56 protein-coding genes and 2 pseudogenes (1 of these 58 running past the window's edge) are annotated in these 55,763 nt (G+C 60.8%); 28 read left to right on the forward strand and 30 right to left on the reverse strand.

Annotated elements, in window-relative coordinates:
* Positions 1-153: 153 nt before the first annotated feature.
* Positions 154-564 (reverse strand): hypothetical protein, encoded by a 411-nt coding sequence (locus V8P77_RS27940; RefSeq protein WP_335915304.1) that lies wholly within the window; start codon positions 562-564, stop codon positions 154-156.
* A 230-nt stretch (positions 565-794) separates the two neighbouring features.
* On the opposite strand from V8P77_RS27940, the gene V8P77_RS27945 reads away from it, so the two are divergent.
* Both V8P77_RS27945 and ftsZ read left to right on the forward strand, forming a co-directional pair.
* Positions 795-1,640 (forward strand): NmrA family NAD(P)-binding protein, encoded by an 846-nt coding sequence (locus tag V8P77_RS27945; RefSeq protein WP_335915306.1) that lies wholly within the window; start codon positions 795-797, stop codon positions 1,638-1,640.
* Positions 1,641-1,810: 170 nt separating this feature from the next.
* Positions 1,811-2,830 (forward strand): cell division protein FtsZ, encoded by a 1,020-nt coding sequence (ftsZ, locus tag V8P77_RS27950; protein ID WP_017964879.1) that lies wholly within the window; start codon positions 1,811-1,813, stop codon positions 2,828-2,830.
* 124 nt (positions 2,831-2,954) lie between these two features.
* On the opposite strand, the gene V8P77_RS27955 is transcribed toward ftsZ, so the two are convergent.
* From V8P77_RS27955 to V8P77_RS27970, 4 genes and pseudogenes are all read right to left on the reverse strand, one after another.
* Positions 2,955-3,167 carry a hypothetical protein gene (locus tag V8P77_RS27955; protein ID WP_017961052.1) on the reverse strand — a complete coding sequence of 71 codons (213 nt, stop codon included), beginning with the start codon at positions 3,165-3,167 and terminating at the stop codon, positions 2,955-2,957.
* A gap of 387 nt (positions 3,168-3,554) precedes the next feature.
* Positions 3,555-5,091 (reverse strand): annotated as a pseudogene (locus tag V8P77_RS27960) (cadherin-like domain-containing protein).
* Positions 5,092-5,366: 275 nt separating this feature from the next.
* The gene (locus V8P77_RS27965) at positions 5,367-5,825 is read right to left on the reverse strand and encodes a hypothetical protein (protein WP_335915307.1); all 459 of its coding nucleotides are present in this window, start codon (positions 5,823-5,825) and stop codon (positions 5,367-5,369) included.
* 119 nt (positions 5,826-5,944) lie between these two features.
* Positions 5,945-6,769: a helix-turn-helix transcriptional regulator gene (locus V8P77_RS27970; protein ID WP_335915308.1), complete on the reverse strand. Its 825-nt coding sequence runs from the start codon at positions 6,767-6,769 to the stop codon at positions 5,945-5,947.
* A gap of 90 nt (positions 6,770-6,859) precedes the next feature.
* On the opposite strand from V8P77_RS27970, the gene V8P77_RS27975 reads away from it, so the two are divergent.
* Positions 6,860-7,750, forward strand: coding sequence for an SDR family oxidoreductase (locus V8P77_RS27975; RefSeq protein ID WP_335915309.1), 891 nt, complete (start codon positions 6,860-6,862; stop codon positions 7,748-7,750).
* A 111-nt stretch (positions 7,751-7,861) separates the two neighbouring features.
* On the opposite strand, the gene V8P77_RS27980 is transcribed toward V8P77_RS27975, so the two are convergent.
* Both V8P77_RS27980 and V8P77_RS27985 read right to left on the reverse strand, forming a co-directional pair.
* Positions 7,862-8,071 (reverse strand): hypothetical protein, encoded by a 210-nt coding sequence (locus tag V8P77_RS27980; RefSeq protein WP_170262323.1) that lies wholly within the window; start codon positions 8,069-8,071, stop codon positions 7,862-7,864.
* Position 8,072: 1 nt separating this feature from the next.
* A complete protein-coding gene (locus V8P77_RS27985; RefSeq protein WP_017961057.1) occupies positions 8,073-8,273 on the reverse strand; it encodes a hypothetical protein in 201 nt (66 codons plus the stop codon).
* A gap of 305 nt (positions 8,274-8,578) precedes the next feature.
* Between V8P77_RS27985 and V8P77_RS27990 the strand changes: the two genes are divergently transcribed.
* Positions 8,579-8,752 carry a hypothetical protein gene (locus V8P77_RS27990; protein WP_335915312.1) on the forward strand — a complete coding sequence of 58 codons (174 nt, stop codon included), beginning with the start codon at positions 8,579-8,581 and terminating at the stop codon, positions 8,750-8,752.
* A gap of 238 nt (positions 8,753-8,990) precedes the next feature.
* Entirely contained in the window at positions 8,991-9,683 is a 693-nt protein-coding gene (locus tag V8P77_RS27995) for a DJ-1/PfpI family protein (protein ID WP_335915314.1), read from the forward strand.
* Between the two features lie 39 nt (positions 9,684-9,722).
* Here the strand turns inward: V8P77_RS27995 and V8P77_RS28000 are convergent, their stop codons facing one another.
* Positions 9,723-10,211 (reverse strand): anthrone oxygenase family protein, encoded by a 489-nt coding sequence (locus V8P77_RS28000; RefSeq protein WP_335915316.1) that lies wholly within the window; start codon positions 10,209-10,211, stop codon positions 9,723-9,725.
* Positions 10,212-10,301: 90 nt separating this feature from the next.
* Between V8P77_RS28000 and V8P77_RS28005 the strand changes: the two genes are divergently transcribed.
* Positions 10,302-10,901 (forward strand): TetR/AcrR family transcriptional regulator, encoded by a 600-nt coding sequence (locus V8P77_RS28005; RefSeq protein WP_335915318.1) that lies wholly within the window; start codon positions 10,302-10,304, stop codon positions 10,899-10,901.
* Between the two features lie 141 nt (positions 10,902-11,042).
* Positions 11,043-11,969 (forward strand): hypothetical protein, encoded by a 927-nt coding sequence (locus V8P77_RS28010; RefSeq protein WP_335915319.1) that lies wholly within the window; start codon positions 11,043-11,045, stop codon positions 11,967-11,969.
* Positions 11,970-12,027: 58 nt separating this feature from the next.
* Here V8P77_RS28010 and V8P77_RS28015 read toward each other — a convergent pair whose 3' ends face one another.
* Together V8P77_RS28015 and V8P77_RS28020 are read right to left on the reverse strand one after the other, a co-directional pair.
* Positions 12,028-12,471 (reverse strand): SRPBCC family protein, encoded by a 444-nt coding sequence (locus tag V8P77_RS28015; protein ID WP_025395108.1) that lies wholly within the window; start codon positions 12,469-12,471, stop codon positions 12,028-12,030.
* 113 nt (positions 12,472-12,584) lie between these two features.
* Positions 12,585-12,725: pseudogene (locus V8P77_RS28020) on the reverse strand (GFA family protein); the annotation flags it as partial.
* 266 nt (positions 12,726-12,991) lie between these two features.
* Between V8P77_RS28020 and V8P77_RS28025 the strand changes: the two are divergent.
* A complete protein-coding gene (locus tag V8P77_RS28025) occupies positions 12,992-13,459 on the forward strand; it encodes a DUF4168 domain-containing protein (protein ID WP_335915321.1) in 468 nt (155 codons plus the stop codon).
* A 99-nt stretch (positions 13,460-13,558) separates the two neighbouring features.
* Here V8P77_RS28025 and V8P77_RS28030 read toward each other — a convergent pair whose 3' ends face one another.
* A complete protein-coding gene (locus tag V8P77_RS28030; protein ID WP_138387292.1) occupies positions 13,559-13,945 on the reverse strand; it encodes an ectoine synthase in 387 nt (128 codons plus the stop codon).
* A 130-nt stretch (positions 13,946-14,075) separates the two neighbouring features.
* On the opposite strand from V8P77_RS28030, the gene V8P77_RS28035 reads away from it, so the two are divergent.
* The 7 genes from V8P77_RS28035 to V8P77_RS28065 all read left to right on the forward strand — a co-directional run bounded on the left by V8P77_RS28035 (position 14,076) and on the right by V8P77_RS28065 (position 21,852).
* A complete protein-coding gene (locus V8P77_RS28035; protein ID WP_335915323.1) occupies positions 14,076-14,954 on the forward strand; it encodes a LysR substrate-binding domain-containing protein in 879 nt (292 codons plus the stop codon).
* A gap of 219 nt (positions 14,955-15,173) precedes the next feature.
* Entirely contained in the window at positions 15,174-16,829 is a 1,656-nt protein-coding gene (locus V8P77_RS28040) for a putative bifunctional diguanylate cyclase/phosphodiesterase (RefSeq protein WP_335915325.1), read from the forward strand.
* A 74-nt stretch (positions 16,830-16,903) separates the two neighbouring features.
* A complete protein-coding gene (locus V8P77_RS28045; RefSeq protein WP_335915326.1) occupies positions 16,904-17,413 on the forward strand; it encodes a hypothetical protein in 510 nt (169 codons plus the stop codon).
* On the forward strand, positions 17,410-18,582 hold the full coding sequence (locus V8P77_RS28050) for a methyltransferase domain-containing protein (RefSeq protein WP_335915327.1): 1,173 nt from the start codon (positions 17,410-17,412) through the stop codon (positions 18,580-18,582). Before V8P77_RS28045 ends, V8P77_RS28050 begins: the two co-directional genes overlap by 4 nt.
* On the forward strand, positions 18,582-20,942 hold the full coding sequence (locus V8P77_RS28055) for a SpoIIE family protein phosphatase (RefSeq protein WP_335915329.1): 2,361 nt from the start codon (positions 18,582-18,584) through the stop codon (positions 20,940-20,942). The genes V8P77_RS28050 and V8P77_RS28055 overlap by 1 nt, the downstream gene beginning before the upstream one ends.
* A 3-nt stretch (positions 20,943-20,945) precedes the next feature.
* Entirely contained in the window at positions 20,946-21,506 is a 561-nt protein-coding gene (locus V8P77_RS28060) for a slr1658 superfamily regulator (protein WP_335915331.1), read from the forward strand.
* Between the two features lie 7 nt (positions 21,507-21,513).
* Positions 21,514-21,852: a slr1659 superfamily regulator gene (locus V8P77_RS28065; protein ID WP_335915332.1), complete on the forward strand. Its 339-nt coding sequence runs from the start codon at positions 21,514-21,516 to the stop codon at positions 21,850-21,852.
* 4 nt (positions 21,853-21,856) lie between these two features.
* Here the strand turns inward: V8P77_RS28065 and V8P77_RS28070 are convergent, their stop codons facing one another.
* Complete coding sequence (locus V8P77_RS28070; protein ID WP_335915334.1) at positions 21,857-22,171, reverse strand: hypothetical protein; 315 nt, start codon at positions 22,169-22,171, stop codon at positions 21,857-21,859.
* Positions 22,172-22,192: 21 nt separating this feature from the next.
* Here V8P77_RS28070 and V8P77_RS28075 point away from each other — a divergent pair, with 21 nt between their 5' ends.
* Together V8P77_RS28075 and V8P77_RS28080 are read left to right on the forward strand one after the other, a co-directional pair.
* Complete coding sequence (locus V8P77_RS28075) at positions 22,193-22,600, forward strand: lysozyme inhibitor LprI family protein (protein WP_335915336.1); 408 nt, start codon at positions 22,193-22,195, stop codon at positions 22,598-22,600.
* Positions 22,601-22,826: 226 nt separating this feature from the next.
* The gene (locus V8P77_RS28080; protein WP_335915337.1) at positions 22,827-23,453 is read left to right on the forward strand and encodes a hypothetical protein; all 627 of its coding nucleotides are present in this window, start codon (positions 22,827-22,829) and stop codon (positions 23,451-23,453) included.
* A 280-nt stretch (positions 23,454-23,733) separates the two neighbouring features.
* On the opposite strand, the gene V8P77_RS28085 is transcribed toward V8P77_RS28080, so the two are convergent.
* Positions 23,734-24,720, reverse strand: coding sequence for an MBL fold metallo-hydrolase (locus tag V8P77_RS28085; protein ID WP_335915338.1), 987 nt, complete (start codon positions 24,718-24,720; stop codon positions 23,734-23,736).
* A gap of 48 nt (positions 24,721-24,768) precedes the next feature.
* On the opposite strand from V8P77_RS28085, the gene V8P77_RS28090 reads away from it, so the two are divergent.
* The gene (locus V8P77_RS28090) at positions 24,769-25,749 is read left to right on the forward strand and encodes a LysR family transcriptional regulator (protein WP_373694615.1); all 981 of its coding nucleotides are present in this window, start codon (positions 24,769-24,771) and stop codon (positions 25,747-25,749) included.
* Positions 25,750-25,982: 233 nt separating this feature from the next.
* On the opposite strand, the gene V8P77_RS28095 is transcribed toward V8P77_RS28090, so the two are convergent.
* The 5 genes from V8P77_RS28095 to V8P77_RS28115 form a co-directional block, all read right to left on the reverse strand.
* The gene (locus V8P77_RS28095; RefSeq protein WP_335915477.1) at positions 25,983-28,115 is read right to left on the reverse strand and encodes a beta-galactosidase; all 2,133 of its coding nucleotides are present in this window, start codon (positions 28,113-28,115) and stop codon (positions 25,983-25,985) included.
* A gap of 14 nt (positions 28,116-28,129) precedes the next feature.
* A complete protein-coding gene (locus tag V8P77_RS28100) occupies positions 28,130-29,275 on the reverse strand; it encodes an ABC transporter ATP-binding protein (RefSeq protein WP_335915340.1) in 1,146 nt (381 codons plus the stop codon).
* Positions 29,276-29,333: 58 nt separating this feature from the next.
* Entirely contained in the window at positions 29,334-30,185 is an 852-nt protein-coding gene (locus V8P77_RS28105; RefSeq protein ID WP_003541045.1) for a carbohydrate ABC transporter permease, read from the reverse strand.
* Complete coding sequence (locus V8P77_RS28110; protein ID WP_335915344.1) at positions 30,185-31,069, reverse strand: carbohydrate ABC transporter permease; 885 nt, start codon at positions 31,067-31,069, stop codon at positions 30,185-30,187. Before V8P77_RS28110 ends, V8P77_RS28105 begins: the two co-directional genes overlap by 1 nt.
* 253 nt (positions 31,070-31,322) lie before the next feature.
* Positions 31,323-32,597, reverse strand: a complete 1,275-nt coding sequence (locus tag V8P77_RS28115; RefSeq protein WP_335915345.1) for an ABC transporter substrate-binding protein — start codon at positions 32,595-32,597, stop codon at positions 31,323-31,325.
* Between the two features lie 198 nt (positions 32,598-32,795).
* Between V8P77_RS28115 and V8P77_RS28120 the strand changes: the two genes are divergently transcribed.
* From V8P77_RS28120 to V8P77_RS28130, 3 genes are all read left to right on the forward strand, one after another.
* Complete coding sequence (locus V8P77_RS28120; RefSeq protein WP_335915347.1) at positions 32,796-34,013, forward strand: ROK family protein; 1,218 nt, start codon at positions 32,796-32,798, stop codon at positions 34,011-34,013.
* 349 nt (positions 34,014-34,362) lie between these two features.
* Positions 34,363-34,749, forward strand: coding sequence for a cupin domain-containing protein (locus tag V8P77_RS28125; RefSeq protein WP_168288168.1), 387 nt, complete (start codon positions 34,363-34,365; stop codon positions 34,747-34,749).
* Positions 34,750-35,008: 259 nt separating this feature from the next.
* A complete protein-coding gene (locus V8P77_RS28130; protein ID WP_335915348.1) occupies positions 35,009-35,536 on the forward strand; it encodes a cupin domain-containing protein in 528 nt (175 codons plus the stop codon).
* 79 nt (positions 35,537-35,615) lie between these two features.
* Here the strand turns inward: V8P77_RS28130 and V8P77_RS28135 are convergent, their stop codons facing one another.
* Positions 35,616-36,350, reverse strand: coding sequence for a phosphotransferase family protein (locus V8P77_RS28135; protein ID WP_335915349.1), 735 nt, complete (start codon positions 36,348-36,350; stop codon positions 35,616-35,618).
* Between the two features lie 593 nt (positions 36,351-36,943).
* Here V8P77_RS28135 and V8P77_RS28140 point away from each other — a divergent pair.
* A complete protein-coding gene (locus tag V8P77_RS28140) occupies positions 36,944-37,558 on the forward strand; it encodes a 3'-5' exonuclease (protein WP_335915478.1) in 615 nt (204 codons plus the stop codon).
* 26 nt (positions 37,559-37,584) lie between these two features.
* Here V8P77_RS28140 and V8P77_RS28145 read toward each other — a convergent pair whose 3' ends face one another.
* The gene (locus V8P77_RS28145) at positions 37,585-38,448 is read right to left on the reverse strand and encodes a DMT family transporter (RefSeq protein WP_335915351.1); all 864 of its coding nucleotides are present in this window, start codon (positions 38,446-38,448) and stop codon (positions 37,585-37,587) included.
* An 84-nt stretch (positions 38,449-38,532) separates the two neighbouring features.
* Between V8P77_RS28145 and V8P77_RS28150 the strand changes: the two genes are divergently transcribed.
* Entirely contained in the window at positions 38,533-39,942 is a 1,410-nt protein-coding gene (locus V8P77_RS28150) for an aminotransferase-like domain-containing protein (protein ID WP_335915352.1), read from the forward strand.
* A 262-nt stretch (positions 39,943-40,204) separates the two neighbouring features.
* Here the strand turns inward: V8P77_RS28150 and V8P77_RS28155 are convergent, their stop codons facing one another.
* Positions 40,205-40,606, reverse strand: a complete 402-nt coding sequence (locus V8P77_RS28155) for a response regulator (RefSeq protein WP_003560657.1) — start codon at positions 40,604-40,606, stop codon at positions 40,205-40,207.
* Positions 40,607-40,616: 10 nt separating this feature from the next.
* Positions 40,617-42,362, reverse strand: a complete 1,746-nt coding sequence (locus tag V8P77_RS28160) for a sensor histidine kinase (protein WP_335915364.1) — start codon at positions 42,360-42,362, stop codon at positions 40,617-40,619.
* A gap of 87 nt (positions 42,363-42,449) precedes the next feature.
* Between V8P77_RS28160 and V8P77_RS28165 the strand changes: the two genes are divergently transcribed.
* On the forward strand, positions 42,450-42,986 hold the full coding sequence (locus tag V8P77_RS28165) for a GNAT family N-acetyltransferase (RefSeq protein WP_335915480.1): 537 nt from the start codon (positions 42,450-42,452) through the stop codon (positions 42,984-42,986).
* A 314-nt stretch (positions 42,987-43,300) separates the two neighbouring features.
* On the opposite strand, the gene V8P77_RS28170 is transcribed toward V8P77_RS28165, so the two are convergent.
* On the reverse strand, positions 43,301-46,192 hold the full coding sequence (locus V8P77_RS28170; protein WP_335915365.1) for a helix-turn-helix transcriptional regulator: 2,892 nt from the start codon (positions 46,190-46,192) through the stop codon (positions 43,301-43,303).
* A 370-nt stretch (positions 46,193-46,562) separates the two neighbouring features.
* On the opposite strand from V8P77_RS28170, the gene V8P77_RS28175 reads away from it, so the two are divergent.
* Complete coding sequence (locus V8P77_RS28175) at positions 46,563-47,144, forward strand: glutathione S-transferase N-terminal domain-containing protein (RefSeq protein ID WP_335915366.1); 582 nt, start codon at positions 46,563-46,565, stop codon at positions 47,142-47,144.
* Positions 47,141-47,995, forward strand: a complete 855-nt coding sequence (locus V8P77_RS28180) for an alpha/beta fold hydrolase (protein ID WP_335915367.1) — start codon at positions 47,141-47,143, stop codon at positions 47,993-47,995. The genes V8P77_RS28175 and V8P77_RS28180 overlap by 4 nt, the downstream gene beginning before the upstream one ends.
* A 56-nt stretch (positions 47,996-48,051) precedes the next feature.
* Here V8P77_RS28180 and V8P77_RS28185 read toward each other — a convergent pair whose 3' ends face one another.
* The 3 genes from V8P77_RS28185 to V8P77_RS28195 form a co-directional block, all read right to left on the reverse strand.
* Positions 48,052-48,966, reverse strand: a complete 915-nt coding sequence (locus tag V8P77_RS28185; protein WP_335915368.1) for a phosphotriesterase family protein — start codon at positions 48,964-48,966, stop codon at positions 48,052-48,054.
* A gap of 203 nt (positions 48,967-49,169) precedes the next feature.
* Positions 49,170-49,826 (reverse strand): Vgb family protein, encoded by a 657-nt coding sequence (locus V8P77_RS28190; protein WP_168349423.1) that lies wholly within the window; start codon positions 49,824-49,826, stop codon positions 49,170-49,172.
* A gap of 45 nt (positions 49,827-49,871) precedes the next feature.
* Positions 49,872-51,092 (reverse strand): helix-turn-helix domain-containing protein, encoded by a 1,221-nt coding sequence (locus V8P77_RS28195; protein ID WP_335915370.1) that lies wholly within the window; start codon positions 51,090-51,092, stop codon positions 49,872-49,874.
* 119 nt (positions 51,093-51,211) lie between these two features.
* Between V8P77_RS28195 and V8P77_RS28200 the strand changes: the two genes are divergently transcribed.
* Both V8P77_RS28200 and V8P77_RS28205 read left to right on the forward strand, forming a co-directional pair.
* Positions 51,212-52,009: a DUF899 domain-containing protein gene (locus tag V8P77_RS28200; RefSeq protein WP_335915372.1), complete on the forward strand. Its 798-nt coding sequence runs from the start codon at positions 51,212-51,214 to the stop codon at positions 52,007-52,009.
* A 5-nt stretch (positions 52,010-52,014) separates the two neighbouring features.
* Complete coding sequence (locus V8P77_RS28205; protein WP_335915373.1) at positions 52,015-52,371, forward strand: hypothetical protein; 357 nt, start codon at positions 52,015-52,017, stop codon at positions 52,369-52,371.
* Positions 52,372-52,458: 87 nt separating this feature from the next.
* Here the strand turns inward: V8P77_RS28205 and V8P77_RS28210 are convergent, their stop codons facing one another.
* The 4 genes from V8P77_RS28210 to V8P77_RS28225 form a co-directional block, all read right to left on the reverse strand.
* Positions 52,459-53,100: a metallophosphoesterase family protein gene (locus V8P77_RS28210; RefSeq protein ID WP_335915374.1), complete on the reverse strand. Its 642-nt coding sequence runs from the start codon at positions 53,098-53,100 to the stop codon at positions 52,459-52,461.
* Positions 53,101-53,253: 153 nt separating this feature from the next.
* Entirely contained in the window at positions 53,254-54,084 is an 831-nt protein-coding gene (locus V8P77_RS28215; RefSeq protein WP_335915376.1) for an inositol monophosphatase family protein, read from the reverse strand.
* Positions 54,081-54,911 (reverse strand): glycerophosphodiester phosphodiesterase family protein, encoded by an 831-nt coding sequence (locus V8P77_RS28220; protein WP_335915377.1) that lies wholly within the window; start codon positions 54,909-54,911, stop codon positions 54,081-54,083. Before V8P77_RS28220 ends, V8P77_RS28215 begins: the two co-directional genes overlap by 4 nt.
* 11 nt (positions 54,912-54,922) lie before the next feature.
* A protein-coding gene (locus V8P77_RS28225) for an ABC transporter ATP-binding protein (protein WP_335915379.1) crosses the window boundary here: on the reverse strand, positions 54,923-55,763 show its 3' portion. 266 nt of this gene lie beyond the right edge of the window; the window shows 841 of its 1,107 coding nt (coding positions 267-1,107); its start codon lies beyond the right edge, outside the window — the gene reads right to left on this strand; its stop codon occupies positions 54,923-54,925.

Here is a 55,763-nt window from a genome sequence, read left to right on the forward strand (position 1 = left end):
GCTTGTCCCGAGCATCTGCAACCGGTGCAGCAGAGCCTCGGCACAAGGCTGACATGACCGAGAGCGAGGCGGCGTTCGCGTCAAACTGAAACCACCCGCGAGCAAACGCGGGCGGTTGCATCATCGTGTGGCACGCGCCTCAAGCGCGGATGATCAGTCCTGGCCCTGCAGGCGATCCATGACCTGCAGCAGCAGATCGGCGCAAGCCTTCATCGGTTCGTCCTCGGCGCATTTGAGATCAATCCGGGTGTTCCGGTCCTCAATGCGGAAATGGGCTGCTTTGGACGGCAGCGGCGGGCGATGACCGCGGAAACCACGGAAGCCCATGTCGCCTCTCCGACCATGCCAGCGGTAATCGGGGCGATCTCCCGGCCTTGCATCCGGCTCGCCCATCATTCGCTCGTCGTCATCAGAGGCAGACGGGTTCGGTGGCGGAGGCGGCGGTGACGCCGGATCGCCCACCGCGGGCGGCGTCCCGGCGGGTGGCGGAGCGGGCGGCTGTTGGGCGAAGGCGGTGCCGGCCAGTGCGGCAAGGGCAAGGCCTGATAGGAGAAGTCTTTGCATGGGGATCGTTCCTTTCGGAGTTATGAGGCGTGTCTGTAAACACCGCAGCGCGGCTTTGGTTCACGCCTGTCACGGCCTGTGATCGAAATCGGCGCGCCAGGGGCCACGCACTCGGTCGGCTTTCACCATAAATGTGTCGGCAGGCGGCTGAAGACAGCTTGACGCCATCTGACAGGAACCATCGGCACCAAGGCTTCGTTTTGCACCGAAACAACCGCCGGGTGGAAATCATGTACATCGTTCTGGGTGCAGCGGGAAATGTCGGTTCCCGTGTCATCGAAGCGCTGAGGCCGGCGGGCGAGAAGATATTCGCGCTCGTCCATAGTGAGCAGAAGGCGAGCGCGGTCGACGGTGGCAATGTCGAGGCCGTGGTGCTTGATGTCTTGGATAGCGCGGCACTGAGGGCTGTCTTCCAGAGAGGCCGACGCGGCTTTCTCCTCAACCCGCCGGCACATCCCGGCACCGATACGAACGCCGAAGAGCTGAAGACTGCACGAAGCATTGCCGCGGCGCTGAAGGATTCGGACCTTGAAAAACTCGTGGTGCAATCGACCTATGGCGCCAGGCAAGGCGATGGCATCGGCGACCTCTCGGTGCTGTATGAGTTCGAGCGCCTGGCTGAGGCAAGCGGCATTCCGGCGGCGATCAACCGGGCGGCCTACTATTATACCAATCTCGATATGCTGCTGGAGCCGGCGCGCGAGGGTATGATCACCACCGCCTTCCCCGAACACTTCATCTTGCCGATGGTTTCTCCCGCCGATCTCGGTAAGGTGGCCGCCGCGCGCCTGGCAGGCTCAGTCAGTGACGTCGGCATCAACTATGTGGAGGGACCGCGGCGATATGCTTTCGCCGATGTCGCCGCAGCTTTCTCCGCGGTCGTCGGAAAGTCGGTGAAGGTGAAAACGACGCCGCGCGACCAGCTCGAAGAAAGCTTTCGCAAGCTCGGCTTCTCGCCCGCCGCCGCCCGCTCCTACACGCGCATGACCGAGGCGACGCTCGACGGCCCCGAATTACCGCGCGAGCCCAATCGCGGAGAGATCACCCTCGAAGACCACATCGCCGCGCTTCGGTGAGCGGCGATCGCGGACGCATCCCTGTCGAGAACGATAGTCACATGTGAAAAGGTTCGCTCCCGCCGAGACGTCTTTCGCCTCGCCTCCGCCTTGTTGCTCGCGTATCCTGACGCCCGATTCGCCGTCCGCAAACGAGGGTGGGCATGAACGAAGCATCAAAGGAGAGCGCGATGTCGGACGCCAAGAGCGGCATTTCTGGACTACGGCCGCATATTACAGTCATCGGCGTCGGCGGCGGTGGTGGCAATGCGATCAACAATATGATTGCGGAAAAGCTGGCAGGCGTCGAATTCGTCGCCGCAAATACGGATGCTCAGGTGCTGGCCACCTCCAAGGCGACGCGTCGCATCCAGCTTGGCGCCAATGTGACGGAGGGTCTCGGCGCCGGTTCGTTGCCGGAGGTCGGCCATGCGGCTGCCGAAGAGTCGCTCGATGAGATCATGGATCACCTGGCCGGCTCGCACATGTGCTTCGTCACCGCCGGCATGGGCGGTGGAACGGGCACAGGTGCTGCACCTGTCATCGCCCGCGCTGCGCGTGCGGCCGGCATCCTGACAGTCGGCGTCGTCACCAAACCCTTTACCTTTGAAGGCAATCGCCGCATGCGGATGGCGGAAATCGGCATCGAGGCGCTTCGCCAGGCGGCCGATACGGTCATCGTCATTCCCAATCAGAACCTCTTCCGCATCGCTGATGCAAAAACGACGTTCGCCGATGCCTTCATGACGGCCGACCGCGTGCTCTATGCCGGCGTCGGCTGCATAACCGATTTGATCGTCAAGGAAGGCCTGATCAACCTCGACTTCGCCGACGTGAAGTCGGTCATGTCAGGCATGGGCCGTGCGATGATGGGCACTGGCGAAGCCTCCGGTGAAAGCCGCGCGATGAAGGCGGCGGAAGCGGCCATTGCCAACCCGCTTCTTGACGATATCTCGATGCGGGGCGCCAGGGGCGTGCTGATCTCGATCTCCGGCGGTTCGGATATGACGCTGTTCGAAGTGGACGAGGCGGCAAGCCGCATTCGTGACGAAGTCCAGGAAGACGCCGATATCGTCGTCGGCGCAATCTTCGACCGCAGCCTCGACGGCAAGTTCCGTGTCTCGGTGGTGGCGACCGGCCTCGAAGGCAGTCCGCTGCCCGCATCCGCGCCTCACGCCGCCGAGCAGATCCAGACGCGCACGCTGCAGTAAGCGCAGCGGCGCGACATATCCGAGCACGGCAGCCTGCCGCGTCTTTTCAGACGCGCGGCGCTGTCGTGCGTCGATCTCATGCGCTCCAGGGAAATCGCCGCGATCACCGGTCGTTGATTCGCGATCACCTGTCGTTGATCGTGGGAAGGTGCGTTACGACCTCTACGCGGCGCTTGTCATCCAGCGGCTCAATGTGCTTCTGCCAGAAGGCCTCGGCCTCCGGCGTGTCATCCTCCCAGTGGCGGATTTTAACGATATTGTCATCGATCTTCGCCAGCCGTTTGCCGCCAAGCCGCAGGTATTCCTCCGCCAGTTCTTTCGATCGGGTCGTTTGCATGTCGTGTTCCTCCATAGGCGAACCGAAAAGGCCGATCGTCATCACCGGGTTGGCCGGCAATCGGCATCCCCGTTATCGGCGCTTCCGCGCCTTGCAGTTAAACAGTACGACGGGATCATGGTTCCAGATCATCGGCCGAAACCGGTCCACGCGGCCGGCTGAAGGCGTCGGCCACCATCCATGTTCCGCACGGCCCGCCGCTCTTGCTGCCGGACGTCCAGAGACCCCTCATCCTCGTATCGTGCTTTCCGAAAATCGATTCCGATTTTCGGAAAGCACGATGCGCTAGAGCGGTTCAGCTTTTCATGGAAACGCAGAACCGCTCTAACTGTTTGTTTTGACGCAATTCCGGACGGAAAACCGCTTCGCACTTTTCCTGGAATTGCTCTAGACGAACAGGACGTCCGAAATATTGTGCACCACGGAGATTTCGTCGGTCCCGGTATTGGTGAGGTAGAGATTATCCGCCGTTGAGTCATAGACCACGTTGGTGATCAAGTCGTCTCCCGGTATGGCGATGTTGACGTCGACTGTCGTCTTGACCCCGGTTTCGAAGTCGAATGCCGTGCCGATATGCTCGCTGCTGGAGGAATCGCCGAAGAAGAACGTGCCGTCGACGGCAAAGCCGTAGCCGAGCCCGCCGGCGGCGAAGGTCTTGGATTCGATCGGGTTCAGCGTGTCGGGATCGATCTTGGAGACCTGCCAGGTGGAATCATCGATGCGGCCGACAACGTAAATGCCGGTCGAATCCTGCATCGTATTGACGGCCGTGAATCCACCCCAGTCGAACGTACCCGCCCCATTCTCGCCGATAAGGCCGGGGATGGGGTCGCCCCGCTGATCGAGCGATCCGTCTGCGGCATCCCACTTTGCGAGATAGGTCTGATCGGGGAAAGGGCCCTCGCCTCTCACCTCGTTGGTTCTTCCGATGATCTCGCCACCGCGGACCGAAAAATAGGTTCCGCCGATGTCATATTCGCCAAGGTCGTATTCGCCAAGAGAGATGGCGCCGCTGGCATGGTCGGCTTCGAATGCCGCGGCATTGTCGTAAATGCTCACCATGGAATCATCTGGGAAACCACGGCCAGAACTGACGTAATACTTGCCCGTTTGCGGATCGATCGCGACCCCCTGGAGCTCGTAATGGTCCAGGAAGGGGCGCACCACATCCGCCTGGGCCTCGACATGACTGGTATTCAACGACTTCCCGTCCGTCACGCCGTCGACGGTCAGGGTAATCACGCCGGCATCCGTGTGACCGGCGCCGTCGGAGACCTTATAATATTGGAGTTTCTCCGTGACATGCTCGCCATCGTCGAGGCCCGCCTTGACGGCCGGGTCGAGATCGTAGGTGAAGCTTCCATCGCCTGCGAAATGGAAGGTGCCGAATTCACCCGCCACGTCGGTCGCCTGCCCTTGCCCCTGACCGACAGGAATGCTCGTGCCCTCGACCGAGCGCAGGAAGAGCGTGCCCGCCTCTCCCGGGTGATCATTGGCGAGCACGTTGCTGGCCATTTCGCTTCCTTCGCGGAAGGAGAAGGCGTCGTCGATCGCGACCGGCGGGCTCGTGACCCCGTGAATGTCGAGCTTGAAGTGGCCGACATCCGTGTTGCCGGCGCCGTCGGAGATCTTGTAGCCGATCGTCTCCGTCAGCGTCCCCGTCAACGAAACCCGCCTTGGCAGCCTCGTTCAGCGTATAGGTATAGGAGCCGTCGGCCTTGACGTGAAACGTGCCGTATTCACCCTCGATATCGGTGACCTGCCCGTCCTTCTTGGCAAGCACCCGCTCGCCGTCGAAGAAGTTGAGAAACATATTGGCGGAGCCCCCGGCCAGATCATTATCCAGCAGATTGCCTGAGATCACGTCATTCTCGGAAGCACTGCTGACATCATCGACCGCCACAGGTTTTGCAAGCACTGTCATGGATATCTCCTTCAAGATCCATTCGCCTTGGTCTATCGGGAGAAAAGCAGCTGAGACCGGGTTGGTCAATGAATTTTCTAGCAGGAGTAGTATTTTAGATCTTCACAGCTTTGTCATGTTTGGAGCTTTGCTCTATAGATTGCACACCGAACCGTTATGGACGGCGGAAGATGCCGCGCTTAAGCATCCTTGTCGATTGTGTCTCGGAGAACGGCTACATCCGCAGCGACAGGATCGTTCTCAGATCCCCCATGGAAACATGAGAGGTTCGGCGCCTACTCTTGACCGTCCTTCGGCCCCTTCGCATAGTCGCAAATCGACGTAGAATAGAGTGTCTCCCCCGCAAATTCGGTCTTCGACAATCCGAATTCGTAAACGCCGAACTTGTCACTGTGGTAGTAAAACGCCGCGTTGAGGAAATCCCCCAGACGCCCGCAGTCGCCCATGCCGGCGCCTGTATAGACCGATAGAGTCTTCCCCTTGAACGTCCCCTTCAGCACCTTGTCGACCTCAAAGTCGCCACGCGTCAGCCGTGGCGCCTCGCCTTCGGATCGAGGATCTGGAATCTCGACGCCGAAGGTCACCAGCTTCATACGGCCTTTCACGACCAAATCAGCTTCTGCAAACTTGTCCTTCGCGGACGACTGACCGCAACTGCAGGCGGATGCCGCCGAAGCCGACAACACCATCAAAACCCACGCGGCGACCAAAGCCGCGGCACGATATGAATTCATCGAACTCCCCATCCGCACGGCTCAAATCTTGCGCGCGTCGATGCACAGCATGACTGCAGATTTGTCGGGATTGAGGCGATGACGAGCGCTATATCATCGATCAACCAATTGCCCTCGCCTCAGCCCACCAACCCCTTGATCTTCGCCGCATCCTCCGCCGTCGCCGGATTGTACACCACCATGCTGAGATCCGGCCGCCCATCCACCTGGAAGGCGGAATATTCGAAAGCGAGTGGGCCGAGAATAGGGTGGCGGATGTGCTTGGCGCCCTCGCCGTGGGTGCGCACGTCGTTATCCCTCCACATCGCCAGGAATTCGGGGCTTTTGCGGCATAGTTCGTCGACGAGGGGCTCGACCTCGGCTGCAGCACCTGCGCGGGCCGCGTCCACGCGGAAGGCGGCGACGACGAATCGGGCGACACTTTCCCAGTCGTATTGGGCGGCGCGCACGCGCGGATCGAGGAAGATGAAGCGCAGCACGTTGCGCTCCTCAGGCGGCAGCGCACCGTAATCGGTCAGAAGCACGGTTGCCGCCCGATTCCAGGCGACGACGTCCCAGATCGCGGTGCGGATCAGCGCCGGGCTCGGGTCCAGCGCATCGAGCACGCCCTGCAACCTCGGCGTTACGCCCTCTTGTCTGTGGTAACGCACCTCGGGCGGCCGGCCGAGGCCGATGAGGAAGAGATGCTCGCGCTCCACATCAGTCAGCATCAGCGCGCGCGAGATCCTGTCGAGCACGTCGGCAGACGGCGCACCGCCACGGCCCTGCTCCAGCCAGGTGTACCAGGTCGGGCTGATATTGGCCCGGCTCGCCACCTCCTCGCGCCGCAGACCCGGCGTGCGCCGCCTCTCCCCTGCAAAGCCGAAGGCGGCGGGATCGAGCCTGATGCGGCGCCCCTTCAGATAGACGCCGAGCCTGTTATCCGAGGTGACGAATTCACCCATCCTGTTAGCCTTTATACCATGATAATGTCACTACTTTACCATGATATAGGCAGGGCGGATATGTGTCTCCAGCAAAAACGGAGATAACAGATGCGCGTATTCGTCACTGGAGCCACCGGCTGGGTCGGCTCGGCCGTCGTCAACGAACTGATCGCCGCTGGGCACAAGGTGTTGGGCCTCACCCGCTCGGACAAGGGAGCGGATCAACTGGCGGCTGCCGGTGCCGAAGTCCATCACGGCACGCTCGACGATCTGGAAAGCCTGAAAAGCGGTGCGGCTGAGACGGACGCCGTGATCCATACAGCATTCAACCATGATTTCTCGAAATTCGCAGAGAACTGCGCCGCCGACCGGCGCGCCATCGAGGCACTCGGCGAAGCCCTCCAAGGCTCCGATCGTCCGTTGCTGGTCACAGCCGGCCTCGGCTTTGCCCCCGGCCGCGTTGGCACCGAGAAGGATCCGCCCATCCCGACGTCGGAGACCTATCCTCGCGCCTCCGAAATCACCGCGGTATCGCTTGTCGCGCGTGGCGTGCGCGCCTCCACCGTCCGGCTCCCGCCCTCGGTGCATGGCCATGGCGACCACGGCTTCGTGCCGATCCTGATCAATTTGGCCCGGCGCAAGGGCGTCTCGGCCTATATCGGCGAAGGGCAGAACCGCTGGCCGGCCGTGCACCGGCTCGATGCCGCCTGCGTCTATCACCTGGCGCTGGAGCGCGGCGCCGTCGGCGGCCCGTTCCTGGCAGTCGCGGAAGAGGGAGTTGCCTTCAGGCAGATCGCCGAGGTCATAGGCCGGCAGCTCGGTGTGCCCGCCGTCTCGCTCTCACGAGAAGAAGCGGCCGAGCATTTCGGCTGGTTCGCGATGTTCGCCGGCTTCGACGTACCCACGTCGAGCGCGCGCACCCGCGCGCTGCTCGGCTGGCAGCCGGATCAGCCCGACCTTCTCGCCGATATCGACCACCCGGCTTATTTCGGTGGGTAGCATCGGCCTAGATTGCTAGCCGCTTCAGAGTGCCCTTGAAAAGCCTTTGAGTGGACGTCCACTCGCGCAACAGACATTTCTGAAGCGATGGTATTATAATGACCCGGCTTCCTAGCGCGAGCGGCCCTCATTCATATCGGCCGGGTCATAGTTGATGTCCCAGTCCTTCTCCGGCTTATTCTTACCGGGCGGGTTCTTGTTCACCGTGGCATCCTCGGAGCCGGTGATGACGGTCGGCTTGGCGCTGGCGACGCCGCTGCTCTTCCGGTCGGCCCGTGACTTGGCGAACTGGCCGGCCGCGTCTTTCTCGGGGTTGGCCATGTCAATCACCCTTCTGCTTCAGCGCGTCGCCGAGATCTCTGGTCTCGGGGTCGCGATTGTTTTCGCCATGCGCGTCGCGGTCGCGATCCGGATCGTCCTTGGCCTTCATGTAGCCGCGAGGCTTATTTCCCTTCGGACCTTCCCAGCGGGGTGACTGGTCGGTCGTGCCGGGGGCGCCGTCTTTCGGTGTCGTCATGCCCATCGTTGTTCCTCCTTGGTTGGAACAAGGAAAACCGAAAAGATCATCAACTGTTCCCGCAGCAACACTTTCGCGTAAAGCGGCAAGGGAGACCGACGACCCATAGTCCGCCTTCGCCATCCCGATCTTGTTTAGGAGCGCGAAGGCGTGCCCCGCAGGTGCTGCGAGTGCAAGGCCCGTTATGATGTCGGCGAGGAATCCCATGGCGGATAAACTGGCCGCGACGCGATGGGTTCCTGCAGAAAATATGGAACAGTGTCGTCCGCCATCGGTTGATCAGAGGTCCACCTCAAACATGGAGCCGAAAAATGAGCAAGACCAACGCTCGTGACCTTCAGAAACGCGCCGAACAGCAGGTGAGGAACACCAGCGCCGGCGGCCATCTCGGCGGCACATATTTCGGGCAGCAACCAGACGGAAAAACCGCCTCGTCGACCAACAACGACAGCGCCAAGGCGCGGCCAAACGACGGAAGCAAATAAGCGCCGCAGGCGCGCCTCATCTTCTCCAAGCAGGAAACCATTTGCGCCCAAACCTGGGCGCATGACGTCGTGAAATGCCCCCGAAAGGACACATGAGCGACGGGAGCGCGTCTGGAAGCGGTTTTGCGTCCGGGATTGCTCAAAACAAAAGATAAACCTTTGCGTGACTCGGAGAAAACGGAAATACTCGGGCCGAAGGAGTCGCCCTGGACGACCGCCCCGCAGGTGAGAGATTTCAGTGAGCCGCGCTACGGAAACCACCCGCATCGGGTTCGTCTTATTCCCTGCCCTGACCCAGCTTGACCTCACCGGGCCGTGGGAAGTTCTGACGCGCCTGCCTGGTGCCGATTGCCAACTCCTCAGCCATGATCTCCAGCCTGTCAAAAGTGCGAGCGGTCTCAGCATCCTCCCCACCTTGACGTATGCGGATTGTCCTCAGCTTGACATCATCGTCGTGCCAGGCGGACCGGGACATGTGGATGCCATGCAGGATCCCGGTCTTCTGGCATTTCTGCGGCAGCAGGCGCCGCAATGCAGATTCCTGACCGCCGTTTGCACCGGTACGCTGGTGCTGGCGGCGGCAGGCTTGCTGATCGGATACAGGGCCACCACCCATTGGGCCTCCCTCCACCGGCTGCCGGTTTTCGGCGCGCTCGCCGCAGACGACAGGGTGGTCTTGGACAGGAACAGGCTGACGGGCGGCGGCGTCACCGCCGGCATCGATTTCGGTTTTCGCCTCCTGTCCGAGCTTGGCGGCGTCGAACTCGCCAAGGAAGTCCAGCTGCAAATGGAATATGCGCCGGAGCCTCCCTTTGCAGGACATCCGAGCACCGCGGACGCCGAGACGGTTGAAACGCTGAAGGACCGAGGCTTGACGTTCTTTTCCGAAGTCGCGGCCATCGATGCGCACCTCGCCTCTCTCATCCGCTGATGGCTACAGGTCGTCGCCGGCGTGATCAGGGCGACGCCGTCACAGCCTTGATACTCCCAAAGCTGCAAAAGCCAGGGCTATTCCGGAAGCCAGCGCCCTCGCCTGGTTCCAGACCTGCCATCGCTGCGAATAGTCCTGCCAGATATCCCGCGCCGCCGCGATGTCGCCAGGAACGGCAGTCGCGGCGAGCGCCTTGTTCATCGGCACGTTGACGGTGAATGTGAGCATCAGCCCGAAAACCAGATAGATGGCCGCCGCCGCGCAGAACCAGAAAGCCGCCGCTCCGCGGCCGCTGAAATGCGCGGCTGCGGCAGTCAGCCCGAGAACGGCGGGCGTCAGGAAGAAGGCCGGGAAAAACATCGCGTTGCGGACCGACGCATTCATCGCCTGCATGGCCGCGATCGCCACCCGCGGGTCGGCCCGGTCAAGCCCCCACATCGTCGAACAGACCCAGGCGTAGAAGAAGCCGAAGATCGCCCCTGAGAAGACGACCGATGTTATCGACAGTCCCAGAACAGTGCTGCGCATCGACTTTCTCCAAAACCGTATTATCTTGTACGTCTTTACATAGGCGTATAAGATTGTACGGTTATCGTCAAGACGATGCGAGTGGCCGGAATGCGGGAAGACACGAAGACCAGGCGTCAAGCCGAGATCGAGACGGCGGCCTACGAGCTTCTAAAGGACAGAGGCTACCGCAGCACATCGATGCTCGATATCGCCAAGGCGGCGAAAGCCTCCAATGAAACACTCTATCGCTGGTACGGCGACAAGAATGGCCTCTTCAAGACGATGGTCGAAAGCAATGCGAGGGCGACGAAAGCGGCGCTCGATGCGGCGATAAGGGACGACGTGGATCCCCTGGAAACTCTCGGGCATGTCGCGCCGATCCTGCTTTCGATGCTGCTGGGCGACAAGGCAACCTCCCTGAACCGGGCCGCTGCCGCCGACGAAAGCGGCGAACTGGGAGCGACGATCGCCGTAGCCGGCCGCGATAGCGTGTTTCCGCTGATCGAGAAGCTGATCGGCCGCGGCCTTGAAACGGCAGCGCTGACGGCGCCATCCGCAGGTGTGGCGGCCGAATGGTTCCTAAGCCTGCTGGTCGGCGATCTGCAGATCAGGCGGGTGAACCGCACGCTGCCCGAACCGCCGGGCGACGATGTCTGCGCGCGCGCCACCGCCGCCATGAGAGCATTCAGAAAGCTCTGCGGCGCATAGAGCAATTCCAGCAAAGTCCGGCACCACCCTTGCCCGCGCCGATCGATCCAGCCGCTATTGATCGGCGACGCCTCCGCTCTAGCTTCTGCTCGCGGCAGAGCGGCCGCGGGACCGATCTTTGGGCGAAGGCGGAGGGGCGACGTGGCATCCTATTCGATTGACGATGCGATCCGGGAACTTGCCCCGGCTCTCGGCAAGGCGCCGGCGGGCGCGGTCAGCGGCGATTGGACCGCCACCACGATGCAGGCGGGGCATTCCTCCCGGACGGGCGGCTACCTCGATGCCGAGGGAAAGCATGTCCCGGAGGATTCCAGGCATCCGCTCGACATCATCGCGAATGTCGTCGAAAAGCTCGATGCCTCCGGGGGGCCACGTTTCAACAAGGTGGTGATCCGCTGGAAAAAGCCGAAATTTCCCTTCATGCAGCCGAAGATCACGCTCGAAACCAGCTATAACCAAACGATCGTGCCGCGCGGCCCCGACGACCCGATCTACGAGACCGCTGCCGCTGCGCGGCGCGCCTTCTGGCAGAGCCGCGGCACGCTGCAGGAAGACTTCGCCGTCGAGCGCGGAACGGCCAATATTCACGCCCAGACAAAATGGTTCGGTCCGCATCGCCGCATCCTCGCCATTCATGCGCCGGGAAGGCTCACACTTGCCACCGACGGACTGTCGACCCCCTGGGCCGGCATATCCGAGCCGGAAAACGGGGTCGAATGCGAGCTTTTCATGGAATTCGACGCCGCGACACTGGATGCGGCCGGGATCGAAAACTGGGCGAACCTGTTGATCAACATCGGAGACCTCGTGGCAGACGGTTATCGTGTCGCCCGCGATGTCGAGAAGCACGGCGCCATCCTGTTCTGCCGGCTGACCGAGGATTATCGCCCGATGACCCGCATCATGCTGAGCCGAGACGCAAGCCGGATCGAAGGGCTGCCTTTCGGCTCCGTACCGCTGGTCCGGGCAACGCCGATCGCCGAAGCCGAAATCGAAGGGCAGGACCTTTCCGACGACTGGGGCGCTGCGGCTGCCCGCAACGCCTTGGCCAAACGCGGCATCAGATGATCTCACGCCGGATCGCGGCAATCCGACGCGATCCCGGCAGCTTGCGCGCGGTCCCGCGCTATTCCTGGATGTCGGGCTCGACGACCCTGGCGAGGTTCCGCAGCGATTCCTGCCAGCCGAGATAACAAGCCTCGGGCGGAATGACGTCAGGCACGCCCGCCTGCACGATATCCACCTCGGTGCCGACTGAGACCTTCTTCAGCGTCACGGTGACTTCCATTTCGCCGGGCAGGTTGGGGTCCTCGAATTTGTCGGTGTAGCGCAGGCGTTCGCCGGGGACGAGCTCGAGATACTCGCCGCCGAAGGCGTGACTATTGCCCGTCGTGAAGTTGCGGAAGGACATTCTGAACGTGCCGCCGACGACCGGCTCCGAATGATGCACGGTGCAGAGGAAGCCGTTCGGCGGAAGCCACTTGGCAAGCGCGTCCGCCTCCAGGAATGCGCGATAGACTTTCTCCGGGCTGGTTGCCAGGACGCGGTGCAGGCGTATGGTACTCGGCATGGTCGTGATCCTTTTGAATGGACGGAATGGACGAAGCTAGGACGGGTGAGGCCTGGCCGATCCGACACCGGATCGAACTTTTCTTCAAGAAAAATTGCTTGGAGTATCGTGGTTCAACCAGGCATGCCGTCGAGCTGCGGAAGATCGAGCGGCCTTGCCCAGGCCAGTCGGCGCCGGGTGAACATCTCGACCCGGGGCTTGATCAGTTCGGGCCGGTCCAAGCTGCCGAGCGTCACGAAGACGAGACCCAGGAAGCAGATTTACCGCCACGCCGAGGCATCCAGATAGGCGATGAACAAAGACCCGGACCTCAGTGGCGGTGACTGCAATTTTCCGCACCTGACGACATGCCGGCGGTCACAAAGCCGCCGCTCAATCGTCAGCAAATCGCCCCGTTACCGCCGCATCGTGCCCTCTTAAAGGTTTCATCGTCGCGACCTCGCCCAGCCTCTGAGTGGCTGAGCGATCGACCGAGGCGGTCCTGCTGCCGATCAAATCATGCACTTGAAGAGGAACGAATATGATCACTCGTTACACATCTGTCGCAACATTGAGCGCTGCGGTCTTCAGTCTGCTTGCTTTCAGCCAGGCATCCGCTGTCGACATGGCCCAGGCGCAACAGCAGCCGGCACAAGCGTCGCCGCCGGCACAGGCACAGCCGCCAATGCAGGCACAGTCCGGCAACGGCGCGACGGCAGCCGTCAGCGATCAGAAAATCGAGGCCTTCGCCGTTGCCTATCTGCAGGTCGACAAGGTGAGACAGGAATATTCGGCCAAGATCGGCGCGACGAAGGACGAGGCTGCCAAGCAACAACTGCAGGAGGAGGCCAAGAAGCAGATGGTCGATACCGTCCAAGCTTCTCCCGACATCTCCGTCGAGGAATATTCGTCGATCCTGACGGCAGCGCAGAGCGACCCAGCTCTGGCCAAGAAGGTACTGGAAAAGATCGGCACGCCGCCGCCGGGCCAGCAGCAGCAGCAGCAATAGGCTGCGCACAGCACTTTAGGCGCCGCTAACACGTTCGCCGGAAGCAGTGCCCGCCATTTTGCAGGGCGCTGCTTCTCACTTAAAACGACGACTGCTCGCTCAGTATTGCGACCCGCTCTTATTATCCAGGTCGTGCCGTTCGGTGCCCGTCAGCGGCGGGTTGAAGATGCTGACGAGAACGAGATCCTGATCCTTCCCGCCGCGCAGATAATGCCGGTCGTGTTTGTCCAGCACATAGATATCGCCGGTGCGGATCGGAAAGACGTTGCCGTCCATATCCTCCACTTCGCCCTCGCCCTTGATGCAGTAGCAAGCCTCCAGGTGATTGCGGTATTGAAGCAGGGCCTCGCTATTGGCGCGAACGACGGTATGGCACACCGTAAAGCCCATGCCGTCGTCTTTGGTCAGCAGCCGGTGGCTCGTGCCGTTGCCCCAATCGACAAAACGCTCGGTGAGCTCCACCTCTTTCAGATTTCTGACGAACATCGCCGATTCCCCTGATAAATTATTGAAGATGCAGCGATGATTCATTTTCATCGCCCGCAACAATTAGCTATTGAAATAGCTGGCATTTTCAAATGATGATTCCTGCGTCATCTGTGAGGAAATTTTACACATGCAATTGCCGCCGCTGAATGCCTTGCGCGCTTTCGAAGCGACGGCTCGCCTGATGAGCCTTTCGAAAGCGGGCGACGAGTTGCACGTCACCCATGCGGCGGTCAGCCATCAGATCAAGCATCTGGAAACCTGGCTCGGCCGCAAGCTGCTGCAGAAATCGGGCCGCGGCATTACGCTGACCGCAGCCGGCGGCGAATATTACCGGGCCGTCTCCGGATCGCTGGCGGCGATCGCGCATGCGACCGGCAATATGCGGCGCGATCACGACATGCGCGCCATCACCGTCGGCTGCATTCCCTCGATCGCATCGCGCTGGCTCGTTCCGGCCCTGCCCTCCTTCCAGGACAACGCCCCCGATCTCGACGTCAGGATCGTCTATGCCCGCGCCGAAGAACGCTTCGACGACGAGAGCCTGGACGTGCTGATCACCATGGGCGAGGATCTGAGCGGCGGCAGGGAAAGCCGCCTGCTCTTCTCCCGCCGCAATCAGCCTGTCGCCAGCCGCCATTACCTTGCCAAACACAACTGGACGATCGGCGACGTCTCGCTCGCCGGCGCCGATCTGCTGCACGACGAATCCGTCGATGGCTGGAAGGAATGGTTCCGCAAGGCCGGCCAGAAAGCGCCGGAGCCGCTTCGAGGCCCGATATTCCAGGATTTCAACATGCTGGCGACGGCCGTAATTGCCGGCCACGGCGTGGCGCTCTGCCCCGTCGAAGTGTTCCGCCGCGAGATCGAACGCGGCGATCTGCTGATGCTTTCCGGCATCGCGACGGCAGAGAACCAGGGCTATTACGTCATATCGAACAGTTGGGCGAAAAAACCGGTCCACCGCTTCATCGACTGGTTCATGACGGAGTGCGGATCGGGCGCGTGAGATCCCCCGCAGCTCATCGAAGGGTCGCCGCCGAGACGATGGATGCAAATGGGTCGCGCCAATAAAGACGTGGCATAAGCCCATCCGTGAGCGAGTTGGGCAGAGGTTGGGGATTGTTAATCAGAAATGCCTAATGTAAATTTTGGCGTGCACAAGTTGTGTGGGAGTTGATTTGCTACAATATCTGGTTATGACATGAGACTAGGGAGGGCCTCGGACATGCGGAAAATTCGTGCGGCCCCCTCGGCGCTCGGAGAAACAGAGGCAAAAGCTTCGAGCTCGATCGACCGGCTTTTGTTCTTTGACTGCGATTTCAATCCCGTCGAGAATTTGCTGGGCAATGAGCTGCCTGCTTCTGTCAAACCAGCAGCGTCGTTGTGGGAGCATTTTCCAGAATTGGACAAATCGGCGATTGCGCTCGCCCTCCGTTCATTGGGTGACAGTGCCCCGCCTTTGCAAATATCGGGGGATCTTGGCGCGCCAGGGTCGCACGGACTGACGATCTATCGGATCGGAGATCTGTTTGCCGTAGTTCGGTCGGAGGAATCTATCGACGATGAGCGCGCAACCCTTTTGCACCTGGCCACCCACGATCCGCTCACTGGACTGCCGAACCGACGCCAGTTCAGCGAGGACCTCGCTGTGTTGTTACGGGAGACCGCGGGCTCGGACGAGACTCTGTCCCTGATGCAACTCGATCTTGACGATTTCAAACCTGTTAACGACACGCTTGGGCATCCGGCAGGCGACAAGCTGCTTCAGCTCGCTGCAAGCCGTATTCAAGAGTGCCTCACCAGGGACGACAGAGCCTATCGACTGGCGGGTGACGAATTCACCGTCATATCAAGGGGCCCGGGACATCCGGCCAAAGGGCATCAGCTAGCGGAAGCTTTGGTTGATGCATTCAAAAAGCCCTTCACGATAGATGGCATCGCACTATTTGTCGGTACCAGCATCGGCATATCTGCTGCTCCACCGGACGGTACAAGTCCGGAGCAGCTGATGAAGGCGTCCGACGTCGCACTCTACGCCGCGAAGAAAGACGGGCGCGGTCGCGCAAGACCGTTTGATCCCTCTATGCTTGAGTTGCTGGAACAACGCGAACTGCTGCGCCGCAGCCTTCGCATGGCCCTGGTCCAACAACAATTCTATGTTGAGTACCAACCCATCGCCGAGGGCGGTTGCGTTGTCGGCTTCGAAGCATTGCTCAGATGGCACCATCCCCTCCTTGGGAAAATTCCGCCAACGGCATTCATTCCGATGGCCGAGGCCGATGGAATAATGCCGGAAATAGGTGCGTGGGTTTTGGAGCAGGCATGTCGCGAGGCAATGAAGTGGCCGCAGAACTACATCGTCGCGGTCAATTTGTCCGCGGCTGAATTCCTGACAAGCGGCCTCACTGATCGGGTATCCCAGACGCTGGATCTGATCGGGTTGCCGCCCGACCGTCTGGAGCTTGAGATAACCGAAAGCGTGCTGCTTGAGCGGACCGTCAACAATATCGACACCCTGAATACTCTCAACGTGTTAGGGATAAGAATCTCGCTTGATGATTTCGGGACCGAATATTCTTCGCTCAGCTATCTGAAGACATTCCCGTTCGACACGATCAAAATCGACAAATACTTTATCACCGACCTCGAAAGCGATCTGAAAAGCCAGGCAATCGTCCGCTGCATCGTTAACCTCGCACATGACCTCGACATGCAGGTGACAGCCGAAGGAGTAGAGACGCCGGGGCAGGCGGAATGGTTGCGCAGTGTGGGTTGCGACAGACTTCAAGGCTATTTGATTAGCAGGCCGCTTCCGGTCGAGGCGATTGGCGAATTCATCACCCGGGCGGAAACATCCATAAGTCACGCGCTGCCACGGTGAACAACCATTTTCGCCGTGCCTACAGCTATCGCATGCATCAACCTGACGCCCCAGGCAAAAGAAGGGAGGGTGTATTGGAACAGGAAGCAGCTAGCTTCGATGACCATGCATTTGCGCCGATGGTATCGCTGGAACTGAACGTTGCGATGTTCAAATCCCGATGGCAGTTTTGCGACAGGATTACAGAATACCTCTCAGACATTCTCGGCCAAGGTCACAGCGATCCGGCTCGATATTCCAATTTTCTTTCCGTCGCGACGAATGAGCTCATTGAACTTGCTTTCCGTTCAACGAGCGAGCCAGGAAGGATAAATTTCAGTCTCTACCGGAGTGCGACATTCAATCGGCTGAGAATTGCGTTTCCCTGCGAGGAAGCACTTGACCGGAAGCACACGTATGCAGCTTCAAGCGAACGCCACCCTGTCCCCGGAGCCGGATCTGAAGACTTGGTCATGAAGTCCGACGGGACGGTTTTGCTCAGGGATTTAGCCGCGATATTCCGCGCCGCTATCCGAATCGAGAAAGACGGCGGGCACAGGATAGAAATCATTGCGGATTTCCCCTCGGCCGAGAACTTCCGATGAACCTGCTTCTCCGATCCTTCACCGTTCATTTTGATCCGACAAATCAGGAACTGTTGCTGTCCGGCAAGATGCGGCCCGAAAGCGCCGCCGAGATTGCCGATGCCCTCGAGCTGGTGCAGCAAAGTTTGGAAAAATGCAGCGGTGTCGTTTACCTCAACGTCAAACGTCTGACACACATCAACATGATGGCCTTCGCAGCCCTCTCCGAGGTGCTCGCAACAAGCTGCCGGACCAGGCCGGAACGGAAGATCGTCATCATCACGTCGAGCGTGGTGGCATGGTCGACCTCGTTGTTCGAGACACTGGCGGCATCACAACCGAACTTGTCGGTTGAAGTCTACGATTCGGCATTTTATCCGGGCCAGAGCTTTGTCGAGGATGAGACTTTCATCCCCATTCTGCGCACCCAGACGAAAATGACATGGAGGCACGAACGCGAACTGTTGCCTCGCCACGGCCTGCGCAGCGGTCTTGTCATCGCCGATATCTGTTGCGGAATTGGTGATTTCGCAGCCCTTGTTCAACGGGAATTTAAACCGGCACGCCTCGTCGCGCTGGATCATTCGCTGCGCAGCCTCGAATATGCTCGCAGGGTCGCTGCTGACTTCGATCTGCGGGGGATCGAGTACACCTATGGCGACGCTTCCCAGATGCTGCTGCGAGACAATCAATTTGACTTCGTGACCTGCCGGCATTCGCTGCAGATTTTCAACCGTCCCGAGATGCTGCTGCGGGAGCTTTACCGCATCTGCAAGCCTGGAGGCCGTGTCTACATCACGAACGAAAAAAACTCGCATTGTCTGGGCGAGCCACATGCCGAAACGATAAGATGGACTTACGAAGAAGTCGCCAAACTGTTCAGGCACTTCGACATGGATGTCGAGATGGGGCCGAAAAGCCGCCACCTCCTCGCCGACGCGGGGTTCGATAACATCAAGGTCGATTCCTTTATGGTCACGAATCTTGACGGGGATCCCCAAGACTTCGCAGACATCATCGAAGCTTGGGAAAATGTCTACGCGGGCGAGATGGCCGTTCGGCGGGGTGACTCATCGGATTTTATTCGCAGGTTCCGGCAGGGATTCAAAGATCATGTCTTTGCTGCTCTTCACCCCAAGGGTTATGCAGGCTGGCCGATCTGGGCAGCTTCCGGCCGAAAGCCGCTGTGATGGACAGAAGCTCACCGAAAAGACCGGCAAGACTAGGTTCGTTTCGGGCAAAGTTCATCTTGGTTGTCGGTGGAGCTGTCCTGTTTGATCTGCTGGTCAGCGGCGGACTGGCACTTTGGAATGTTCAGAGGCTGTCGCGCGACGCAACCCTCGAAGTCGGACAGGGTCTGGAAGCGGCAAGCCAGGAATACATCCGCACATATGCCGATTCCACCGCAGCCCAGGTGAGTTTGCTCCTGCGGCAGGTTCATAGCGACGTCGGCACCTTGGCAGGTGTGCTCCAGGCGCAAATCGACGATCCCGAGCGTAATTCCGATGTCGGCGCGGCGATCGCGCGCACATCGCCTGGCAGCGTCAGCCTTGTTTACGACGAGAAGGGAAAATGGTCTCAGAACCTGCCCGGCTCCGCTTCGGTTGTGAGCGTCTGGGGTTACTTGCTCGGACCTGACCATCGGCCGAAACCCGACATCCAGCGCGATCTAGAGACGAGCGCGGTTCTCGACATCGTTGCGCCGAGCCTGCTGCAGCACGGCGCTTCCAAGCTACAGATGTACTACATCGGACCGAAAGAAAGGCCAATCTTCAGGACGGCGCCCTACACCGACCAGGCTCAGACCTTCGATCGCCTTTATTCGGGGCACAACGAAGCCGATTTCTGGGACTTCTTTTTCCCCGGGCTTTACGAGTCCTGGCAGAACTGGGCCAAGGACGCGAAAACGCGGCCGGTCGCCGACGATATCACGCAGACCGCTCCATATACCGATGCCATTACCGGAAAGCTGATCGTCAGTTTCTTTCATCCATTGTGGACAGCCGACCGGCAGGATGTCGCCGGGACGGCTGGCGCGGACATCACACTCGACCAGCTCGCGCAGATTGTTGAGAATGTGAAAGTGGCCCGGTCCGGCTTTGGATTTCTCGCAATGTCCGACGGAAACGTTGTGGCGATCAACAGCACAGGAGAAAAAACCCTCGGTCTGCGTTCTGCGAGCGATGCGAGCGGAGCCAGCGCCTTGACCGGCCTGGAGCGCTCCCTAAAGGGAAGCTCCCAGCCTGCCATCGCAAAACTGGCCCTTGACCGAGAACAGGGCATTCAGCACCTGCTGTTGCAGCAGGACGGCAACGAGGTCCCCTATATCGTTATCGTCAAGAAACTGCCGGCGACCAATCTCTGGGTCAGTGGCCCGGTTCGGCAAGAGGCGATGTTGCTGGGGGTGGTTGTGCCTGAACGAGAAATCCAGGCCTCCCTCTATGCGGCCCAAGCCAAAATTTCGGAAGCTACCAACCGGATCGTGATCTACCAAATCCTGGCGATCCTAATGTCACTGCTTGTTGTGGCTATAGCAGTAGTTGCGGTTTCGAAACGAATAACGAGCGGAATCAGTGCACTTGCAGATGCCGCCAAGCGGATTCAGGCGAAGGATTATTCGGTCAGGGTGGCCATAACAAGCAAAGATGAGGTCGGCGAGGCTGGTGAAGCATTCAATCGGATGGCCGAACAGATCAGCTATAACACGGAAAATCTCGAGCAGCTTGTCGAAGAGCGAACAGCTCAAATCGAAGATGCAAAGGAAGAGATTTCAACGCTGAACGCGCAGCTCCAGCGAGAAAATAGACGTCTCGGAACGGAACTCGCCGTCGCCGAGAGGATCCAGCTCATGGTTCTTCCGCTGCACCAGGAGCTTGAGGAATTTCAGGCCCTTGAGATCGCAGCCTATATGAGACCTGCGGAAGAAGTCGGCGGCGACTACTACGACGTATTGAAGAACGGAAGCCGATTGAAGATTGGCATCGGCGACGTCACCGGACACGGGCTCGAAAGCGGCGTGCTGATGTTGATGGTTCAGTCCGTCGCCCGCGCCCTGCAGGAAGCGGGAAACACCGATGCAGTCAAATTTCTCACAGACCTGAACAGCGCCCTGTTTAAAAACATAGTGAGAACCAAAATCGATAAGCATCTCACGCTGGCGTTTCTTGACTACGACGGCAAAGAGATGATCCTGTCGGGACAACACGAGGAAGTTGTCGTCGTGCGGGCGAACGGCGAAGTCGAGCGCATAGACACCATGGATCTGGGTATACCGATCGGGCTGGAAGCCGATATTTCTGCCTTCATTAAAACCCGTGAAATAACCTTCGAGACGGGAGACCTCATACTCCTGCACACGGACGGCGTAACAGAAGCCGAAAACGATGCGGGAGAACTGTTTGGCATCGAGCGCCTGTGCCGCGAAGCGCTTCGCTTGAAGGATCAGAGCGCTGAGAAAGTCGTTTCCGGAATTGTAGCGACACTGATGCTCTTCATCGGATCGCAGAAGATTTACGACGACATCACGCTTCTCGCAGTGCGACATAGGTGACGCATGACGCCAACGGTATATGGTATCCAATCTCTGGCGGGCATAAGCTTGGATTCAAGCACTCGCCTCACGTTAAGCGACGGACCGCTTCAGCTTGGATGGAAGCACTCAGGAATGACTTCGGACTTGATAGCGGAAGTCATGGCTCTGCGGTATTCACGTTCAAGGAAAGACTACGTGCAGGCGCATCATGATATCGGATATCTCAGCAATGAGTTGATCGAAAATGCCGTCAAGTTTCGACAGCCTGGGGAGATCCTCATTGAAGCCGGAATATTCGACGGTACTTTTTTAATAAGGGTGAAAAACACGATCGATGGCGTGACATCTTATCGCTTTCAGCAACTGCTGCATCGCCTCCAGTCGAGGGACCCCGGGGAACTTCTTCTTGAGCAAATCGAAACCAATGCCATATCGGCAGAAAGCGGTTCGGGCTTGGGGTTGCTCACCCTTCTGAGCGATTACGATGCAAAAATGGCATGGGCATTCGAAGAGAACAACGACCAGCGTATCATACTGACGACGACTGCAGCTGTGGCGATGCCGCCCTCCTCCAATCTGTGAGCGAAGAATGGAAATCAGCGACGAAAACTTCCGCGTATGGGCTGAGAAAAACGAAGTGTATTTCGATGGCATATTCCGGCTGGCAGGACCGGACGCCTATGCGCCTATTTACTCACTGGTATCCGGCCTGCTCCATGAGGGGCACAAACAGGTGACCTTCAATCTGACGGGTCTCGAATTCCTCAATTCCTCCGGCATAAATCTTTTGGCCAAGCTGACGATTGAAGCCAGAAAGATGGGCGACCTCCTGCTCGTCGTCAAAGGCACCAGCCAATATCCTTGGCAAGCGAAATCGCTGCCGAATCTCAAGAAGTTACACCCGCTTGTCGATTTGCGCTTGGCGTGATTCTCTAGTCAACGCCGTTTGACACTCTCGCAAAACCCAGCGAGGCGTCCTGTATGAAGTCGATATCTTTCGATAACAGGCCCGCGGCTGCCGGATCGGCGAGCTGTTTCCAGTTATGCCAAGGTATGGCCGAGATACTGCTCACCGAAAATGGACTGCAAGCCTGGAATGTGTCGTGCTCGCTCAGCAAGGCGTACCAAGGTAATGAAACCGTCACCAACCCATCCAAAATGAATGGTGAGATGGCGTCGACTTGATGGCAGGGAGCAGAAATCGGGGATAATACCAGCAACGGGGCATGCGGTGTTTGGATATTCATTCAATCGGAAAGAGGTCCATTATGAGAACTTTGTTGCTGTCCGCCACTTTGGTCCTGACGACGTCAACGTTCGCATTTGCAGATGATAACTGCGGCGATAAGACAAATCAGTCGGACATGAACATCTGCGCTGCTGAATCCCTGAAGAAGTCGGATGCGGAGATGAACAGGGTCTACAAGGAGATCGAAGGTCGGCTGAAGGATGATGCCGACACCACCAAGCTTCTCGTAGCGACCCAGAAGGCATGGATCGCGTTCCGTGATGCCGAGTGCAATTTCCAAAGCTCGACCGTCCAGGGTGGCACCGCCTATCCGTTCGTCAACAGTTCGTGCCACGACGGCCTGACTCAAAGCCGCACGGAAGCGCTCAAGGTTTACCTGAACTGCAATGACGGGGACCTGGACTGCCCGGTCCCGGGGGCAAATTAAACATCTAAAATATCGAAGTTGCGCCGGGTTCCTCGGTCTCCCGCCTTCCCGTCCCGTCGGCCGTTCCGACCAGGAATCGTTAAGTATATGAAGCCGTGTAGGACTATAGCCGGGACCGGCATCGGACCTCGGTCCGATGTGCAAGGGGCGATCAACATCTAACCTCTCGTATCTGCTCAAGCCGTGCATCTGCCCGGCGCTTGATGATCTGGTTCGGAGGAAAACGATGCGGACGGCAACCTTAGCGTCCTTGGCCTTGCTCTCGCTGGCTCTTGCAGCAAGCCCGGTAACGATTGCCGGGATCGACATGGCCGCACTGGCAAAGAGCGGTGGAAACGGCGGGGGCAATGGCGGCGGCGGTGGTGGAAACAGCGGCAACCATGGCAGCAGCAGCCAAGGTAGCGGTTCAACCCATGGCAGCTCCAAATCGCAAGGCGTGAAAGGCAAGTCCACCGAGGCGGCAAGCAAGTCCAAGTCCGTCAAGGCAGACGAGACCAAAGTCAGCACGAAAGAAAAGAACCTGTCGGCGCAACTTGCGGGCCTGAACTCCTTGAAGCGAAACTACAAGGCGTTGATGCATACATCGGACCCACGCATGACGGCTATCGCCGCCTACGCCGTGGCCTACGCCCAATATGAACTCGACAATGGAATCGAACCCACCGCCGATGACCCTCTGTTGGGGGACGAGGCGCTGGAGGACGCATTGGCTTCCGCAACGAAAACCGGTGAAGTCAGTCCGGCGGTTTTGAGCCAGGCCAAAACCATCCTCGGGGTCGGCGACGCAAACGGGAAGATCGATCAAATCCGCACCTCGCTGGAGAACGCCGCGCCGGCGACATCAGACGAATAGCCGCGAATTCAGGTGCGAGCAGTGGGGAGCTGACAAGTATAGCTCCGCACTAAATTAAGAGAGCATTTCCGTTTTGTTTGAGTACGGAAATGCTTTTTTTGCATGTTTCTGATGCCTCGGCCGTGATCTCTGCCTGCCATCGGCAGGGAGCACGAGTGCTTCGGACCGAAGCGGAAGTGATTTCCGCTTCGATCGAGCTTCGCCAGACCACGTCGGACGGAACCTCTCGACGGCGGCACCGTCGTTCGGGTCATGAGGAAACCTCCAGTTCGATGTCTGGTCAAAACTGCCAGCCCGCCGGGACCCAGGCGTAACCCATGTCGGTCTTGAGCATTCGTCCGAGCCCAGGGAAAGGGTAATGAAACCCGAGAACAAGGAGCTTATCGGTCGCGGCCATATCGAATATGCGGCGGCGCGACGCGAGCGCGGTGTCCTTGTCTCTGTCAGGTCCGGGTCGCCATGGATGGTCGATGTTGATGACCGGGTGATAGGCAAGGTCCGCAGTGAGGAGCAGTTGGTCGTTTCCCGAGTGGACCAGGAATGTTGCCATGCCAGGCGTATGTCCGGGCGCAGCTATCGTGGTGAGGCCCGGCGTGATTTCCGCACCTGCCTCGTAGAGCTCGATGTCCTTTGCGATCGGCTCGACACTCCGTTTGATCGCCGCTGCAAACCGGTCACGAAAGTCCCTTGGTACCGGCATATAGGAGAGATCGGGATTGTTGCGCACAAAAAAATCCCAGTCTGCCCAGGGTGCGTAGACGGTGGCCTTGGGAAACGCTTTTTTGCCTTCGGGAGTGCTGAGATTGCCGATGTGATCAGGATGCGTGTGGGACACCACGATCGTGTCGATATCGCCTGCATCGAGACCGACGGCGGCGAGATTGTCGAACACACGCCCCGCATTCGGTCCCATCGTGGCCCCGGCTCCCGCCTCAAGCAATATCCGCCTGTCGCCGACCTCGAGCAGCAGCGTGTTGAGTTGAAGGGTCATGTGATCGGTAGGAAGGAAAGCGCGACGAAGGACCTCTTGCAGCTCAGCCTCCGGAGCATCGTTGGCATAGACCGTCGGTGGGCCGCCGATCACGCCATCGCTCAAAACTGTCGCTTTGATCTGCCCAACCCGAAATCGATAATATCCAACATTACGGGCGTCCGGGCTCTGCGCCTGCGCCTTGCCTGATCCGGCTGAACCTCCAAGCAGCAGAGCGGCCGTTCCAGCAACCGCTGAAACCATGACCGTTCGCCGGTTCAATGTGAGTCGATCCATTGCTTTTCCTTTCAGTCGACAAATCCGCATGTGCGGTGAGGTATTTAGATGACCTCAAATCACTGCGCTGATAAGACGAGCAAATCTACGCAGCTTGATAAGGTAAGCTTCGCAATGGATCAGTTTCGCTTGGATAGCCTGGATGTTTTTGCGGCGATCGTCAGGTGCGGCGGATTCAGGGCCGCCGCCTTGGAGCGAGGCGTTTCATCATCGGCACTCAGCCAGACAATCAACGCTTTGGAAGAGGCGCTCGGCATCCGCCTGCTCAACAGGACAACAAGAAGCGTCGCGCCGACGGAGGCGGGACAGCGTCTCCTGCAGCGCCTCGGTCCAGCTTTAACGGACATCCGTCTCGCAGTCGATGACCTTAACCAGTTAAAGGAAAACCCGTCCGGCACCCTTCGCATCAATGCGCCAGGCCCCGCAATCGATCACCTGCTCTGTCCGGCAATGTTTACCTTTATGGACACGTACCCCGACATCAAGGTCGAGCTCATCAGCGATGCAGCGGTCATCGACATCGTCGAGCAAGGCTTTGACGCGGGCGTTCGGTTCGGAAAACAACTGGCACAAGATATGATCGCAGTACCGCTGGGACCATTGCTTCGATACGCGATCGTGGCGTCGCCGGACTATATTGCAAAGCATGGCCTGCCTCTGACCCCCAATGATCTCGCCGGCCACAACTGCATTCGGCGACGATTTCCCGGCGGCACGCTGGTATCCTGGAAATTTGAAAAGGGCGGAGACGCCCTCGAAGTCTTGCCGGAGGGGCGATTGACGGTGAGTTCAGCACACAACGAACTGCAGGCCGCTGTCGCCGGATGCGGATTGGCCCATATCTTCGAGGACTACGCCGCACCCTACCTGATGAACGGCCGGTTGACGGAGGTTCTGAAGGATTGGAGTCCCCTTTTGCCAAGCTGGTATCTTTATTACCCGAGCAAAAGACACTCCAGCGCCGCCATGCGAGCATTGGTGAGCTTCTTGCGTTCCTACGATTGGAAGCTGTCCCGGATGCCGGCTTAATTGAACGGTCATGACCTACGCCTGACTCGCTTCTCGACCTGAAAGGACGTGATCGGCGCCTCTGCGCTATGAATGAGTCCCTCCGCTGGCAGTCCTCTCCATCATGCTGGAGACCGACCGGAGCATCGACATGGCACCCGTCGGCGCCCGTGATATGGATCCTCGGCTCAAGGCCGAGGACGACGGAGAATGCAGCAGCAGCCCTCGCCACGCTTTCGCCTGGCGAGCGCAACTCACCCCGCGAGCTCGATGATCGCGCAGCCGTAGCCTTCGAGATCGAGCCTACCGGCAACGGGCTTTTCGTCATCGAGGAGATCACGGCCAGCGGGAACGCCGCCGATGGCGGCCGGTTGGTCGGTGTAGTTCTGGATGAACAGCAACTGGCGGTCGTCATTCATCCGCATGGTCACCTCGACGCCCTCGGGAAGGTCGCCGATCAGCGGCTCGATGCCGACGGGCGCAAACAGCCGCTCGGCAAGCGCTGCCGTCAGATCCGGAGTGAGATAGGTGCCGACATAGACCACCTGCCCCTTGCCGAGCTTGCGCGACGTCGCCATCGGCTGGCCTTCGGCATAACGGTTGGACCAGGCCGCAACCACCTCGACATCGTTTGCGATCGCCAGGTTTTCATAGAAATAGCCGCCGACCAGTTCGCGGTTGCCGATCTTGAAGCGGCGCTCGCGCCTGTACGATTCCGCCGGCTTGCTCGGCGGAATGACAAGCCCGCCCGAACGTTCCATCACATCGAAAAGCCCGTTGGCGCCGGGGGCGGCGAGACGGCCGAAATCCTCGATACGTACGCCTGTGAGTTGCGACAGCGAGGTGCCGGGCGCGGTCTCGCGGATGACGTGATTGTCTTCGTTGCGCGTGCCGGTGCGCGCGCCGATGACGACGGTGCCGCCCTGCTCGGCGAAGGATTTCAGCCTCTCGGTCCATTCGTCCTTCCACATCACCCAATGGGGCACATAGAGCAGCTTCAGCTTGGAAAGATCGTCCTCGGGATGAATGAACCCGCAGGCAATGCCGCGGTCGTAGCAATATTGGTGCAGCAGGATCGCATCGTCCTGCGGGCTCGGCAGGCCGATCGGATAGGTCTTGTGCGCTTCCTGATTGTCGAAATCGGAGCCGGCGATGCCGACATCCATGCGCACATAGGTGCCGAGGATCTTGTCCTTCAGCGCCGTCATTTCGGTCGCGAAGCGCTTCGCCTCCTCATAGCGGTGGCGGCCGATATCGTCATGATCGATGATGCCCATCCAGTAGATCTCGGCGCCGAAATGCGCAGGCCGCCAGCGGAAGAACATCAACCCGTCGGCGCCATGGGCAACCGAGGAAAGCGCCATGCGACGCAGCTCCCCCGGCTCCGGCGTCAGCGTGCAGAAGCCCGGCTGGCTGCCGAAACCCGACTGCTGCTCAGGCACGATGTAGTTGCCGGAGAAGCCGCGGCAGATATCGAGGTGCAGTGCCTGGACCTTGGCGTGGTTTCCGAGCCGCTGGAACTCGTCATAGAGCATCGGATAGATGTCGTAGCCGACGAAATCGAGATCCTTGCTGAACTGGCCGCGGAAATCGATATCCCTGAGCCCCCCGAGATTGTGGAAGACGAACCAGGAAGGCTTCACGGCGCGCAGGATCTCGACCTGATCGTGCTGGAAGCGTGCCGTCGAGAAGGCGAGGAAACGGTGATAATCCTGCAGATGGCCGGGGCTCGGGAAGGTCGGGCCGAACTCGATTGGCAGCACGACCTGGTCGAAGCTGTCATAGGCCGTCGCCCAGAAATCACCGCCCCACGCCGCGTTGAGCTTGCCGATCTCGCCATATCTTCCGGCAAGAAAGGCCTGGAATTCGGTGAGCGTTGCCTTGGAAAAGCTCTCCGGCATGCTGGTGTTCAGCTCGTTGTCGGTCTGCCAGCCGACGACAAAAGGATTGTCGCGATAATGCTCGGCCATCGCTTTGGTGATGCGCCGGCTATGTTCGCGAAAGACCGGGCTTGCCGTGTCGCAATGCTGGCGCGAGCCATGGCTCATCGGCCGGCCCTTGCCGTCGACCCTTAAGATCTCCGGATGCGCCACGGTCAGCCAGCGCGGCGGCGTTGCCGTCGGCGTGCACATGATCGTGTCGATGCCGTAGCGCCCGAGCATGGCGATGGCACGGTCGAACAGGTCGAAATCGAAGGTGCCGAGCTTCGGCTCGAGAATATGCCAGGCGAATTCGGCCATTCTGACCACGTTGAAGCCGGCCTTCGCCATGCGCTCGGCGTCGCGCTCCCAGTAGCTTTCATCGACGTGCTCGGGATAGTGCGGGGCGCCGACGAGGAAGCGGTCGGTCTTGACGGGATTCCATACGGAGAGGGTCTTGTCGGACACGGGCATGGTCTTTCCTATTTGTCGAGGATGGTCTTGCGGGTGCTGATCGTGCGGCCGCCGTCGGGAGAGAAGAGATAGAGTTCGTTGGCGTCGAGCTTCAGCGCCACGTTCTGGTCGGCGGCAAAAGGCGCGACGTAACTCAGCTGCACCGTGATGTTGCCGGTGCCGCTTTCCGAGGCGATGGTCCTGAGATTGCCGGCGTCGACATAGAGAATGGTTTCGCGCCCGAGATGCTCGACCAGTCGGACGTGACCGTTGATCGCCCCGCCCTGCGCCCCGTCGGCGACCATCGATATGTTTTCCGGCCTCACACCAAGCGTCAGGCTGGCGCCCTTCGCCAGCACCGTCGCCTCCGCCAGTTCCACCGTCACCGGCACGAGGCCCGGTGCGGAGACCGTGACATTGCGGCCGGACACCTCGTCGACGGTAACGCCGAGGAAGTTCATCCGTGGGGCACCGAGAAAGCCTGCGACGAAGAGATTGTCCGGGTTGCGGTAGAGTTCGAGCGGCGAGCCGACCTGCTCGATCACCCCCTGGTTCAAGACGACGATGCGGCTTGCCATGGTCATGGCCTCCACCTGGTCGTGGGTGACATAGACCATGGTGGCGCCGAGCTCGGCGTGCAGGCTGCTGAGCTCGACACGCATCTGGGTTCGAAGTGCCGCATCGAGGTTCGACAGCGGCTCGTCGAAGAGGAAGACGTCGGGCGAACGGGTGATGGCCCGGCCGATCGCCACACGCTGCCGCTGCCCGCCGGAGAGCTGCTTCGGCCGCTTCTCCAACTGGTCGGTGATCCTCAGGATCTTGGCTGCGCGCGTCACCGCCGCCTCGATCTCGGCCTTCGGGCGCTTGGCCATGCGCAAACCGAAGCCCATGTTCTCCGCCACCGTCATATGCGGATAGAGCGCGTAGGACTGGAAGACCATGGCGATGCCGCGATCTCCTGGCTCCTGTTTGCTGACGTCGCGGCCGTTGATCAGGATCTGGCCGGAGGAGATCTCCTCCAGGCCGGCGATCGTCTTCAGAAGCGTGGACTTGCCGCAGCCGGAGGGGCCGACCATGACGATGAACTCGCCTTGCGCGACGGAAAGATCGATGCCGCGCAGCGCGTGATAGGCGCCGTAATTCTTGTTGATCTGTCGGAGTTCGAGACTGGTCATGCGTCCTGGCTCTCTGCTGTTGAAATCGGAACTTCCAAGGGCCTGTTGTCGAGATCGCTCATCCCTTCACCGCTCCCATCGTCAGGCCGGCGATGAAGTGGCGCTGCATCAGGAAGAACATGACGACGGGCGGTACGGCGACGACGATGGTGCCGGCGGAAATCAGGTTCCAGGCCGAGACCCACTCGCCGCGAAGATTGGCAAGGCCGGCAGTCACAGGTTTGACGGAGTCGCTGACGGTCAGCACTACGGCCCAGAAGTAATCGTTCCAGATAAAGGTGAAGATCAGGATGGCGAGTGCGGCAAGTGCCGGCCGCACCAGCGGGATCGCCACATGCCATAGCGTCTGGAAGGGAGACGCCCCCTCGGCGCGCGCCGCCTGGAACAGCTCGTCGGGCAGTGCGGCGATGAAATTGCGCATGAACAGCGTCGCAAAGCCGGTCTGGAAGGCCACATGGAAGATGATCAGCGCCGCCGTCGTATCGATCAGGTCGAGCCGGACCATCAGGTCGCGCACCGGGATCATCATGATCTGGTGCGGCAGGAAATTGCCGCCGACGAACAGCGCGAAGATCAGCATGTTGCCGGGAAAGCGATAGCGCGACAGCACGTAGCCGGCGAGTGTGGAGAGCACCAGTACGCCGATCACCGAGGGAATGGTGATTGTCAGGCTGTTGAGGAAGTAGCGGGCCATCGGCGTCTGCGTGAAGACATCAGTATAATTGTCGATGACGCCGATGCCGGTCGGCCATCCCCACAGATTGCCGCCCATCACATCCTCGGTCGAACGGAACGAGGTGAGGATGATCGCAAACAGCGGGCAGAGCCAGAGCAGCAGGACGATGACGACGGCAAGCACGTAGAGACGGCGCTGCCAGACGGCGGCATCGGGAATGGGACGAGGATACATCAGCCTCCCCTTTCTTCGGTATGGATGATGCGGCTGAGGTACCAGACGATGAACACCGCCATGATCACGAACAGCACCGAGGCGATCGCCGCGCCGTAACCGAAGCGGTAGGAGAAGATCGACTGCTCGAACATCTGGTAGGCGAGAACCGAGGACGAACCGAACGGGCCGCCGTTCGTCATCACCGACACCATGTCGAAGGACCTGAGTGCCCCGACGACGGTGACTGCAATGGCGATAAAAGTGACCTGGGTCAGTTGCGGCAGCACGATGTGCCACAACATGTTCCAGCCCCTCGCTCCATCGACGCGCCCTGCCCCGATCAGCTCTTCACTCAAATTGTTGAGGCCGGCGAGATAAAGCACCATGCAGAAGGTGATCTGCGGCCAAAGCGCGGCAATCACGATGGCGAAAGTGACGAAATGTTCGTCGGAGAGAACCGCGGGCGCCGTCGCCCCGAACGCCCTGAAGATCAGTGCGAGCAACCCGAACTCCGGCGTATAGACCCATGTGAAGACGACGCCGACCGTCACTGAGGCAAGCACCAGCGGAATGAAGAACAGCGACTTCAGGAAGCGCATGCCGCGGATTTTCTGGTTGACCAGCAACGCGATGGCGAGCCCGAGAGGTGGTGCTGCCATGAACATCACCAGCCAGATCAGGTTGTTCTTCAGCGACACGTAGAATTGCGGATCGTTGTAAAGCTCAACGTAATTGCCGAAGCCGATCCACACCATCGGGCCGAAGCCATCCCAGTCGTGCAGGCTGATCCAGAGGCTTCTGACGGCCGACAGCAGGATGACCGTGAAGAATAACAATATCGCCGGCGCGATGAGTAAAGTCGGGGTGAGCCACCAGCGCTGGCGGCGCCATAACATCAACATATCAGGAGCCTCATTTACGACAAAAGCAAGCGGCGACCCGCCCCTCATCCGGCTGCCGCCACCTTCTCCCCGTAAACGGGGCGAAGGGGATATGCGGCAACCTCTCGGTTCCCCAGCAGCCTCTCGTATGGCACGTCCCCTCGCCCCGTTTACGGGGGTCCGAGGACGGGTCGAGACGAGTGGCTCGGCCCCGGTAGGTTAGGGTGAGGGGCAGCCTCAGGCGAAGAACCAGGCGTGGGCCGGCACCCGCCCCTTAAATCTTGTAGATGCGCTTACGCGTGCCTTCGAGGCGCGTCAGGATCGCCTTGCGTCGGTCGGGCTTGGCCATGAACTCCTGGAAGCCGACGAGGCCTGCCTGCGCCATGTCGGGGTCGCTGTCGCGGTCGTAATATTGCGACGTGCCCTGCACCGTCTTCATCGTCTCGACGGCGACATTGACGAGCGGATCCTTGCTCGGCGGAAGATCGCTGCGTGGCGGCACGTTGCCGCCCGGCTCCAGATAGGCCGAAAGATTCTCCGGCTTGTAGAAATAGGCGAGGAATTCGCGTGCGCCCTGCTTGTTCTTGGCCTTGGCGGGAATGTGGATCGAATTGACCGAGAACTCCTCGAAGTGGCCCATCTTGGCGTCGAGCACCGGGAAGGTCGCATAGGAGAGCTGCGGCAGATCTTCGGCGGTGAAAGCCGAGCGCAGGAAAGCGCCGAGGTTCATCATGCCGGCCTTCTTCTGCGCCAGCAGCGCCGCCGCCTCCTGCCAGCCGAAGGACGTATGGTTCTCCGTGAAGAACCCCTTCGAAATCATCGCCTCCCACTGGTCGAAAACCGCCGTCAGCGCGGGATCGAGATAGCTCATCTCGCCGTTCATCAGCGCCATATGCTTGTCGAGGCCGTTGATGCGCAGGTTCATCTGATCGAACCAGCCGGCCGCCGGCCACAATTCCTTGGTGCCGATCGCGACCGGCGTGATGCCCGCGGCCTTGCACTTGTCGCCATAAGCCATGAATTCTTCGGCCGTCTTCGGCACGGTCAGGCCATGCTGTTCGAACACATCCTTGCGGTAGAACATGCCCCAGAGCGTGCCGCCTGTGGGAAGGCCATATTGCTTGCCCTCGTCGGTGACGGCGCCGGCTGTGGCACCCAGCACGTCCTTGTATTTCTCCTTCTCGAAAAGGTCGGAGATGTCGTCAAACAGGCCGCGCTTGACGAAGGCGCGCATGCGGTTGCCCGAAAACCAGGAGCAAATGTCAGGCGCGCCGGCGACGAGATAGTTGCGAATGGCCGTCTTGTGGGCCTCGTGGTCCATATTGTTGATGACGACGTTGACGCCGGCTTCCTTGCTGAAGCCTGCGGCAATCGCCTTCAGCGCTTCGAGCGCGGCGCCATTGTTTTCGGCCGAGATCATCGTGACCTCTTGGGCCTGCGCGATCGCAGGGATCGGAAAACTGCCGGTGACCGCAGCGGCAGACACCATGCCCGCACCCTTCAGGAAGCTCCTGCGGGTGGTCGACGGAAATTGCTTTGAGAATGCCATTGAATTCCTCCCAGTTGATCAATCGACACCGCCTGGTCCAAGCGGCCTCCTCCACGAAGCGCTCGATCAGGCATTCAACGCTGCGATCCGCCCGCGATCCGGGCGTATAATCCGCCTGGCTGAGTTGATCGGCGGCCAAACTTATGCATATATCGAACCAGCCCGCAATAATTAATTTACAAAATTAAGGAATGTATCGTGAAGCTGAAAGGCGACCAGACCACGGCGAGAGCCATGAACCGACGCCTCATCCTCAACCTCCTCCGTCGCGAGGGGCCGAGGAGCCGCGCCGATATCGCCACCGTCATCGGCTTGAGCCCGGCCGCCGTCACCTTCGTCGTCGCCGACCTTTTGGAAGAAGGTATCGTCATCGAAGGGAAGACCGTGCCCGGCCTTACCGGGCGGCGCCCGATCCCGGTGGATATCAATTACGAGCACGCGCTCGCCGTCGGCTTTAAACTCATGGTCGATTCGGTGGAGTGCGTGGCAACCGACCTTGCCACCAACCCCGTCGCCGCCATGCGCGTCGGCCTCGACGGCCACGATCCGGATTACATCGCCGATCTATTGGCGGGCACGGTGCCCGAACTGGTGAAGCTCGCCGGGCGGCCGAAGGCGCGGCTTGCCGGCATCGGCATCTCGATGCCCGGCGTCATCAACCACGAACAGACGGCCTGCGTGCGCAGCTACCGATTCAAATGGGACAATGTTTCCCTCGCCTCACTGGTCGCTGCCCGCGTCCACGTGCCGGTCTGGCTGGAAGACGACACCAACGCCTATGCCATTGCCCAGCAGCTCTTCGGGCTCGGCCGGCAGCATCGCAACATGGCGGTTCTGGCCGTCGGCGTCGGCATCAGCTGCGCGCTTGTCATCGACGGCAAGCTCTATCGCGGCGCCAATGGTGCGGCCGGCAAATTCGGCCACACGCTCTACGAGGAGAACGGCCGGCTCTGCGAATGCGGCAAGCGCGGCTGCCTGATGGCCTATCACTCGGAAGCCTCGATGCTGAGACGCTGGCGGGAGGAGACAGGCCGCGAGCAACTGGGGCTGCCGGAACTGACGGCTGCGCTCGCATCAGGCGATGCCACCGCTCTCGCCCTCGTTGCCAATTCCGGCCGCGCCCTCGGCACCGCCCTTGCCAATCTCGTCAACATTACCGATCCCGAAGTCATCGTCGCCGGCGGCGAAGCCGTCTCCCTCGGCGACCCTTTCCTGACGCCGCTGCGCGAAGCCCTCGCCGCCCGGACCTTCCGAACCGCCCCGCCCCTCTTGCCCGACTGGGAGGACAATTCCTGGGCCCGAGGTGCCGCAGCCCTGGTGACGCAGAAGATATTCGACTTCGAATCCTCCGGCGGCATCACGGACATTGCCAATCTTACCGGCGTCAGACCCGTGGACTCATCGTCGGCCGCCTAATTCAGGCAATGGCGTCACCCACGTTCCTGTGCCTGTCACAGGAATCCAATCACGGCGCGTCCGCGCCGTGATTGACTCTGCTGCAGGAACAAGTCTCCCGCGCCCAGGGACCTGGGCGCACTGGATCTCTGTGACGAGCACAGAGATGAGGGAGATTGGGTTGGCGTTCTCGCCAACCCCGCATCGCCTCTAAATAGGACCACGTCAGAGCAGCCTTACGACCGATCGCGCCGCAGATACACTGGCTTACAAAAATGCGGGTTTGCCGACACATCCCTGGTTCAATCATCGACTTAAATCCCGATGCGGCCAACCGGTCGGAAATGGTCAATTCAGGAAGGATGACGACATGAAAAAGATCCAGGCTATCGCCCTCGCCCTTGTTCTCGGCGGCGCAGCAACAGCACATGCAGAACAACCGATACAGCGCACCGATCTCATCAAGAGCGATATCGATGTGCCCGGCCACGAGGTCGTTCAGGTGCGCGTCGATTTGGCTCCAGGTGTTCTCGCCCCCAATCACTCGCATCCCGGCGAGGAAGTCGCCTTCGTCATCGAGGGAACCCTGGAATATCAACTCGAGGGCAGAAAGCCCGTTACCCTAAACGCCGGCCAATCCCTGTTCATCCCCTCGGGTGTCGTTCACTCAGCGAAGAACGTCGGCAACGGCAAGGCGTCGGAATTGGCAACCTACATCGTTCGCAAAGGGGCGCCGCTCGTCGTGCCCGCCAAGTGAGCCATTCGTAGAAATTTCCGTCCGGATCGGGGCTGCCGCGGCAGGGATCCTCGGATCAAGTTTCCGCCCTCGCATGGCAACTCCCTTCGCCCCGTTCACGGAGAGAGGGTTCGCGCGAAAGGCGCGCCCGAGCCGAATGGCGACGGACAGCCACGCCGCTTGCGGGGGAGCCGCCGTTTCGCCCTTGCGGTCGCCTTCCATTCACGGCAGCATGTCCGTGCCCTCAATCATCTGAACCTCTCACATCAGGAGGATTACCATGGCAACGTCGGAGCGCCCCTCCTTTGTCGTCCACTGGAGCAAGATCGAACGGCCAGACGACTCGCATTATGACGATGACGACGAGTTGATGAGCATCGGCGCGCCTTTCGGACGCTATTTCGGCCTGGCGAAATTGGGCATTCATCACGAGCGCTTGCCGCCCGGCCGGCGTACATCTTTTCCGCATGCCGAAAGCGCCGAGGAAGAATTCGTCTACGTTCTCGAAGGCGCGCCCGACGTCTGGCTCGATGGCCATCTCCATCGGCTGAAGCCCGGCGACGCCGTCGGATTTCCTGCCGGCACCGGGATCGCTCATAGTTTCCTCAACAACACGCAAGCCGAAGTGCACCTCCTCGTCGTCGGCGAGCGCCACAAGACCGAAAACCGCATTTTCTACCCGCTCCACCCTCACCGCCGACCGCTGCATAATGATTGGTGGGATGACCATCCCACTCACGCCCTCGGTCCGCACGATGGAATGCCGGACCTGGTGCGGGAAGCAAAGGACCGAGGAAGCAGCGAATAGATCAGCCAGGCCGATAGCCGGCCGCAATGGCCGCTTCGCGCAAAGCGGAGACCAACGCTTGCTTGAGCTTCGACAGTTATCAACTCGCGCCAGCCAACCGCAACAGCTCGTCATTTTCGTTTGCAACGCCTTCCGTCAGCCGGGCGGCGGCAATCGGGGGAAGCCAGGCCAGAATGCCGCCGACCTCCGCCCCGGTGACCGAGGCGTAAGCTTCGACATAGCCCATCGCCCGGTCCGGCATCGCATGGTGCAACAGCACGTATGTTCGGCAGACATCGGCCAGGGGATTGCCACAGCAGGCGTCGAGCCAGTCGACGATCATGAACCCCTGCCCTGAGCCGTGGATATTCCAGGGGTGAAAATCGCCGTGACACACCCTGTCGCCATCCGGAAGCGAATCGAGTTCCAACAGGAGCCGCTTTCTGGACGCGGCATCCAAGCCCTCGGCTCGCCGGATCCTGGCAGAAAGCCTGGCCATGAGAGACGGCAACCCGTCGCCGGGTTTTTCGTGAAGTCTTCGATGCAGTTGGGCCATGTCTTCAAGCGGCGCGCTTCCTGCCGTCGAGACGAATTGGTCGGCAAAACAGGAGCTGGGCGCGCGATCCATCAACACGCCCCAGCGCCCATCGAATTCACCGACCGCGTGAACCTTTGGCGCCGGCAGCGCAAGCCTCTCAAGGATCGACAGGTTCGCGGCCTCCCTGAATGACGACGCCTTGGAGGCGGCTCGCCTGTACAGCTTCAGCGCCAAGGCGCCATATTCGAAGACCTCGGCCTCTTTGCCCGAACCAAGGATCCGACCGATTTCGGTCATTGCAGAGCCTCAATTTCTGATTTCAGCAAGATTGCATGGTGATCTCGCGAGAAATGCCGCGATCACTGCCATCGCAGTTTGCCACGGTCGGCCAAAACAGGTGAGCGAAATTGTCGAGGCAGCACCTGCAGGTGGCACAGTTGGCCAGCGGCTATAGCTTTCGGAGAGATGCTGGGCCGCTTGCGTGAGTTTACCGCCACGCTGCAGGATAGCGTTGGACTGGCCGCCTCGGCCAAAGTCCCGTCATTTGCATAGTCAGGCTGGTTGGATAAACTCCACGCTCGGGACCACTATCCAGGAGGGACAGTTCGTGATTTGGCTCATCGTGTTGCCCTTCGCAGGAGTCTTTATCGCCGCCTTGATCATGAAGCGAGGGATCAGACTTTGGATATCCATCGCAATCGCGAGCTTAGCAATATTGGTTGGGGTGATCTGCCTACACACCTTCGCCGTCGAGCCAAGCTGTCGGATTGATGAACAGGAATGTGTGGGAGCGACGGCGATTGCGTGGCTCATAGCCTTTATTTGGAGTGCTCCATGTGTTGGATTCCTCCTTAAACTTATCGGCCAAATTCGTGAGGGTAATGTCGCCGATGAAAACCGCCATCATATTCGACTGTGAATTTCTTTGCCTGGAAGGCTCACAACGCAGATTTTGGTGCGCGGCCCACGATCCCGATCCTGTCATTGCGCAGATAGGAGCAGTCAAGCTCAGCCTGGAAAGCGAGTTTCCGATCCTCGATACTTATAAATCCTACGTCCGGCCCATCGATCGCTTCGGTAAGAGGTATCCGCTCGATCCTTATTTCACCAATCTGACCGGCATCGCCGAAGAGGATATCGACGCCCATGGCGTGGCGTTGAAGGATGCCCTTTCCGGCGTCGACAGCTTCTCGGGCGGCGCGCGGTTTTGGTCGTGGGGCAAGGACGAGCTGAACATGTTGGCCATCAGTTGCTATGTCGCCGGCATTCAGCCTTCCATCCCGGCCCGCCGCTTCGACAACGCAGTCAAGCTCCTCGTCGCTGCGGGCATGCCGATCGAGGATTTGGCGAAGACGCCCAGCAACAAACTGGCCGACTATTACCAGATCGAACATCCTCCATTGCGGGGGCATGACGGGCTCGACGACGCTCTGTCAATATCATACACCCTGCAGCATCTGATGAAGATCGGGAAATTGCGGCCCGAGGTTTTCGACCGAATATGAGGACACGGAGAACTTCATGATCCTCCCTACCGTGCAAACCTCCGGGCACCGGCCACACACAGGATGACGGCAACCGTTACGGCGAGCATGGCAGAGGTCACGGGCTCGTGCAGCAGGGTTGCGGCGAGCGCCAGACCGAAGAACGGCTGCAGCAGCTGCAGTTGGCCGACCGCCGCGATGCCGCCCTGCGATAAGCCGCGATACCAGAAGATGAAGCCGATCAGCATGGAAAACAGCGAGACATAGGCAAGGCCGAGCAGCGCCGGCGCTTCGATGCCGGAGAAGGTTGCCGGTCGATGGAAAAGCGCGACTGCGACCGTCACCGGCAGCGACAGCACCAGCGCCCAGGAAATCACCTGCCACCCGCCGAGCGTGCGCGAAAGCCTGCCGCCTTCGGCATAGCCGAGGCCGCAAACGATGACCGCCGCCAGCATCAGCAGATCGCCGACCGGCGAGGCCGACAGGCCCTGTGTCAATGCGAATCCCGCCACCAGCGCGCTGCCGAGAACGGAAAACAGCCAGAATGCCGGCTTCGGCCGTTCTCCACCACGGATCACGCCGAAGATCGCCGTTGCGAGCGGCAGCAGGCCGATGAAGACGATCGAATGGGCTGACGTGACATGTTGCAGCGCCAACGCCGTCAGCAGGGGAAAGCCGACCACGACACCGAGCGCGACGACCGCCAGGGAGAGGATATCACCTCGGCTCGGCCGCTTCTCTCTGAAAGCAATCAGCAGGCCGAGCGCGAGAAAGCCGGCGATCGCCGCGCGCGCCACGGTGAGGAAAACCGGATCGAACTGCATCACCGCCACGCGCGTCGCCGGCAGCGATCCGCTGAAGATCACCACACCGATAAAACCATTGATCCATCCCGATGCCATGCGGTCCATTATGCACTCCTTCATTGCTAACCCTTATCGGCCAACAGCGATGGTCATAACAGTCACAGTCTGATACGATTTTGCGAAACTGTAATGGTGCAGAAAGCAATACAGATGAACGACGGACGCACACGCGTCGAGATCGTCGTCGCGACGATTAGGCAGCGCATCGCCGGGCGCAGCCTGACACCGGGCGCAAGGCTGCCTTCCGTCCGGGGGCTGGCTGCGACGTTGAAGCTCTCGACTTCGACCGTCGTCGACGCTTACGAACGCTTGGTCGCCGAAGGCGCGATCCTGGCGAGACCAGGCTCGGGATTCTACGTCGCCAACCAGGCAGCGCCCTTTGCGCTTGCCGAGGCCGGGCCGAAGCTCGACCGCGCGGTCGATCCGTTTTGGATATCGCGGCAATCGCTGGAGGCCGGCGAAGCCGACCTGAAGCCCGGCTGCGGCTGGCTGCCGCCCTCCTGGCTGCCGGGAGACGGCATGCGCCGCGGGCTCAGAACGCTTGCCCGCGCCGACGGGCCGGCGCTCGCCGATTACGGCTCGCCGCTCGGCTTGCCGCAACTGCGCCAGCTGATTTCGCGGCGGATGGGTGAACGGGGGATCGAAGCCTCCCCGGATCAAATCATGCTTGCCGATTCCGGCACGCAGGCAATCGATCTGCTCTGCCGCTTCCTGCTGGAACCCGGCGACACGGTGCTGGTCGACGATCCCTGCTATTTCAATTTCCATGCGCTGCTGCGCGCCCATCGGGCAAAGATCGTCGGCGTGCCCTACACCGCGTCCGGTCCCGATATCGATCTGTTTGCACAAGTCGTCGCCGATGAGCGTCCACGGCTCTACATCACCAACTCCGCCATCCACAATCCGACCGGCGCAACCTTGTCTCCGGTTACGGCGCACAGGGTTCTAAAACTCGCCGACCAGATCGACCTGACTATCATCGAGGACGATATCTTTGCCGATTTCGAGCACACGCCGGCACCCCGCCTTGCCGCCTTCGACGGGCTCGAGCGGGTCATCCACATCGGCAGCTTCTCGAAAACCCTGTCGGCCGCGGCCCGCTGCGGTTTCGTCGTGGCGAAGCCGGAGTGGATCGACGGCCTGACAGACCTCAAGATCGCCACCTCCTTCGGCGGCGGCCGGCTGACGGCGGAACTGGTGCTGAACGTCTTGAGCGACGGCAGCTATCGCAAACACATGGAGACGCTGAGACACCGGCTCTCCCGGGCAATGAGCGAGGTGTCGGCCAAGCTGAAGAATCTCGGCATAACGCCCTGGCTGGAGCCCCAAGCCGGAATGTTCCTCTGGTGCCGGCTGCCCGACGGCATCGATGCGGCGAATGTGGCGCGCGCCGCCTTGGACAGGAGGATCGTTCTGGCTCCCGGAAACGCATTCAGCCTGTCGCAATCGGCAACGAATTTCATGCGCTTCAATGTATCTCAGACACTCGATCCAAGGGTGTTCGAGGTGTTGGGCGACATCCTGCCAGGAAAACGATAATGGAAGGTGGGCCGTCGCGGAATGAGCGCCCACTTCTCGCGGCGTCCAACCCCTCTTATGAGGGCGGCATCCACCAACGCTGACTGTTTAGGAGCGGTCACCAACGCCCCTCATCCTGAGGCGCGTAGCCCGGAGGGCGAAGCCTCGAAGGACACGCCGCAACGCAGCTCCTCGCATGCATCCACGCCGGCGCGCCCGCCTCGCCCTTCGAGGCCCCTGCGGGGCACCTCAGGATGAGGCTCTCTTGGGTGCCGCCCAACCATCAGAACGACCGGTGAACCGCCTTGTCATTGGCAAGACGCGTCACGCAGCCTTCGAGCTTGGCGAGCAGCAGATCGAAGTCGAGCGGCTTCGTCAGATAGTCCGCCGCTCCGCCGCGAAGGCCGGCCAGCGTATTTTCCCGGTCGGTCAGCGCCGTCAGCAGGATGAAGGGAATATTGGAGAGCTCGGGATGATTGATCTGGATTTCGGCCAGAAGCTGGTGCCCGTCCATCACAGGCATCGAAATGTCGCTGATGACGATATCGGGCCACTTCGACAGGATCATTTCCAGCCCCTCGGCGCCGTTGGAAGCCTCGAGCGTCTTGTAGCCGGCTTCGCTCAACTCTTCGACGAGCAGGTTCCGGATCTCGACTTCGTCTTCTATGCACAGAACGGTAACCATGGGCTCTTCCTTAAGCTGCGACTTGTTGATCCGACAATAGAAACTCTATTGGCAGAAGAATGGTGAATGTTGTGCCTTTGCCGAGTTCGCTCGTCACCTCGACGGTGCCGCCATGCAGTTCGATGACCTGCTTGACGACGTTGAGGCCGATGCCCGTTCCGGCAATGCCCGTGGCGCTGCGGGCACGGTAATAGGGCTGGAACAGCTTCGGCAGATCCTCCGCATCCATGCCGATGCCGCTGTCGGAAATGGCGACCTCCACCGTCTTCTCATCGGCCCGGGCGCGAAGATGAATGTCAGGCGCGTTGGGCGAATATTTGACGGCGTTCGAAATCAGGTTGGTGAAGACCTGTTCCATCGCGCTGCGGTCGAACGTCAAGACATCCGGTATGGGCTCAAGATCGAGATGGAACACATGCGTGCGGCTGAGATGGCGCTGCCTGTCGCAGCAGGTGACGAGCAGGGCTTTTAGATCGCCTTCGCTCCGCTTCAGTGTGATCTGTCCGGTTTCGAGCCGGCCGTTGGCGAGAATACTCTCCATCAGATCGACCATGCGCACGACCGCGCTTCGGATCACGCCGGCTTTTTCGTGAACGTAATCGCCGCTGACGTTGGTCGTCGAGCGGCAGAGCCGCTGGGCAGCGGCGTCGATGATGGCGAGCGGCGTGCGAAACTCGTGCGAAGCCATGGCGACGAACTGGCGCTGGAGCGCATTCACCTGACGTTCGTGCACCAGCAGGCGATCCAGTTCCTCTCTCTGCCTTTCGATCTCGGCGGTTCGGTCGGCCACCATCTCTTCCAGATGGTTGCGGTGGTGGGTGAGCTGCGCCTGGCTGTCCAGCAGGGTCACCGAGGTGCGATGCAGACCCCGTCCGAGCCAGAAGACGACGGCAATCAGCAGCGCCAGGCAGCCAAGTCCCGCCGGCGCAATCTGCTGAAGCAGCATAAATCCGGGCAGGATAGGCGGCCACACGAGATAGCCGATCGTGCCGCCGTCATGGGACGGCACTGGCACCTGCGCCCGCTCGTCCTCCCCTTTCGAAGGCGCGAAACGCAATCCTTCGAGCCGCGCGTAATGGGCGATGCTTTCGGCAGCTTTTCCATCGATGAACTTGACCGAGATGGCGATGAACTCCTGGCCCGCCTCGATCTGCATCCGGGTCGAACTCGGCAGAATAGGACGCGCGCTGGCAATTGCCGGCCGGTTGCCGATCATGATCGTCCGAACCGCGGCCAGTTGCCCGAGCGCTTCGGCGCCGGGTTTTGCAGCCGGCTCGACGAGAACGGCGCGCATCTCCCCGGCGAGAGCGGTCACTTCTCGGCCATCGTCGTCACCGAGCCGCGGCGGCACGGCATCCGCGCCGTCACGGAACGCAAACATCAGCCGATTGGTATCGTCGAAGATATAGGTCCTGTCATGCCCGAAATACCGGCTCGTCCACCGGCCGACATTGTCGAGCAGCCATTCATGGTTTCGCTGCTTGGCATAGAGGAAGGCATCATCCCATTTGGTGACGCTTTCCTGCTCCCGGGGAAGTGCCGCGATCTGCTCTTCCAATCCTTGGCCGACGAAGTCGGCCTGTCGGCGCAACGAGAGATCGTCGACCTTCACCGCGGCGAGCCACGCAAATCCGCACAGCAACACAGCCGCGGCGCAGGTGAGCGTCACCAAGACGAATGTAATGTGGGATGTGAGCCCGACCTTCAATACCTGCAACCTTTTGATGGCGCCCGCTGTCGAGAAATTGACACGCAAAGGTTGACGGACCGTGAATTATGCGCTCCCGTGCGGGTCTGCGGCAGGTCTCCGATAGGCATTCCGCAATCGTTGAAGGAGAAGCACATGGATGCAGCAGCATCGCCGGATACGTTAGGCATCAGGATCGAGCCGATCGCTGCCGTCCATATCGACAACTTTCATCGTACGCTGGACGTCGTCGCGCGGGAGAAAAAATACCTGTCCATGCTGGAAGCACCGCCCCTGCCCCAGACTCGTGAGTTCGTGATGGGCATGATTGCGAAGGGCAATCCGCAATTCGTTGCCACCGCTGAAGGCGAGGTCGTCGGTTGGTGCGACATCAGCCGGCATTTCTTCCCGTCGCGCGCCCATCGCGGAAGGCTGGGAATGGGGGTCCTTCCCGCCTATCGCGGCAGAGGTCTGGGACGAAGGCTCATCGAGACCGCATTGAAAGCGGCGCAGGAAGCCGGTTTCGTCAGGGTCGAACTCGATGTTTACGAAGACAACGCCGGTGCTATCGCTCTCTACGAAAAGGTGGGATTTGCGCCTGAAGGCATCGTCCGTCGTGCGGCGTGCATCGATGGCCGGTTCATCGATGCGATCAGCATGGCGCTTTTGTTCGATGAGCGCGGCTTCTCATAGATCCTGGTATCGCCATCGATTTCTGAAAAAGCCCCAGCAAGCCCGACTGATCAATCATTTGGCCTGGAATTGGAACAAACGCCCTTCGCGCAATTAAAGCTTGTCGCGTGGCGAGTGATAGAGCACTTCCGAGGCCTTCCAATCGGCAAACGATAAGCAGAATCGACGCGGGAGGCTGGCAGTGGCGCACCAAATATCGGCGTGCCACCCACCGATAGAATCGACAGATGGCCGAAGCGGCCGTCGCCCTCCGGGGTCCAGCCGAATTTCCTTGTCCAATCCCTATACGCGCTGTGCATCCGAACCAACAAACTCTATCCCAGATCAATGATCCTGAGCCGGTGTGCGACGGCTGCGGCGGCGCCCCGGCTGGGGACGGAAAGCTTGCTCAAAATGTTGGACACATGAACGCTCGCCGTTTTCGAGGAAATGAACAGATTCTTCGCGATCTCCCGATTGCTCTGGCCAGCCGCGACTAGCCGGAGAACCTCAAATTCCCGATCTGTCAGGCCGAGGGGCGCCTTCGGCGCCACCTCATCCTCCTCCTCCTCCTCCTCATCTCGTAAATTAATATGAGCTCTTGCAGCGAGGGCTTCAATCTGGTTGCCCAAAAGGCGGGCGCCGATCGAATGAGCAAGCTTCGCGCCGCACCTGAAATGGCGCGCCCCACTCACCCGCTTGCCGGCGCTCACTGCGGCGGCACCTGCCTGCATAAGGGCGTACGCCTGCCGAAAGGGCTGGTTCAATCCAGCCCAGCTTTGGGCAACCGCAGCCCATCCATCGAGATCAGAAACCGTGGCGCGCGACATCTCAGCCGAAATCGCCAGCCTCTCGGTCTGCTCTACCATATTTCGGCATGGGGCCTGAGCGGCAAGCTCGGCCAGTTCCAGAGCAACCTCTCTCTGGTTCGTATCGACGGCAACGCGGATGGCGGAAGCCAGGAGCGGCCAACAGGCGCCCCCTTGCTTCTCCAGATGCGCCAGAGCAGATCTCACCAAAAGCGCCGACTGATCCATGTCACCTGATAACGCCGAGCTTTCAATGTCACATTTCAGAAGGTTGGCCGCCATACGGCTGGCAACTTGAGGGCCCGGCGGGAGAGCCCGCAACGATCTTGCCGCTGCAGCAATTCGATCCGCATCCCCTAATGCCAAGGCGATCTCGGCTTGGCATTCGAAGACGTGAACAAGCCCCAATGGCAGCGGATCCAGCGCCGCCATCCGTTCGCATGTCTCAGTGGCTTCGGAGACATGGCCCAAGACCAAGAAGGCGCGGCAAAGGGGCGAACCGACCAGTGCTCCTATATACCGTGCCTGCCCGAGCTCGACCGTCCGCGCAAAAATTGCCGGTCCGATCTCAATGATCTGACCATATTCTCCTGCGTCGAGCAGGGCCTGCAGCAGTGCTGCGCCCGCAAGAATCTCGACTCGGCCTATAGACACCTGCTCCGCCCGCATTGCGACGGCCCGATGGGCACCGATGCGAGACACATTCGGCGCCATGTCCAGCGACGCCGCAATGATCAGTGCCTCGATACGGTATTCCTCATCGTCGAGCCTCTCCGCCAAATCCCTCAGTTCCTCGCCCAAACACCTGGCGCGATCGAACTCTCCCCGTAAAATCAGCGCACGGGAAAACTGCCCGAGGGCATCAGCGCGCAGCCTTGTGGGACGGACTGCATGATCGAGCGCGCGCTCAAGATCTGCGATCTCGCCTGGGAGAAGCGCGTGCTGACGCATTACCGCGCGCTGCAGAAGAAGCGCCGCCAATTGCTCGCCATCGCCGTCGGCATCCAGTTCGGCGAGTGCGCGTTCGACAAATGCGAGCCCCTGCTCCGCCTCCGCTGCCCAGCAGGCGGCGTCAGCAGCGAGTTCCAACACCTTGCAATGGTCCACGCCGATCAATCCAGTCGCATCTTCGACCTCGGGCCACGCCGCTAACACGAGCTTCAGCATCTCCATCTGGTCTACATAGGCGAAAGTGGCAGCGGCTTCCGCCGCAGCATGCCAGGCCCATTTTAGGCAACGTTCTGCTTGGCCGGCGCCGTGCAGATGACGCGCGAGCGCTACGGAATGCCAAATCCGGTAGCTTGGAACCGGTCCGCGTTCGAGCACGTCGGCATAGAAGCGATGGATCGCCACCTTTTCGCCGGCGATCAGGTCGCCCCGCACAGCGTCCTGGATGAGCGCGTGGCGGAACGCATATCCATCACGATCGGCCGCCACGACCCCCGCCGAAATCGCGGGGCGCAACAACTCCGCGAGTTCGAGGTCAGGTTTGTTCGCCACGTTGCGAAGTAGCGAATGGGTAATATGGGGTCCGCCGAGCGCCAGCACTTTCAACAACTCGCCCGTGGATGCCGGCAGGTCTCTCACGCCTCTCAGCAGGTAATCGTTGAGCGAGCCTGGAACATCTGTGCGCAAGCTTCCGCTCGCATCGATAAGTGCTTCGGTGAACAGCGGGATTCCGCAGCCCCGCAAATAGACGCTGTTAGTCATAGCAGGCGTTGGCGGCGACCCGAGCAGGCCCTGGAGTTGCATGGCGATCTCCGCGCGGGTGAGGCGAGGAAGTTTCAGCACTTCACAACCCTCGGAAAGAGAGAGGTCCACGATGGTTGTCCGCAATGCGTTGGGGCCGTTCGCCTCCTCGGGCCGATAGGTGACGATCAGCATGAACCGAATTTTCTTCAGCCGCGTCGAAAGAAAGCGAAGCAAATCGCAGGTTCCCTGATCGGCCCAGTGGATGTCCTCGATGACCAGGACGAGTGGCATCTCGCGCGCCAATTCCTCGAACAACTTTCGAAGTGTCTCGAACAGCCGTGACCTTGCGATGCCCGCATCAAATCGCTCGGAGGTCTCGCCGAGTTCGGGAAGTAGCCACGCCAGTTCTCGGGCACCCTCGCGGCTGACAAGCGATCCGACTGCGGACTGGCCGCGCAGACGAACCAATTCATGCAGTAGAGCTGTAATAGGCGCATAAGGTAAGGCCGATTCCTGTTGCTCAATGCATCCACCTTTTAGGATCAAGGCCCGGCCTGAGAGTCGGTCGGCGAACTCGTCGACCAGCCGGCTTTTTCCGCCACCTGCTTCTGCCCCGAGAAGAATGCAACATTGCCGACCGCCAGAGACATCTCGGAAAGCGGTTTCCATGGAATTGAGTTCTGCGGCTCTGCCCGAAAACTGCGCCCTTTTACGGAAAGTCGACACAAAATGCTCCGATACCTGGAGTTCGAGATTGCAGAGATGAAGCCATAATCATCCCATGTGCACAACCGGCAGCAGGCTGCCCGATCCCGATGGTTAGTAAACACCAGCAGGCCGACCTTCCAAAGGCAGAGTTGCGGTTGATGCAGAGCGCCGCCGACTAGATCTGCTCAGTCGGTTAGACTGGATTTCTCTACCCCCGGACGTGCATTTCAAACCAGTCCTACTCAATATGCCCGATGCGGCCCCCCCACCTTAGCCCCAGTATGCGGACATGAAGAGGACGTCTGAACACGGGCGATCGGGTAACCGCCTGACCCCGCCCACCTCTTCTTGGACCATGGGCATATGAAACGAAGGAAGGAACGGTTGGATGAAACTTTACTCTGCGCCCGGATTCTCCAGCTTGGCGGACCACATCGCCATGCTGGAGGCTGGAATTCAATTCGACCTGGTCAAGGTCGACCTAGAGACGAAGCAGATTGAAGGGGGCGGCCGATACATGGATATCAATCCGACGGGCTATGTGCCCGCCCTTATGTTCGACGATGGTGAGGTGCTGACCGAAAATGTTGCCATCCTGGCTTGGATCGCCGACCGCGCACCGGAGTTGGCACCGCAGGGTCATCTGGGCCGCTTCCGCCTGCTCGAGATGCTGAGCTTTCTCGCAACCGAGATTCACAAGCGCTTTCCCACCTACCTATCGCTTCCGGAGGAAGCCAGGGAGCCGACGGGCCAGCAAATAGTGCACTGGTTCGGCTTCGTCGCCGGCCGACTTGAGCGGGGCTATCTGTTCGGAGAGACCTTCACGGTCGCTGATGCTTATCTTTTCCAACTCGCGTGGGGCGCAACTCATCTCGGATTCGCCCTGCCCGAGCCGTTAGGCGAATACATCGCACGGATCGAACAAAGGCCGGCGGTGCAAGCCGCGCTGCACCGCGAGGGCTTGGCATGAGTGGGCTGATGATCCGCACTGACGAGGTCGAACTCGCGGCGCAGAGCTTCGGCAATCCGAACCAGCCGCCGTTGCTTCTGATCATGGGCGGAATGGCGTCGATGCTGTGGTGGCCGGAGGAGTTCTGCCGTCGGCTCGCCGAACGCGGTCGCTTTGTGATCCGCTACGACCAGCGCGATTCCGGCATTTCGACCAAATATCCGCCCGGTCGACCCGGCTACACCTTCGAGGACGCAGTCGATGACGTCTTCCGTGTGCTCGACGGCTACGGAATCCCGAGCGCTCATATCGTCGCCTTTTCCCTCGGCGGCATGGTCGGGCAGGTGGCCGCACTGAAGAGCCCGGAACGCGTGCTTTCCCTAACGGCGATCAGTACCTCGCCGGTCGGTGTGGATAGATCCCATTTCCCTCCGAGCGGCGAGGCCTGGCTGGAACATATGGCCGTGGAGGCGGATTGGTCGGACCGGGCGGACGCGGTCGCGTACCTGGTCGAGGATTTGCGCCTGACCGCCGGAACGGCACATCCATTCGACGAAGCCGGAACTCGAGCCTTCCTCGAACGGGACTTCGACCGCTCCGGAGGTTATCTGAGCGCCACCAACCACAGCGTCCTCTTTGAGACCGGCGAGACATGGCGCGGCCGGCTCGACGAGATGAACGTGCCGCTTCTCGTCCTTCACGGCACTGCCGATCCGGTCTTTCCGCCGACGCACGGAGAGACACTCGCGCGGACTGTGACAGATGCGAAGTTTGTGAAGATCGAAGGTGGCGGTCACGAACTTCATCCCGCAGATTGGGAAGAGATCATTTCCGCCGTCGACGAACACGTCGAAAGATCGATGTGCGTCTAGTAACAGAGACAAGCCAATTGGAGATAGAGATATTGGGTCGTGCCCGGCCACTCTCCCTATCGGGCGAAAGCCTCGAAGGGATTCTCATGGGTCAGGCGCATCAGGGTCCCGTCGTCTATGCCCCGCCGTTTCAACTCGGGCAGCAAGACCGTGGAAAGATGGGTGTAAGGCTTGGGTATTCCGCCCATCGGCAGCGCCGGATCGAACCAGCCCCGGTCATGGCTCAACAACAGGCGATCGCCGCAGCCCGCTTCCAGCGCCTTGATCACCAGCTCCGCCACCTCGTTGTCCTCGCCCCGGCCGACATGGTCATATTCGATCCAGGCGCCTCGCTCGGCGACGGCGACGTTATAGGCGAAGTCCTTTTCTTCCTGCGTATGGATCGAGATGAACCTGTCGGCCCTGTAGCCCTCCGCCTCGATGACATCGAGCTGATCCATGACGACCCGTCCCCTGATCGTATGACTGCCGATGACGGCGTCTGTCTGGGCCGCGGCGCGCGCGGCTGCCCGCAGGATTTTCGTCTCGAGCACCGTCATGCCGTCATCGCCGGCGCTGAGCTTGATCCAGCCTGCCTGGAACCCGGTTTCGTCGATCTGCTCCGTCAGCTCGCGAAGCATCCACGCCTCCAGCTCCTTCTCGGAAGCTTGGCGGACCCATTCGGGAATCCAGGGCTCGCGGTAATTGCCGGTGGGAACGACGATTGGAAAATCTGTCGCAAGCGACACGGCAAGATCGATATCCGCACGGCGTCCGACGCCGCCCGTCGAGCATTCGACCAGTGCCGTCACCCCGAGCTTCTTGATCCGCTCGATCTCGGGGGCCATCAGCCGAACGACGTCTTCGATCTCAGCTTCGGCATAACCGGGCTGGTCCGGCGTCCTGAGGTCGACGAAGACGTGCTCGTGCGGGAGGATCATCCCAAGTTCGGATTTGCTCTTAGGGCCGAGCGTCGTGCGCAGATGTTTCAAAGTCTCTCCCCCACGGTCGCACCGGCTTTGCGTACAGCCCTCGATCGACACTGTCGCAAAAGTAGATCGTCACGTAACGAAATCAATCGCTCACCCGGCTATAATTCCGACAACCTGATCCTCGACTTCGGCTGCCGACTTGCTGGCGACCTGACTGTCGCTGGGAAGTATATGCTGCATCGGCCTCTTCGGCATCGCATCGGCTACTTCCCTTTCCCCTCCTTGGCCTGCGCCGGCCGGCTGATTGCGCGAACCTTGCCGCTGGCGCCGCCACCGCAGAAGAAGCAGTCTGCGCCGTCGGATTCGAGGCCGGAGACGCCGGTGCCCTCGGGCATCTCCAGCCGCTCCAGCACCTCGCCGGTTTCGGGGTCGATGCGCCTGACATCACTGTCGTCGCCCTCCCAGGTGCCGTGCCAGAGCTGGCCGTCGACCCAGGTGACGCCTGTCACGACGCGGTTGGATTCGATGGTGCGGAGGATCTTGCCCGTCTCAGGGTCGATCTGATGGATCCTGCGCCCTCGGTGCTGGCCGACCCAGAGCGAGCCTTCGGCCCAGGCAAGGCCGGAATCGCCGCCATTGCCGGGCGCCGGGATGGTGGAAAGGATACGTCCGGTCTTCGGGTCGATCTTGTGAATGACATCCTCGGCAATCTGATAGAGAAACGTGCCGTCGAAAGCCGTACCTGCATGGGACGCGACCTCGATCGAGCGCACCACTTCGCCGCTTGCGGGATCGAGCGCATTCAGCCTGTCACCCGAGGCAAACCAGACGTGCTCACCGTCAAAGGTGACACCGTTAACGCGCTCGGCACCTGGAAAGGGTCCATATTCACGAATGATCGTCGCAGCCGATTTTTTCATCTCTTCCGTCCTCAAAACACGGGCTATCCCGATGGCTGGCCTATACTAATCGCTTGGCAGCGGTCCCGGGAGTAACAAGATCGTCGGGAAACCGGGCAGCGGCGGGCTCATCCAGCGCCGCGCCCGCCCGCGTCCGAAGGATTGCACCTTGCTCTGCCCGGCAAGCGAATCCAGCGCCCGCTGCACGGTGCGCGGGCTGGCGCCGAGCGCGATCGCCAGCGCCGAGCTCGACCACGCCTCGCCATCGGCGAGAAAGGCGAGCACCGCCCCATGCTGGCCTTCGACGAGCGGCGCCAGCACGACGGTCTCGCCGGCGCGCCGCGGCGAAAGCGCAAAACCGCGTTTCGTCGCCGAGATCTCGGCGAGCGCCCGCAGCTCGGCGCGCAACCGGCCGATCTCGACGCGCAGCCGGGCGCGATGCGATTCGTCGGCATGTTTACCGCGGAAGGCGCGTGCGACCAGCGTGCCCCTGGCCATATCCCCCGGCCAGGCTTCGGCGAGCGCGCGGGCGAGCGCGAAGAGCACCGGCCGCGTTGCCAGCGACACGGAAAGCTGATTGTCGCGCACGACATGGCGGCAGGCATCGACGACGAGCGCACCCGAGCCTAGCAACTCTTCCACCTCCTCGAGCCGCAGCCGGCTTTCCCGCCAGCGCGAGATCAGCCGTGCCACGGGTGCGTTGAGTACGTCGGCGGCATTTTCCACCTCCGTCGTCAATACGGGCATACCGGCCTCGCGCGCCGCCTGCCTCGCCCGGTCAAGCGCCGCACGCGCCGCTTTCGTCTGCAGGCGTCTGATCGCGATACCCGCGACCACCAGCTCATGGGCAGCCCTTGCCGCCGGCGGCAGCGGCGTCGGGTCAAGTGTTTCGAGCGCCCGCTCGGCCTCGTCGAGCCGGCCGATCAGCACCAGCCGGCGAAGCTCGACATTCCTGGCATGGGCGACATTGACCCTGTCGCCATGCGCTTCGAGCACCTTGCGCGCCGCCTCCAGCGCTTTGGGCGGCCAGGTGAGATCGCGCGAGACGAGCGCGATCTCGGCCTCGGCGACCACGCAGCGGGCTCGCGCCACCGCCTCCCGCGGGCCGAAAGCACGCGCCGCACTCTTCAACAGCGCCTTGGCACGGACAAGATCGCCGAGCTGCGCCATCGCAATACCGCGCAGCGCCAGCGCCGGTGCATCGTCGCGCAGCGCCACCCGCTTCAGCGCGCCGAGCGCATCTCCCACCGCCAACGCCCGCGCCGCTGCCGTGATCAGCGAATCCATTCAAATCCCGTCACACTTGTCACTCCCACCATTTACCCACCCGGCCTTAGATTTATCGTCGACCGGCAAGCAAGCCTGCGCCGGATGCTACGACGAGAGACAGGCAAAGGAGAAGACCCATGACGGCACAGCTGAACGCAACACGCCAGCAGTGGCTGGCAGCAAGGCTCGATCTGCTCGAGGAGGAGAAGGAACTGACCCGGCAGAGCGACGCGCTGGCGATGAAGCGCCAGCAATTGCCGCGTGTGAGGATCGACAAGCAATATCGCTTCGACACCGACGGCGGCAACGTCTGGCTGAAGGATCTTTTCGGCGGCCGTTCGCAGCTTCTCGTCTATCACTTCATGTTCGGGCCGGATTATACCGCGGGATGCCCTTCCTGCTCCTCGATCGCCGACGGCTTCAACGGCTTCTTCGTTCACCTGGAGAACCACGATGTCGCCTTTTGGGCGGTCTCGCGGGCGCCGCTCGCAAAGCTCGAAGCGTTCAAGCAGCGGATGGACTGGAGCTTTCCCTGGGCCTCCTCCTTCGGCAGCGACTTCAACGGCGATTTCAGCGTCTGGTTCTCTGCCGAGCAGCAGCACCAGGGCGAGGTAGACTATAACTACCGCCGGGAACCGCCCGCCCCCGAACCGTTCCCCGGCAGCACCATCCAGGAATGGCAGCCGCGCGACAGCGAGGCCCCGATCACTCAGATCGCCGCGATGACCGGCACCGACGTTCCCACCTATACCCGCGACCGGCCGGGTGTCAGCGCCTTCGAACTCATCGACGGCGCCGTCTACCACAGCTATTCCAGCTATGCGCGCGGGCTGGACGGGCTCTGGGGCACGTACCAATGGCTCGACCGCGCCCCCAAGGGTCGCAACGAGCAAGGCGTCTGGTGGCGCCACCACGACCGGTACGGCAAGGAGTGACGCCGATGCTGCTTTCCGCCCACACTGCAGAGCGAGGCGACGGCAACGCCCCTCTCAACGCCGCCGAATGGCTCTCGCTGGCCGCCTCAGCAGACGGATCAGTTGCTAAGCCGAGCAGTGGCATCGCTAGCCAGGGCGGCCGGATCGCCGCCCACACCGCCGATTGGCTGTCGCTCACCGCCGCTCCGACATTCGCGGTCATGGCGCTGCTGACAGCGACGACCGGCGCCGACATGATCTGCATGACGACGCCGGATGCCTTCCCGATCGGCGGAATGGTGCCCATGTACCTGCTGATGAGCGGCTTCCACCTGGCGCCTTGGCTGCGGCTTGCCGACAGGCGAGGACTGAGCGGGCGGTGATGGCGCGCCCTCTTCTCCCCAGCGGGGAGAAGAGGGAGCAAGCCGCACTGCTCCTCCAGTAATATCTCCCTGCCTGCCCTCCCAAGCTCATGCTCTCACTTCAATAAAGTCGATCGGCCCACCGGCAACATCGTCGTCGAAGACCGCACAGGAAAGCTTGCCGCCGAAGACGCAGCCGCTGTCGATGTTGGTGCGATTTCCTGTCGTCATCGGGTTCGACATCGATGGCGTATGGCCGTGGACGAGGTGCTTGCCCCAATAGTTGCTGGACTCACCGGGAGGGAACCGTAGCCAGAGAAGATCGCGCTTGGTCTGCCGTTCCAGCGGAAATTCCGGAACAACGCCGCCATGGACAAAGATGCGATATCGATCAACATGCATGAGGGGACGATCGGCAGCCCATTGCAAATGCTGAGGCAGAACCCTGCCGTCATAGGACATTTCGGTTTCAAGTCCGCCGTTGCTGATCCACACGTCTCTGCTGTCGCTGTCGGCATAGGCAGCGACCATCATGTCCTCATGATTGCCTTTCAGGCAAATCCATCGCCACGGCTCCGATGGACCGGCGATGATCCGGTCGAGGACACTTTTGCTGTGAGGCCCGCGATCGACATAGTCGCCAACGAAGACGACGGTCCCTTCAGATGCATAAGCCTCGACCCGATCGATCATCCTGTTCAGCGGATCGATACAGCCGTGGATATCACCTATGGCGAACGTGTAGCGCATGCTTCATTTTTAACGCCGGTCGGGGCACTTGGATACGATTTCCTGTGAGAACAGGAATGACGGAGATGGAGCGGCGCTCCCGCCGAACTACACGCCAGCGCACCGAAGCACGCCGACAGCAAGCCAGAGCGTCCTGCCGAAGCGCAACCGCTATCACCCCTCGACAAAACCCCGGCGGATCGCCTCCCAGCTTTCCACATCCGGCGCCAGCAGCAGCCGGCCCTTGGTCATCGCAGGACGATAGGCTTCGCCGCTGAGCAATGCCCCATAGCCGCCGGCTTCGTGATGGATCAGCATGCCGGCGGCGTGGTCCCAGGGCTTGAGCTCGGCGTTGAGCGAAAAGCTCATAGCGCCTGTTGCCACCGCCCGGTATTCATAGGCCGAGCAGCGCCATGTGGTGGTGCGGGCAAAGTGCAGCATGCTCCGAGCGTAGACCGGCTGCTCCTCGGCGGGAAACATATGCAGCGGCACGAAGCCGTGCATTTCCCCGATAGGCCCCGGCGGCGCGGCGCTGAGCCGGGTCCTGGTGCCATCGCGGGCGATGTGCCATGCGCCCTGCCCCAGCCGGGCGGCAAGAAAATCGCCGGTCACGGGATAGTGGATCAGCCCGGCTACGGTTTCTCCGCCGGAAACGATCGCTACGATCATGCCGAACAGCGGCAGGCCGTGGGCGAAATTCCAAGTGCCGTCGACGGGATCGATGATGACGGCGAGATCGGCATCGGCAAGCCTCGCCAGTATGGCGGAATCGGCCGAAACCGCCTCTTCGCCGATGAGCAGTGCCTCAGGAAATCGCGCCGAAAGCGCCTCGGTGAGCCGTCGCTCGGCGCCGAGATCGGCATCGGTCACCAGATCGTCAGGCGCGGTCTTGGTGCGAATGCCCTCGGCGGTGACGCCGAGGAAGCGGGGCAGGATTTCCGCCTCCGCCGCCCGGCGCATATCCTCCATCACGGCGGACAATATGTCGTCCGACACGTTCCTCATGCCCGGCGCGCCTCGATATAGGCCTTAAGCGCCGCTGGCTGGTCGGTCTGGATGACGCTGATGCCGGCCGCCATCATCCGTCCCCAGATCGCATCTGGATCTTCAAGTGCCGCACTGTCGGTCAGGCCGCAGCAGGAGACCGGATCGAGCGTGTTGACCCAGAGCGAGATTCCGGCGTTGCGCAGCCGCTCGTGCTGGCCGGCCAGCGTCTCAAGCGCATCGAATTTGGCTTCGCACATGAAGGGACGCGCCGCGATGACTGCCTTGGCGGTCTCTTCGGCGCTTCCCACCCTGAAGAACGCCTGGCCCATGAACGGAATGCCGTCGATCCCGGGTTGCCTGGCGAGCCAAGCGAGCGCCTCCGGCGTGCCGGCGCGGGCCTTGAGATCAACCTGGTCGGCCATGCCCATCTCTTTGACCTTGGCCGCGACGATATCAATCATCTCGAGGTCCTTCAGGTCGAGATCGACGAAAATGCGGCCGCGTACGGTTTCGAGCACCTGTTCCAGCGTCGGAATGCTCTCGCGCGTGAACGGCTGATCCGGCCCGCCATCGGCCATGCGCAGCCGCAGGCTGGTGATCTCGGCGATCGTCATCTCCTCGGGGATGCGATCGATGCCGGCCATGCGCTCGAGCGTGTCGTCGTGCAGGATGAACAGCATGCCATCGGCGCTCTGGCGGATATCCACCTCGACGATGTCATAGCCGCCGGCGATCGCATTCTCGATCGCGGCAAGGCTGTTTTCGGGAGCATGATGCCAGGCACCGCGATGGGCGACGATGGCGCAGGGGCGCGACGGGTCGGCAATGTGGTCGATGTATTTCATGGGGATGTCCTTCAGTTTGCGCCGAATGCGCCTGGTATGGCCCTGCCGCTTTCCGCATCGAAGAGATGCAGGCGGGAGGCAGGGAAATTGAGAGAGAGTTGGCTGTGATCGGGTATCTCGATGCCGAAGGGTGTCGCGATCCTGACGACCGAGCCGCCGAGCGCGGTTGCCAGGATCGCGTGCGAGCCGAGATCCTCGCGAAACCGCAGAGCTGACGTGACCACATGTCCGTCGGCCCCGCCGCCGATCAGGATATCCTCGGGCCGGATGCCGAGATGATAGGCGCCGGTAAGCCGCGCTTGCGCCGCCACCTGCCCGTCGGCGAGCCTGAGCACCGTGCCGTCGCCGATGACCGGCAGGATGTTCATCGGCGGCGCGCCGATGAATTTGGCGACGAAGACCGAGGCCGGATGGTGATAGATCGCCTTCGGCCTGTCGAACTGTTCGATCCGCCCCTTGTTGAGGATGAGGATGCGGTCGGCCAGCGTCATCGCCTCCACCTGATCATGGGTGACGAAGACGGTGGTGGCGCCGATGCGCCGGTGCAGTTCGGCAAGCTCGACACGCATGTCGTGCCTAAGCTGGGCGTCGAGATTGGAGAGCGGCTCGTCGAATAAAAGCACACCGGGCTCGCGCACGATGGCGCGGCCGATCGCGACGCGCTGGCGCTGGCCGCCGGAAAGCTGTCCCGGTTTGCGGCCGAGGAAGTCCGACAGACCGAGCATCTTCGCCACAGCGCCGACCCGCTCGATGCGCTCGGCCTTCGCCATGCCGGCGACCCTGAGGCTGTAGGCGATGTTGTCGAAGACGCTCATATGCGGATAAAGCGCATAGTTCTGGAACACCATGGCG

The organism is Rhizobium aouanii (assembly GCF_037002925.1).
In the GTDB taxonomy this organism is placed as follows: Bacteria; Pseudomonadota; Alphaproteobacteria; order Rhizobiales; family Rhizobiaceae; genus Rhizobium; species Rhizobium aouanii.

What these genes read in the sequence shown, in the direction of transcription:
- V8P77_RS27940 (WP_335915304.1), bottom strand. Translation starts at nt 564, where the DNA reads ATGCAAAGACTTCTCCTATCAGGCCTTGCCCTTGCCGCACTGGCCGGC.
- V8P77_RS27945 (WP_335915306.1), top strand. Translation starts at nt 795, where the DNA reads ATGTACATCGTTCTGGGTGCAGCGGGAAATGTCGGTTCCCGTGTCATC.
- ftsZ (WP_017964879.1), top strand. Translation starts at nt 1,811, where the DNA reads ATGTCGGACGCCAAGAGCGGCATTTCTGGACTACGGCCGCATATTACA.
- V8P77_RS27955 (WP_017961052.1), bottom strand. Translation starts at nt 3,167, where the DNA reads ATGCAAACGACCCGATCGAAAGAACTGGCGGAGGAATACCTGCGGCTT.
- V8P77_RS27965 (WP_335915307.1), bottom strand. Translation starts at nt 5,825, where the DNA reads ATGAATTCATATCGTGCCGCGGCTTTGGTCGCCGCGTGGGTTTTGATG.
- V8P77_RS27970 (WP_335915308.1), bottom strand. Translation starts at nt 6,769, where the DNA reads ATGGGTGAATTCGTCACCTCGGATAACAGGCTCGGCGTCTATCTGAAG.
- V8P77_RS27975 (WP_335915309.1), top strand. Translation starts at nt 6,860, where the DNA reads ATGCGCGTATTCGTCACTGGAGCCACCGGCTGGGTCGGCTCGGCCGTC.
- V8P77_RS27980 (WP_170262323.1), bottom strand. Translation starts at nt 8,071, where the DNA reads ATGGCCAACCCCGAGAAAGACGCGGCCGGCCAGTTCGCCAAGTCACGG.
- V8P77_RS27985 (WP_017961057.1), bottom strand. Translation starts at nt 8,273, where the DNA reads ATGGGCATGACGACACCGAAAGACGGCGCCCCCGGCACGACCGACCAG.
- V8P77_RS27990 (WP_335915312.1), top strand. Translation starts at nt 8,579, where the DNA reads ATGAGCAAGACCAACGCTCGTGACCTTCAGAAACGCGCCGAACAGCAG.
- V8P77_RS28000 (WP_335915316.1), bottom strand. Translation starts at nt 10,211, where the DNA reads ATGCGCAGCACTGTTCTGGGACTGTCGATAACATCGGTCGTCTTCTCA.
- V8P77_RS28005 (WP_335915318.1), top strand. Translation starts at nt 10,302, where the DNA reads ATGCGGGAAGACACGAAGACCAGGCGTCAAGCCGAGATCGAGACGGCG.
- V8P77_RS28015 (WP_025395108.1), bottom strand. Translation starts at nt 12,471, where the DNA reads ATGCCGAGTACCATACGCCTGCACCGCGTCCTGGCAACCAGCCCGGAG.
- V8P77_RS28025 (WP_335915321.1), top strand. Translation starts at nt 12,992, where the DNA reads ATGATCACTCGTTACACATCTGTCGCAACATTGAGCGCTGCGGTCTTC.
- V8P77_RS28030 (WP_138387292.1), bottom strand. Translation starts at nt 13,945, where the DNA reads ATGTTCGTCAGAAATCTGAAAGAGGTGGAGCTCACCGAGCGTTTTGTC.
- V8P77_RS28035 (WP_335915323.1), top strand. Translation starts at nt 14,076, where the DNA reads ATGCAATTGCCGCCGCTGAATGCCTTGCGCGCTTTCGAAGCGACGGCT.
- V8P77_RS28040 (WP_335915325.1), top strand. Translation starts at nt 15,174, where the DNA reads ATGCGGAAAATTCGTGCGGCCCCCTCGGCGCTCGGAGAAACAGAGGCA.
- V8P77_RS28050 (WP_335915327.1), top strand. Translation starts at nt 17,410, where the DNA reads ATGAACCTGCTTCTCCGATCCTTCACCGTTCATTTTGATCCGACAAAT.
- V8P77_RS28055 (WP_335915329.1), top strand. Translation starts at nt 18,582, where the DNA reads ATGGACAGAAGCTCACCGAAAAGACCGGCAAGACTAGGTTCGTTTCGG.
- V8P77_RS28060 (WP_335915331.1), top strand. Translation starts at nt 20,946, where the DNA reads ATGACGCCAACGGTATATGGTATCCAATCTCTGGCGGGCATAAGCTTG.
- V8P77_RS28065 (WP_335915332.1), top strand. Translation starts at nt 21,514, where the DNA reads ATGGAAATCAGCGACGAAAACTTCCGCGTATGGGCTGAGAAAAACGAA.
- V8P77_RS28070 (WP_335915334.1), bottom strand. Translation starts at nt 22,171, where the DNA reads ATGAATATCCAAACACCGCATGCCCCGTTGCTGGTATTATCCCCGATT.
- V8P77_RS28075 (WP_335915336.1), top strand. Translation starts at nt 22,193, where the DNA reads ATGAGAACTTTGTTGCTGTCCGCCACTTTGGTCCTGACGACGTCAACG.
- V8P77_RS28080 (WP_335915337.1), top strand. Translation starts at nt 22,827, where the DNA reads ATGCGGACGGCAACCTTAGCGTCCTTGGCCTTGCTCTCGCTGGCTCTT.
- V8P77_RS28085 (WP_335915338.1), bottom strand. Translation starts at nt 24,720, where the DNA reads ATGGATCGACTCACATTGAACCGGCGAACGGTCATGGTTTCAGCGGTT.
- V8P77_RS28090 (WP_373694615.1), top strand. Translation starts at nt 24,769, where the DNA reads ATGACCTCAAATCACTGCGCTGATAAGACGAGCAAATCTACGCAGCTT.
- V8P77_RS28100 (WP_335915340.1), bottom strand. Translation starts at nt 29,275, where the DNA reads ATGACCAGTCTCGAACTCCGACAGATCAACAAGAATTACGGCGCCTAT.
- V8P77_RS28105 (WP_003541045.1), bottom strand. Translation starts at nt 30,185, where the DNA reads ATGTATCCTCGTCCCATTCCCGATGCCGCCGTCTGGCAGCGCCGTCTC.
- V8P77_RS28110 (WP_335915344.1), bottom strand. Translation starts at nt 31,069, where the DNA reads ATGTTGATGTTATGGCGCCGCCAGCGCTGGTGGCTCACCCCGACTTTA.
- V8P77_RS28115 (WP_335915345.1), bottom strand. Translation starts at nt 32,597, where the DNA reads ATGGCATTCTCAAAGCAATTTCCGTCGACCACCCGCAGGAGCTTCCTG.
- V8P77_RS28125 (WP_168288168.1), top strand. Translation starts at nt 34,363, where the DNA reads ATGAAAAAGATCCAGGCTATCGCCCTCGCCCTTGTTCTCGGCGGCGCA.
- V8P77_RS28130 (WP_335915348.1), top strand. Translation starts at nt 35,009, where the DNA reads ATGGCAACGTCGGAGCGCCCCTCCTTTGTCGTCCACTGGAGCAAGATC.
- V8P77_RS28135 (WP_335915349.1), bottom strand. Translation starts at nt 36,350, where the DNA reads ATGACCGAAATCGGTCGGATCCTTGGTTCGGGCAAAGAGGCCGAGGTC.
- V8P77_RS28140 (WP_335915478.1), top strand. Translation starts at nt 36,944, where the DNA reads ATGAAAACCGCCATCATATTCGACTGTGAATTTCTTTGCCTGGAAGGC.
- V8P77_RS28145 (WP_335915351.1), bottom strand. Translation starts at nt 38,448, where the DNA reads ATGGACCGCATGGCATCGGGATGGATCAATGGTTTTATCGGTGTGGTG.
- V8P77_RS28150 (WP_335915352.1), top strand. Translation starts at nt 38,533, where the DNA reads ATGGTGCAGAAAGCAATACAGATGAACGACGGACGCACACGCGTCGAG.
- V8P77_RS28155 (WP_003560657.1), bottom strand. Translation starts at nt 40,606, where the DNA reads ATGGTTACCGTTCTGTGCATAGAAGACGAAGTCGAGATCCGGAACCTG.
- V8P77_RS28165 (WP_335915480.1), top strand. Translation starts at nt 42,450, where the DNA reads ATGGATGCAGCAGCATCGCCGGATACGTTAGGCATCAGGATCGAGCCG.
- V8P77_RS28175 (WP_335915366.1), top strand. Translation starts at nt 46,563, where the DNA reads ATGAAACTTTACTCTGCGCCCGGATTCTCCAGCTTGGCGGACCACATC.
- V8P77_RS28180 (WP_335915367.1), top strand. Translation starts at nt 47,141, where the DNA reads ATGAGTGGGCTGATGATCCGCACTGACGAGGTCGAACTCGCGGCGCAG.
- V8P77_RS28190 (WP_168349423.1), bottom strand. Translation starts at nt 49,826, where the DNA reads ATGAAAAAATCGGCTGCGACGATCATTCGTGAATATGGACCCTTTCCA.
- V8P77_RS28195 (WP_335915370.1), bottom strand. Translation starts at nt 51,092, where the DNA reads ATGGATTCGCTGATCACGGCAGCGGCGCGGGCGTTGGCGGTGGGAGAT.
- V8P77_RS28200 (WP_335915372.1), top strand. Translation starts at nt 51,212, where the DNA reads ATGACGGCACAGCTGAACGCAACACGCCAGCAGTGGCTGGCAGCAAGG.
- V8P77_RS28205 (WP_335915373.1), top strand. Translation starts at nt 52,015, where the DNA reads ATGCTGCTTTCCGCCCACACTGCAGAGCGAGGCGACGGCAACGCCCCT.
- V8P77_RS28210 (WP_335915374.1), bottom strand. Translation starts at nt 53,100, where the DNA reads ATGCGCTACACGTTCGCCATAGGTGATATCCACGGCTGTATCGATCCG.
- V8P77_RS28215 (WP_335915376.1), bottom strand. Translation starts at nt 54,084, where the DNA reads ATGAGGAACGTGTCGGACGACATATTGTCCGCCGTGATGGAGGATATG.
- V8P77_RS28220 (WP_335915377.1), bottom strand. Translation starts at nt 54,911, where the DNA reads ATGAAATACATCGACCACATTGCCGACCCGTCGCGCCCCTGCGCCATC.